45 protein-coding genes, 1 tRNA gene and 1 pseudogene (1 of these 47 only partly in view) are annotated in these 57,671 nt (G+C 54.5%); 21 read left to right on the top strand and 26 right to left on the bottom strand.

The window, feature by feature from the left end:
• Positions 1-76: 76 nt before the first annotated feature.
• From VIN76_RS00255 to rplJ, 3 genes are all read right to left on the bottom strand, one after another.
• Positions 77-2,470 (bottom strand): putative bifunctional diguanylate cyclase/phosphodiesterase, encoded by a 2,394-nt coding sequence (locus VIN76_RS00255; protein WP_332039806.1) that lies wholly within the window; start codon positions 2,468-2,470, stop codon positions 77-79.
• Positions 2,471-2,750: 280 nt separating this feature from the next.
• Positions 2,751-3,125 (bottom strand): 50S ribosomal protein L7/L12, encoded by a 375-nt coding sequence (rplL, locus tag VIN76_RS00260; protein WP_332039807.1) that lies wholly within the window; start codon positions 3,123-3,125, stop codon positions 2,751-2,753.
• 42 nt (positions 3,126-3,167) lie between these two features.
• A complete protein-coding gene (rplJ, locus tag VIN76_RS00265) occupies positions 3,168-3,680 on the bottom strand; it encodes a 50S ribosomal protein L10 (protein ID WP_332039808.1) in 513 nt (170 codons plus the stop codon).
• 465 nt (positions 3,681-4,145) lie between these two features.
• Between rplJ and VIN76_RS00270 the strand changes: the two genes are divergently transcribed.
• Entirely contained in the window at positions 4,146-4,439 is a 294-nt protein-coding gene (locus tag VIN76_RS00270; protein WP_332039809.1) for a DUF167 domain-containing protein, read from the top strand.
• A 147-nt stretch (positions 4,440-4,586) separates the two neighbouring features.
• Here the strand turns inward: VIN76_RS00270 and VIN76_RS00275 are convergent, their stop codons facing one another.
• Positions 4,587-5,780, bottom strand: coding sequence for a Yip1 family protein (locus tag VIN76_RS00275; RefSeq protein ID WP_332039810.1), 1,194 nt, complete (start codon positions 5,778-5,780; stop codon positions 4,587-4,589).
• Between the two features lie 316 nt (positions 5,781-6,096).
• On the opposite strand from VIN76_RS00275, the gene VIN76_RS00280 reads away from it, so the two are divergent.
• From VIN76_RS00280 to VIN76_RS00310, 7 genes are all read left to right on the top strand, one after another.
• Positions 6,097-7,320 carry an aromatic ring-hydroxylating dioxygenase subunit alpha gene (locus tag VIN76_RS00280; protein ID WP_332039811.1) on the top strand — a complete coding sequence of 408 codons (1,224 nt, stop codon included), beginning with the start codon at positions 6,097-6,099 and terminating at the stop codon, positions 7,318-7,320.
• A 55-nt stretch (positions 7,321-7,375) separates the two neighbouring features.
• Positions 7,376-9,337, top strand: a complete 1,962-nt coding sequence (locus VIN76_RS00285; protein WP_332039812.1) for an FAD-dependent oxidoreductase — start codon at positions 7,376-7,378, stop codon at positions 9,335-9,337.
• An 83-nt stretch (positions 9,338-9,420) separates the two neighbouring features.
• Entirely contained in the window at positions 9,421-9,987 is a 567-nt protein-coding gene (locus tag VIN76_RS00290) for a TetR/AcrR family transcriptional regulator (RefSeq protein ID WP_332039813.1), read from the top strand.
• A 326-nt stretch (positions 9,988-10,313) separates the two neighbouring features.
• Positions 10,314-11,798 (top strand): FAD-binding protein, encoded by a 1,485-nt coding sequence (locus VIN76_RS00295; protein WP_332039814.1) that lies wholly within the window; start codon positions 10,314-10,316, stop codon positions 11,796-11,798.
• 295 nt (positions 11,799-12,093) lie between these two features.
• On the top strand, positions 12,094-13,317 hold the full coding sequence (locus VIN76_RS00300; RefSeq protein ID WP_332039815.1) for a hypothetical protein: 1,224 nt from the start codon (positions 12,094-12,096) through the stop codon (positions 13,315-13,317).
• Positions 13,318-13,425: 108 nt separating this feature from the next.
• Positions 13,426-13,599, top strand: coding sequence for a hypothetical protein (locus tag VIN76_RS00305; RefSeq protein WP_332039816.1), 174 nt, complete (start codon positions 13,426-13,428; stop codon positions 13,597-13,599).
• 81 nt (positions 13,600-13,680) lie between these two features.
• On the top strand, positions 13,681-16,236 hold the full coding sequence (locus tag VIN76_RS00310; protein WP_332039817.1) for an outer membrane beta-barrel protein: 2,556 nt from the start codon (positions 13,681-13,683) through the stop codon (positions 16,234-16,236).
• Positions 16,237-16,564: 328 nt separating this feature from the next.
• Here VIN76_RS00310 and VIN76_RS00315 read toward each other — a convergent pair.
• Positions 16,565-16,639: transfer RNA gene (locus VIN76_RS00315), tRNA-Thr, on the bottom strand.
• A gap of 109 nt (positions 16,640-16,748) precedes the next feature.
• Between VIN76_RS00315 and VIN76_RS00320 the strand changes: the two genes are divergently transcribed.
• Positions 16,749-16,886 carry a hypothetical protein gene (locus VIN76_RS00320; RefSeq protein WP_332039818.1) on the top strand — a complete coding sequence of 46 codons (138 nt, stop codon included), beginning with the start codon at positions 16,749-16,751 and terminating at the stop codon, positions 16,884-16,886.
• Between the two features lie 20 nt (positions 16,887-16,906).
• On the opposite strand, the gene VIN76_RS00325 is transcribed toward VIN76_RS00320, so the two are convergent.
• Positions 16,907-17,392, bottom strand: coding sequence for a thioesterase family protein (locus tag VIN76_RS00325; protein WP_332039819.1), 486 nt, complete (start codon positions 17,390-17,392; stop codon positions 16,907-16,909).
• 53 nt (positions 17,393-17,445) lie between these two features.
• Entirely contained in the window at positions 17,446-19,227 is a 1,782-nt protein-coding gene (locus VIN76_RS00330) for an aminopeptidase P family protein (protein ID WP_332039859.1), read from the bottom strand.
• 179 nt (positions 19,228-19,406) lie between these two features.
• Between VIN76_RS00330 and VIN76_RS00335 the strand changes: the two genes are divergently transcribed.
• The gene (locus VIN76_RS00335; RefSeq protein ID WP_332039860.1) at positions 19,407-21,485 is read left to right on the top strand and encodes a S9 family peptidase; all 2,079 of its coding nucleotides are present in this window, start codon (positions 19,407-19,409) and stop codon (positions 21,483-21,485) included.
• Positions 21,486-21,536: 51 nt separating this feature from the next.
• On the opposite strand, the gene VIN76_RS00340 is transcribed toward VIN76_RS00335, so the two are convergent.
• The 3 genes from VIN76_RS00340 to hemC are packed head-to-tail and all read right to left on the bottom strand — an operon-like array spanning position 21,537 to position 24,217.
• Positions 21,537-22,517 carry a mitofilin family membrane protein gene (locus tag VIN76_RS00340; protein WP_332039820.1) on the bottom strand — a complete coding sequence of 327 codons (981 nt, stop codon included), beginning with the start codon at positions 22,515-22,517 and terminating at the stop codon, positions 21,537-21,539.
• Positions 22,518-22,577: 60 nt separating this feature from the next.
• On the bottom strand, positions 22,578-23,261 hold the full coding sequence (locus VIN76_RS00345; protein WP_332039821.1) for a uroporphyrinogen-III synthase: 684 nt from the start codon (positions 23,259-23,261) through the stop codon (positions 22,578-22,580).
• Complete coding sequence (gene hemC / locus VIN76_RS00350; protein WP_332039822.1) at positions 23,258-24,217, bottom strand: hydroxymethylbilane synthase; 960 nt, start codon at positions 24,215-24,217, stop codon at positions 23,258-23,260. The genes VIN76_RS00345 and hemC overlap by 4 nt, the downstream gene beginning before the upstream one ends.
• A gap of 41 nt (positions 24,218-24,258) precedes the next feature.
• Here hemC and tsaD point away from each other — a divergent pair, with 41 nt between their 5' ends.
• The 3 genes from tsaD to VIN76_RS00365 all read left to right on the top strand — a co-directional run bounded on the left by tsaD (position 24,259) and on the right by VIN76_RS00365 (position 28,007).
• Entirely contained in the window at positions 24,259-25,293 is a 1,035-nt protein-coding gene (tsaD, locus tag VIN76_RS00355; protein WP_332039823.1) for a tRNA (adenosine(37)-N6)-threonylcarbamoyltransferase complex transferase subunit TsaD, read from the top strand.
• On the top strand, positions 25,290-26,294 hold the full coding sequence (locus VIN76_RS00360; protein ID WP_332039824.1) for an NAD(P)H-dependent glycerol-3-phosphate dehydrogenase: 1,005 nt from the start codon (positions 25,290-25,292) through the stop codon (positions 26,292-26,294). The genes tsaD and VIN76_RS00360 overlap by 4 nt, the downstream gene beginning before the upstream one ends.
• A 270-nt stretch (positions 26,295-26,564) precedes the next feature.
• A complete protein-coding gene (locus VIN76_RS00365; RefSeq protein WP_332039861.1) occupies positions 26,565-28,007 on the top strand; it encodes a lipopolysaccharide biosynthesis protein in 1,443 nt (480 codons plus the stop codon).
• Between the two features lie 604 nt (positions 28,008-28,611).
• Here VIN76_RS00365 and VIN76_RS00370 read toward each other — a convergent pair.
• Positions 28,612-29,760, bottom strand: a complete 1,149-nt coding sequence (locus VIN76_RS00370; RefSeq protein WP_332039825.1) for a hypothetical protein — start codon at positions 29,758-29,760, stop codon at positions 28,612-28,614.
• Positions 29,761-29,881: 121 nt separating this feature from the next.
• Here VIN76_RS00370 and VIN76_RS00375 point away from each other — a divergent pair, with 121 nt between their 5' ends.
• Positions 29,882-30,811: a GGDEF domain-containing protein gene (locus tag VIN76_RS00375; RefSeq protein ID WP_332039826.1), complete on the top strand. Its 930-nt coding sequence runs from the start codon at positions 29,882-29,884 to the stop codon at positions 30,809-30,811.
• Between the two features lie 73 nt (positions 30,812-30,884).
• Here VIN76_RS00375 and VIN76_RS00380 read toward each other — a convergent pair whose 3' ends face one another.
• Positions 30,885-31,883, bottom strand: coding sequence for an adenosine kinase (locus VIN76_RS00380; RefSeq protein WP_332039827.1), 999 nt, complete (start codon positions 31,881-31,883; stop codon positions 30,885-30,887).
• 105 nt (positions 31,884-31,988) lie between these two features.
• Here VIN76_RS00380 and VIN76_RS00385 point away from each other — a divergent pair, with 105 nt between their 5' ends.
• Positions 31,989-32,687 (top strand): EI24 domain-containing protein, encoded by a 699-nt coding sequence (locus VIN76_RS00385; protein WP_332039828.1) that lies wholly within the window; start codon positions 31,989-31,991, stop codon positions 32,685-32,687.
• 1 nt (position 32,688) lies between these two features.
• Positions 32,689-33,060: a hypothetical protein gene (locus VIN76_RS00390; RefSeq protein WP_332039829.1), complete on the top strand. Its 372-nt coding sequence runs from the start codon at positions 32,689-32,691 to the stop codon at positions 33,058-33,060.
• Here VIN76_RS00390 and queG read toward each other — a convergent pair.
• A complete protein-coding gene (queG, locus tag VIN76_RS00395) occupies positions 33,057-34,214 on the bottom strand; it encodes a tRNA epoxyqueuosine(34) reductase QueG (RefSeq protein WP_332039830.1) in 1,158 nt (385 codons plus the stop codon). The genes VIN76_RS00390 and queG overlap by 4 nt on opposite strands.
• A 44-nt stretch (positions 34,215-34,258) precedes the next feature.
• On the opposite strand from queG, the gene VIN76_RS00400 reads away from it, so the two are divergent.
• The 4 genes and pseudogenes from VIN76_RS00400 (at position 34,259) to msrB (ending at position 38,520) form a co-directional block, all read left to right on the top strand.
• On the top strand, positions 34,259-35,239 hold the full coding sequence (locus tag VIN76_RS00400) for an ABC transporter ATP-binding protein (protein WP_332039831.1): 981 nt from the start codon (positions 34,259-34,261) through the stop codon (positions 35,237-35,239).
• The gene (locus VIN76_RS00405; RefSeq protein WP_332039832.1) at positions 35,236-36,435 is read left to right on the top strand and encodes an ABC transporter permease; all 1,200 of its coding nucleotides are present in this window, start codon (positions 35,236-35,238) and stop codon (positions 36,433-36,435) included. The genes VIN76_RS00400 and VIN76_RS00405 overlap by 4 nt, the downstream gene beginning before the upstream one ends.
• 145 nt (positions 36,436-36,580) lie before the next feature.
• Positions 36,581-37,894, top strand: a complete 1,314-nt coding sequence (locus VIN76_RS00410; protein ID WP_332039833.1) for a cytochrome P450 — start codon at positions 36,581-36,583, stop codon at positions 37,892-37,894.
• Positions 37,895-38,039: 145 nt separating this feature from the next.
• Positions 38,040-38,520: pseudogene (gene msrB / locus VIN76_RS00415) on the top strand (peptide-methionine (R)-S-oxide reductase MsrB).
• A gap of 9 nt (positions 38,521-38,529) precedes the next feature.
• Here the strand turns inward: msrB and VIN76_RS00420 are convergent.
• Genes VIN76_RS00420 through VIN76_RS00435 form a run of 4 tightly spaced genes read right to left on the bottom strand, consistent with a single transcriptional unit; the run spans position 38,530 to position 43,724 of the window.
• Positions 38,530-40,368, bottom strand: a complete 1,839-nt coding sequence (locus VIN76_RS00420; RefSeq protein ID WP_332039834.1) for a hypothetical protein — start codon at positions 40,366-40,368, stop codon at positions 38,530-38,532.
• The gene (locus tag VIN76_RS00425) at positions 40,323-41,693 is read right to left on the bottom strand and encodes a sulfatase-like hydrolase/transferase (protein ID WP_332039835.1); all 1,371 of its coding nucleotides are present in this window, start codon (positions 41,691-41,693) and stop codon (positions 40,323-40,325) included. The genes VIN76_RS00420 and VIN76_RS00425 overlap by 46 nt, the downstream gene beginning before the upstream one ends.
• A complete protein-coding gene (locus VIN76_RS00430; protein WP_332039836.1) occupies positions 41,690-42,142 on the bottom strand; it encodes a GtrA family protein in 453 nt (150 codons plus the stop codon). Before VIN76_RS00430 ends, VIN76_RS00425 begins: the two co-directional genes overlap by 4 nt.
• Before the next feature lie 7 nt (positions 42,143-42,149).
• The gene (locus tag VIN76_RS00435) at positions 42,150-43,724 is read right to left on the bottom strand and encodes an NAD(P)/FAD-dependent oxidoreductase (protein ID WP_332039837.1); all 1,575 of its coding nucleotides are present in this window, start codon (positions 43,722-43,724) and stop codon (positions 42,150-42,152) included.
• A 165-nt stretch (positions 43,725-43,889) separates the two neighbouring features.
• Here VIN76_RS00435 and VIN76_RS00440 point away from each other — a divergent pair, with 165 nt between their 5' ends.
• A complete protein-coding gene (locus tag VIN76_RS00440; RefSeq protein WP_332039838.1) occupies positions 43,890-45,155 on the top strand; it encodes a SulP family inorganic anion transporter in 1,266 nt (421 codons plus the stop codon).
• A 24-nt stretch (positions 45,156-45,179) separates the two neighbouring features.
• Here VIN76_RS00440 and VIN76_RS00445 read toward each other — a convergent pair whose 3' ends face one another.
• The 9 genes from VIN76_RS00445 to VIN76_RS00485 all read right to left on the bottom strand — a co-directional run.
• On the bottom strand, positions 45,180-46,508 hold the full coding sequence (locus VIN76_RS00445) for a hypothetical protein (RefSeq protein ID WP_332039839.1): 1,329 nt from the start codon (positions 46,506-46,508) through the stop codon (positions 45,180-45,182).
• A complete protein-coding gene (gene nhaA, locus VIN76_RS00450; protein ID WP_332039840.1) occupies positions 46,505-47,761 on the bottom strand; it encodes a Na+/H+ antiporter NhaA in 1,257 nt (418 codons plus the stop codon). The genes VIN76_RS00445 and nhaA overlap by 4 nt, the downstream gene beginning before the upstream one ends.
• Before the next feature lie 144 nt (positions 47,762-47,905).
• Positions 47,906-48,511 carry a Crp/Fnr family transcriptional regulator gene (locus VIN76_RS00455; protein WP_332039841.1) on the bottom strand — a complete coding sequence of 202 codons (606 nt, stop codon included), beginning with the start codon at positions 48,509-48,511 and terminating at the stop codon, positions 47,906-47,908.
• Between the two features lie 152 nt (positions 48,512-48,663).
• Positions 48,664-49,473, bottom strand: coding sequence for a peptidylprolyl isomerase (locus VIN76_RS00460; RefSeq protein ID WP_332039842.1), 810 nt, complete (start codon positions 49,471-49,473; stop codon positions 48,664-48,666).
• Entirely contained in the window at positions 49,470-50,165 is a 696-nt protein-coding gene (gene narI, locus VIN76_RS00465; RefSeq protein WP_332039843.1) for a respiratory nitrate reductase subunit gamma, read from the bottom strand. Before narI ends, VIN76_RS00460 begins: the two co-directional genes overlap by 4 nt.
• Positions 50,158-50,904 (bottom strand): nitrate reductase molybdenum cofactor assembly chaperone, encoded by a 747-nt coding sequence (gene narJ / locus VIN76_RS00470; RefSeq protein WP_332039844.1) that lies wholly within the window; start codon positions 50,902-50,904, stop codon positions 50,158-50,160. Before narJ ends, narI begins: the two co-directional genes overlap by 8 nt.
• Positions 50,901-52,433 (bottom strand): nitrate reductase subunit beta, encoded by a 1,533-nt coding sequence (narH, locus tag VIN76_RS00475; protein ID WP_332039845.1) that lies wholly within the window; start codon positions 52,431-52,433, stop codon positions 50,901-50,903. The genes narJ and narH overlap by 4 nt, the downstream gene beginning before the upstream one ends.
• The gene (locus VIN76_RS00480) at positions 52,430-56,182 is read right to left on the bottom strand and encodes a nitrate reductase subunit alpha (protein ID WP_332039846.1); all 3,753 of its coding nucleotides are present in this window, start codon (positions 56,180-56,182) and stop codon (positions 52,430-52,432) included. The genes narH and VIN76_RS00480 overlap by 4 nt, the downstream gene beginning before the upstream one ends.
• Before the next feature lie 15 nt (positions 56,183-56,197).
• Positions 56,198-57,671, bottom strand: the 3' portion of a protein-coding gene (locus VIN76_RS00485) for an MFS transporter (RefSeq protein ID WP_332039847.1). It continues 1,265 nt past the right edge of the window; the window shows 1,474 of its 2,739 coding nt (coding positions 1,266-2,739); the start codon falls outside the window, past its right edge; it ends in the stop codon at positions 56,198-56,200.

Raw genomic sequence — 57,671 nt, forward strand, 5'->3', positions numbered from 1 at the left:
CGTGAATGGTCCCGGCTTTTACAGTCATTGGCCCAGCACTGGCGCCTTAGCCAGCATTAAACCAATGACTGGTGTTTCAGCCTGCTTTTCTGAGCGGCGCAGTTTTCCCGTGCCCGGCCATCTGTTCGCCAATCTCGCGCAGCTTGCCTTTCCTGGTCACGTCCGTTTCCGCCCGGTCCACGACATCGGAAGCCGGAACCGCTTTGCTGAACAGATAGCCCTGCACCTGGATGCAGCCCTCTTCTTTCAACTGGTTAAGCTGGTCGCTGCGTTCCACGCCTTCGGCTGTTGTGACCATGCCAAGGCTGGTTGCCAGACCGGTGACTGCACGGATAATCGCCCGGCAATCTTCACGGCTGTCCACCTCTTCAACAAAACAGCGGTCGATTTTGATTTTATCGAACGGAAAGCTGCGCAGATAGTTCAGCGAGCTATAACCCGTGCCGAAATCGTCCAGGGCTATCCGCACGCCAAGGGAGCGGATTTTGTGGAGCAGTTCCACGTTCGACTGGTTGTCATTCATCAGGACGGATTCGGTGATCTCCAGTTCCAGCCGATGCGGAGCAACACCCGTCGCGGCCAAGGCATTGACGATGGTCGGCATCAGATTGGGGCTTCGCATCTGGGCCGGTGACAGGTTGACAGCGACGCTAAGATGTTCGGGCCAGTTGGCGACCTCGTACAAGGCGGAGCGCAAAACCCACTCGCCCAGCTGAACGATCAGTCCGGTATCCTCTGCCACGGGAATGAATATATCGGGCATGATCAGCCCTCTTTCACTATGGTGCCAGCGCAGTAACGCTTCATAGCCTATCGTCTCGTTGCTTTCGATATTGACGAGGGGTTGGTAAAAAAGCTCCAGTTCATTGCGTTTCAACGCTGCGCGCAAATCCAGCTCGATATTACGCCTGTCCTGAACCGCTTCATGCATGGACTGGTGGAACATGGATGCACAGCCGCGGCCATTTTCCTTGGCATTATACAGCGCGATGTCGGCATGTTTCAAAAGCTCTTCGGAATCATTGCCATGATCGCGGGCGATGGCAATGCCTACGCTCACCCCGATTCCGACGGCCTGGCCTTCCACCATGACCGGCTCGGACAATTTGTCGATCAGCTCCCCCGCCCTTCGCTGCACAGCCTCTTCGGAATCGATATTGCGGAAAGAAATCGCAAATTCGTCCCCGCTCAGCCGCGCGACAAGGTCTTCCATGCCGATATTCTTTTCCAGGCGGTTGGCAACGGCTTTCAGCACAAGGTCCCCTGCGCCGTGGCCCAATGTGTCGTTGATGGTCTTGAAATGGTCGAGATCAAGATACAGGACCGCAAGTTTCTGGTCCGGTTTCATACGGCCAATGGACCGTTGCAACGACTGTTTGAACAATACCCGGTTGGGAAGGTCGGTCAGACTGTCGAAATGGGCAAGATGCGCGACCCGTTCTTCCGCCAGCTTGGCGCTGGTAATATCGGCAGCAACACCGCGAATATGATCGCTCTGTCCCTTGCCAGCCTTGAGATGACGGCCAGACAGCTTCCACCAGCAACGCTCTCCGTTCAGTTTGATAGGAACGTGAATATCACGAAAGGTTTTCCCGGACGACAGACATTGTTCAAGCTGGTTACGCTCGGTCGATTCCTCGAAAAGGCTGACCAGCGGAAGGTCGCGCAGGTCACGGATTTGCATATTCACCGCCGTTGCAAAGCGGGCAGACGGATTCACGATCAGGTGATTCTCATCCACTTCCCACAACCAGTCAGAGCTTTGCTCGGAATAATCATGCAGCAACAACCGCACTGTTTCTGCGGCAGTTTTCAGCTTAGCTCCATGCACATGACGCTGGACAAAGTTAAAGAAGAATAGCCGGTAAATATAGTCGATGCTGAGCGCAAAAACCATCAGCAAGGCAACGGTGGTGATCGCAGCCGACTTTGCGGCGACCAGAAAAGCGATGGAATAAACCACCGTGGTTATCGTCAGATTATAGGTCTGGGCACGCGGCACGCTGCCAAAGATAAATCCGCCAAGGATCAGGCTGCCAAGCGCAATCAGCGCCATGTCCATAGTATAGGGAAGTTGCCCGAATGCCAGCGGGATCGCGGTGATGCAGCTAAAGCCGAGTGCGGCCAGAATACTTTCTGAATGAATGGCCTTGATCGACTTACTAACATTTAAAAGATCGGCATCGATTCTGGCCTGACGCCGGAAGTTGCGGAGCATCACGAACAGCGAGATGGCGCTATAGAAAGATCCCACCGCGATAAAAACAGGGTCAGCATAGAGGACCAGCTTGACCATTATATACAATGTAAGCGGCAACACTGCCAAAGACCCGATACGGGATAATTGACCAATAGACTTCAATTGTTCCCGCGCGACCAAGTCTGTTAACTCGGGGTCGCCGTTAATTTTGAAGTTCCACACCTTTTTCTGCATTTCCAGCAGGCGCTGGAGCGTTATTGTCTCGCCCATTTTATTATGCGTCCCATGTATTCCCTCATCCTGTACATCGTTGTAAGTATATTTTATTTGAAACAGGTTAATGGACAAAGATCGCTAGATTTTTGGCGGATTTCAGCAAAGCCCAGCGCCATAAGGACATGGGAATATCTGCCCGATATTAACCCGGGCGGGCGAATCACCCGGGATAGAATTTCCGGCACAGAAAAAGGGCGGCCTCCAACCGGAAACCGCCCCTCATTCTTTCAAACATTGTCGCCGCTGAACCGGGTCCAGCATGGCGATATGCTGTTTACTTCAGTTCGACGGTACCGCCGGCTGCTTCAATCTTCGCTTTGATTTCTTCAGCTTCAGCTTTGGCTACGCCTTCTTTAATCGCTTTAGGTGCGCCTTCGACGAGGGCTTTCGCATCGGTCAGGCCAAGCTGTGTGATGGCACGGACTTCTTTGATCACCTGGATTTTCTTGCCGCCGTCGCCGGTCAGGATCACGTCAAATTCGGTCTGCTCTTCAGCAGCTTCACCGGCGCCTGCAGCAGCAGGACCAGCAACTGCAACAGCAGCCGCAGCAGATACGCCCCACTCTTCTTCAAGAGCTTTGGACAGTTCAGCCGCTTCCATCACGGTCAGTTTCGACAGTTCTTCAACCAATTTAGCAATATCAGCCATTTTAATTACTCCAAATTTCTAATTAATTTAATTACGTGTAAATCACTCACCCGTAGCGGCATAGGCGCCGACTACACGTGCAAGGCTTCCGGCCGGCTCGACAAGAACGCGCGCGATTTTGGTTGCTGGTGCCTGAAGCAGGCCAACAATCGTACCGCGAAGTTCGTCAAGCGAAGGCATGGAGGCCAGGGACTTAATGCCAGCTTCGTCCAGAAGGGTATCACCCATTGCGCCGCCAACAATTTCAAGATTTTCGTTGGTTTTTGCAAATTCGACTGCAATTTTTGCAGCCGCCACCGGATCATCCGATGTGGCAAGAGCGACAGGACCAGACAGCAAATCAGCTATCGGGGCATAGTCGGTTCCTTCCAGAGCGAGTTTGGCAAGGCGGTTTTTAGAGACTTTGAAGCTTGCACCAGCCGCACGCATCTTTCCGCGCAGCTCAGTAGACTGGGCAACGCTAAGACCCAGATTGCGTGTCACCACAACAACCCCGGCCTGCTTGAAAGTCGCGTTCAGCGCAGCAACGGCTTCGGTCTTTTGACCACGATCCATATTTTGCTCCTTCACGTGGGCTTTGGCCGAAACCAGAACCCATTACTTACATTCCGCCACGCTGAACCAGCCAGCATGACGAGCGAAAGGTCAGACAAAAGTCCAACCGTATAATCCGAAGGGGGGTTTTTGCCGCTATAACCATGTTACAAGGAACATGATCCGCGTACCGATGGGCCTATACAAACATGGCCCATTAAAAACTGATCCCCGTCTAGGCTGGAAATTAAGAGGGTCAAATCACCCTCACCTGCTGTCTCGGACGGAAATTGCGATATCGAAACATCACAATTTGTGAGGGTCGTTTAGCGGCGTGCGGAAATATGTCAAGAGATACGTGGGCTGGAGGGATCTCATCTTCCGTTAGCCTTAACGGGTGGTATCTTCCTCATTTGACAGGCATAATCGCCAAAAGGGCTTACAGAACAGGCCCAAAACGGATTACAGAACAGGCAAAGCGCTGAAATGGCGAAAAAGACAAAGCTACCACCACCGGAAACCATTTTTGCAATGGCAGATGAAAAGGGCAGAATCGCAGTCAAGGTCACGCCCAATGCTGGCGAGAATACCATATTGATGCCCGCCGAAGCTCCGGAAGCTGCCCAATTGCAAGTTCGCGTGACGGCAACACCCGAAGATGGCAAAGCCAACGGGGCTGTGTTGAAATTGCTGTCAAAGGCATTGGGAGTACCCAAATCGGCTCTCACGATCGTCCACGGCTCGAAAGCCCGCGTGAAAACGATCGAGATTAGCCGGTAATATGTGGATTTCCGTTAGTCCTGAGCCCATCGGGCCGGACGCCGACCAGGGCCGCGCCTGACAATTACGGCACGCTCGACAAGCTCAGGGCTAACGGTAACAGGGCAACGGTAACAGGGCTGAGGCCGGAACCGTGATGCCCCGTCCTTATTTGCTAAGGGCTTCCAGTTTCGCAAGATCAACCCGGTTGACCAGTGCGCGCAAGGCTTCGATCGAAGCAGCGCTGCCGTCGGCTTCGACATTGAAGCGATCGCCAATGACCACGCTATAGCTTCCGTCCTGGCGTTCGCTGTCAAAGCGGATCGAGGTCATGCGGCCATCAATTTTCCCCATCTTTTCGGTAACGCTTCCGTCCTGGCTTTCCGATTCTATGTTCATGGCACCACCCAATGTCGCAAGGCCGCCCACTGCGCCCAAGTCGGTAATAGACAGTTTCACGGATTGGGCGCCTTCACCATATTGCGCCGATGCCTTTGCCGTTGCCATGCCGCCAACTGATGTTCCACTGGATTTCAGGTTGGACTGCGCAAGGCCACCAGGCAGGGAAGCGGGAAGCAATTCTGCAAGCTCCTTCGGTGCAATAGCCGTGGCTTCGCCGCTTTTCGCCTTCTCGCTCGCCGCCGCCATTTTCTGGCCAGCCTCTTCCAGCTTGCCCATGTCGATCGAACCGACACCGGGGATGCTCAGATCACCCGACAGGCTGCCCGGCAGACCACCTGACCCGCTAGAATCACTGAACGAAGGCGTGCTGCTGCCCAGCATCATCAGCGGAGCCAGAACCGCGCTGAAAATAAGCCCTGCGACTACCCCGATGGCAACGATAACCACCGTGTAAACAAGTGACTTGTCCTCTGGCGATTTCATCATGACCGGGATACCTAGATAAAGCAGGTAAAGCCCGTACAGTCCGAGAATGGCCAGCATGCCAAGCCCCGGAATTAGCTGGAATATCGCCGCTACCCAACCGGCAGTGGCGCTATAGGCCGCCAGTTTGAACGCATTGGTCCGGTTGGAAGTGCCTTCAAATTTCGGCGCCAGAAAATCGATCACCAGTGCCAACAGAAACACAGCAACCAGCGTGACTATATAGCTGACAACCGCAGTTGACAGTGCGGAAAGAAACGACGGGCGATATGTCACCCCCAAAAAGCTGTTACCAAAAATGACAGCGTGCAAGAATGTGGCAACGGGTCCAATTGCTGCCAAGGGAAGGACATGGGACTTGTAGACACCGGCTATGCTGGTTGGTTCAGCTTCGATAACCGGCCACTCTTCACGAGGCTTCAAAAGAATTGCCTTGGTGCGCCCCAATAGCGCTTTTCCGGCCTGTTGATCACTCATTAAATTATACCCCTTCACAAATTTTCATTGCGACCCGTGCCTTTTAACTATCGCAAAGCAAGGCAATGTAAAGGAAATGTTCCCGAAGAAGAACTGCGCGTTACCCGTCGAACAATGAGGTAAATGTCTGCGGGTCAGTCAATATCAGACAGCCTGGCCTCGTTTAAACCCCTCTATTATGAACCCGATCCCGGACGGTTAACTGCCGCCTCAGGCCTATCTATTTTATTTATATCAATGTTATATTTAACGTTGACTCGCCTTATGCCCCCTGTATTAAATTGACCGTAATAAGACAGAGAGAGGATTAACGCTGATGAAAGCGGAAGCGAAGCGACAGCTCTATGCCGATACCGAAGAGATGCTTGCCCTTCAGGATACGGGCACCGTTCAGCAGGCGCGGCAAGTGGCAAGGCTGGACGCTCGTCAATATACGGACGAGGCGCAGTTTTCCTCCGAAAAGAATCGGATTTTCAAACGGGTCCCCCTCATGCTCGCGGCAAGTTGCGAGTTGAATGAGCCTGGAGCCTACAAGACAATGGATATTGCAGGCGTCCCGGTCTTGCTGGTGCGCGGCAAAGACGGAGTGGCACGCGCATTCCTAAACAGTTGCACGCATCGCGCCAGTCCTGTCGCAAAAGGCTGTGGTAAGGCTGCACGTTTCACCTGCCCCTATCATGGCTGGTCTTTCGGGCGTGAAGGCAATCTTGTCGGGATCGCCTCCCGCGAGACTTTCGGAGACATTGATCCAGACGATTACGGCCTGATCCGTTTTCCGGTGCATGAGCAATCAGGCCTGATCTGGGCCATATTGGACCCCGATGCACCTGCCGATTTTACTGCATTTCTGGGCGAATTTGCAGAGATGCTTGGTGGCTTCGGCTTTGAAAACTGGCATTTTGGTAAACGCACCACTCTGGAAGGCACCAACTGGAAACTGGCCTTCGATGCGCATCTGGAATTCTACCATCTCCCCGTATTGCATCGGGAGACTTTCGGTCCGGATACCGGAAATGCTGCCCATTACCAATATCATGGACCTCATTTTCGCCTGCGCCATATCGGCAAGCGGGCTGAGCGTACGGGCTTTGACAGCGTCTCTCTTCTGGAGGGCCTGCCTCGCGAAGCCTGGCCGACGGAGCCTCTGTTTTCGGGGGAATGGATTCTCTTCCCCAATGTTTCGATCAACAGTTTCTTCCAGGGTGGCCGGGGCGTGATTATTTCGCAGGTTATTCCGGGAAACACCGTTGGCGAATCCGTTACGGTCCAGACATATCTTCACAAAAAGGCGCAGAATGAGGAAGAACAGGCCACTGCGGCCGAGTTAACGTCGTTCATCGCGCATGTGGTTAGAGACGAGGATTTGCCGATGTCGCAGGACCAGCAGCATATCCTGTCATCCGGTATTCAGAAATTTGTACAGTTCGGGCGAAACGAAGGCGGATTGCAGCATTTCCATCGCTGGGTGGAACATTGTGTGAGCACGGATGAGGAGCGGCCCCTTGCCGACCTGATGGCGGCGGCTCCGGACATTCCATAATCCGCTCAACCGATAATGGGCTACCTGTTTGCAGCAGGACATTCAGGAGAATAACATGGCATTATACGATAATCTGTTCGAGCCGCTTGCTGTCGGACCAGTCACGATACCCAACCGCATCGTCAGGGCTGCCCACTCGACATTGCTTTCGGGAGAACGACTGATAGCCTATCACGAGGCGCGGGCGCGCGGCGGTGTCGGAATGTCCACGCTGGAAGCGGCCAACGTGCTCGCCCCCGAAGGAGCCCTCGTTCCGCTGGGGTCGGATGCTGTCCTGCCATTTTACGAAGAAATATCTTCCAGAATGCGGCCCTACGGGATGAAGCTTTTTCAGCAGATCTATAACCCCGGTGCCAGCATGTCACCGAACTACCTGCCGTCTCTGGAAGCGCCGCTAAGCGTGGGAGAGATTCCCAATCCGCTTTACAATGTCTCTCCCATGCAGATGACGCGCGGCGAGATTCAGGCAATGGTTCATGCTTTCGCGCTTGCAGCCCGCCGGGTTCGGGATGGCGGGCTTGATGGCATAGATATCCATGCTTCCTCCGGTTATCTGATTCACGAATTTCTTTCACCCGCCCTCAACCACAGAACAGACGAATATGGGGGCTCATTTGAAAACAGACTGCGTTTCCTAAGGGAAATAATCGCCGCTATCCGCGCCGAGATCGGCCATGATATCGCGGTCGGGGTGCGGCTGCCGAACGAGGATTATACCCCAGGCGGCCTGACGCCCGAACGCAACGCGGAGATCTCCAAGGCAGTTGAAGATGAGGTCGACTATATATCGCTCCACATGAGCAGCTATTGGCGATTCCATAAATTGATCGCACCGGCTGATGATCCGCTGGGCGCGGAAATGCCGTCCAACAAGCCTATCACTTCGGTCATCAGCAAACCCAGGATGGTCGTCGGAAGGATCATGACGCTCGACCATGCGAGCGCCATTGTTCGCGAAGGCGAGGCGGATCTTGTATCCATGGTCCGCGCTTTGATCGCCGATCCCGAGCTGGTCAACAAGGCCCGGCGTCTCGAGGAGTCGCGTATCCGCCCATGTATCGGAACAAACATGGGCTGTGTGGGACAGATGATGAGCCGCGGCGTTCTCAGTTGCGTGGTGAACCGGACGGCGGCGCTAGAATCTTCGCACTCGTTTGAGCCTGACAATCAAGCAATAGAGCCAAAGAAAATACTTGTCATCGGTGGCGGTCCGGCTGGATTGGAAGCCGCACGGACAGCGGCCTTGCGCGGCCACAAAGTCATCCTGCATGAAGCCACGAAATCGCTGGGCGGGCAACTGGTCTATGCGCGGCAAGCACCGCACCGGGCCGACCTCGGGATGATAGTGGACTATCTGGTCAGCGAACTGGATATCCTTGATGTCGAGATTTCCATTAATTCGCTGGTTGATGATGACATGATCGCTGAAATCAATCCCGATGAAATCATTCTGGCAACAGGAAGCACACCGCGCACGGACGGGTTTCAGGTGTCATATCCTGTCGATCCCGTTCCCGGATGTCACTTGCCTCACGTTCATTCGAGCTGGGATGTCTTTTCGAAGAATATCGTTTCCAGCTTTTCCGGCCACGCCGTAATCTTCGACGATACAGGAACTTTCGAGGCGATCTCGGTCGCTGATGTCCTGCTGGCCGCTGGTCTCAAAGTGACGATGGTGTCGCGCTTCGAGAAGATGGGAGAGGAAATCCCGTTCCCGCCTGTCACGGTTGGAGCGGCGCGCGAAAGACTGATGGCGGGGAACTTTGATTTTATTGGCGGACATTGCCTTCGCAGCATCGAACAGGATATGGTCCATATCGGGGTGCCATATACGTCCCGCGAAAGGACGCTGGAAGCGGCCAATGTCGTGATGGTGGGTTTCAAGCAGCCCAATCGCGAACTTGTTGATACCGTCCGGTCGATGGGCAAAACAGTCCATCTGATTGGCGATGCACTGGGCCGGAACGACCTGATGAGCGCGATACACGGCGGCGCCGATATCGGCAGATCAATCTGAGCACCTTCATGAAATTTGCGCGATTGTCACTATCTTACCACTCGGTTAGACCCCGGGTCGTCCGAAACTGATGGGTAGTGATTTTGCCACGTATTGTAGATCATGATGAACGCCGCAAACAGGTCGTCGGGATTGCCAGAAATGTATTGCTGAAACACGGGCTGGAAAAATTCACCATACGGCGAATTGCAGAGGCTGCGAATCTCAGCACAGCCATAATCTCACATTATTTCCGCGATAAACGGGAACTCATGCTGTTCATTTTTCTGAACACTCTGGAAATCACACAGCGCCGGTTCACGCAGGCCGTCGAGTCCGGGTTATCAACCACAGCCTGCTTGCAAACATTGCTGCCCACAGATGCTGAAAGCCGTGACAACTGGAAGGTCTGGATCGCATTCTGGAACATGACGCTGACCGATACGGAATTTCGGCAGCAACAGGTAACGAAGACCCAGGACACTCTGCAGAGGATACGCGGATTGCTGGAACGCGATTCCCGTTCACGGCCAATGACCGATGAGGAAAAGGACATTGAGGAGCGAAGGATATTTGCCGTAATTGTCGGCATAGCTATCCAGGCAATTCACGACCCTGATAACTGGCCTGTGGAACGGCAGGGCCGCGTATTGGAAAGCGAATTCGGCTGATTATTTGCCCGGCAGGCACAATATTACAATATACCTGTCAGGCCCCTGCTGATTCAGGCTTTTATCACGCTCTCACCAGATGATTATACACCCGTCCCAGCAGCGATCCATGCGCGAGCAGGCCTATCATTTTTAATTATATCAAAGTTATTAATAAAATTGACTCGGCCTCCATGCCCTGTACTAAATTGAACATAATAAAGAGAAAGAGAGGATGAGTAACGCGGATGAAATCCGAAACGGTGAAGCACATTCGTGCTTGTGCCGGGGCCATAAGGGCCTCTGTGTTACCGCGCCCTGTTACAACCTGAAACGGAGTGATAGCCATGACCAATGTGAATGAACCCGCCGAACTGCTTTCTGCTTCGGATATCAAGCAATGGGACGATACCGCTGACGTGGTTGTGATCGGCTATGGCATTGCCGGGGCCTGTGCGGCGCTGGAAGCGCGCCGGGCCGGTGCAGATGTGCTGGTGATCGAGCGTGCCTCTGGCGGCGGCGGAGCCAGCGCGCTGTCTGCAGGCATTTTCTATTTTGGCGGTGGCACAGACGTCCAGCGCGCGGCGGGTTACGAGGATAGCGCGGACAATATGTACGACTACCTGATGGCCAGTACCGGAGCGCCCGACGCGAAGCTGGTGCGGCGCTATTGCGACCATTCTGCCGAGCAGTTCGACTGGCTTGAGGCACAGGGCGTGCCTTTCAATCGCGGGCATTACAAGGGCAAGTCGGTCATCGCGCCGACCGATGACTGCCTGGCCTCCACCGGTAACGAGAAACTATGGCCCTTTAAGCAGGTCGCAAAGCCCGTCCCGCGCGGGCACAAGGTCGCCAAAGAAGGTGACGGCGGCGGCGCTCTGGCCATGGACGCCTTGACCACTGCCTGCGAACGCGAAGGCGTGCGCGTGGAAGTGGACAGCCGCGTCAATGCGTTCATCCGCGATGACGCTGGCCGTATTGTCGGCGTCCGCGCGAAGCAGAGTGACGGGCAGAAATATTTTCGCGCCAAAAATGGTGTGGTGCTGGCCGCCGGGGCGTTCGGGTTGAACCGCGAGATGGTCAGCCATTATTCCCCGCAATTTCCTGACAGCTGCGAGCCGCTGGGCATTCCGAACAATGACGGCGACGCCATTCGCCTTGGTCAGGCGGTCGGCGGCAAACTGCGTTCGATGGACGGGATCATTGCCACGGCCAGCTTTTATCCGCCCGAACAATTGATCAAGGCGATTCTGGTCAACAACAAAGGCGAGCGGTTTGTCGCCGAGGACAGTTATCACGGGCGCTCCGCGCAGGCGATTATGGAGCAACCGGAGACTGTGGCCTATCTGGTGATGGATTCAGCAATCTTCGCCTATCCCGAGGTTGCCCACGCCAATCACCGCCTCATCGATGGCTGGGAGACGGTCGCAGAAATGGAAGCGGGGCTCAACATGCCCCAAGGCTCGCTCCAGCGCACCATGGCAGAATATAATGAAGGCGCCGCGCGCGGGGAAGATGCGCTATTCCACAAGGACAAGGAATGGCTGCAACCGCTCGACAAGGGGCCTTATGCCGCTTTCGAGCTATCTTACAGCAATTCCTGTTATTACTATATCACTCTGGGCGGTTTGACGATCTCTGCCGATACAGAAGTGCTCGATTCCAATGGCAACGCGATACCCGGCCTGTTCGCCGCGGGCGCATGCGCTTCCACCATCTCGCAGGATGGTCGTGGCTACGCCAGCGGCCTGATGCTGGGGCCAGCTTCATATTTCGGCCGGGTCGCGGGAGAAAATGCAGCGCGCGAGTCCGCCGCCGTGTCCCCCGGTTAAATCATCACGAAAATCTGTGAGTTCGGCCAGATCAAGCTCTTCCCTGGCGTTGACGGATTGATCGGCTGACCATCAGAGAGTGTGCTGTTTCCACCACAAATACAGCGCTAACTGTCATTGAAACTTCACATTTTCTGATTTGAAGCTACGTCAGAATATACTACGTAAATTTCCGTATGAGTCACAACAATAAGTTTCAGTAATAGAGGAACGCAACCTGTGACCTGAATTGGGGATTCTTAATCGACGTCGTTCGAGTCTGATCAGGTTTTTTGTATTTACGAAGGGCTTCTTTATGACAATTGACAAAAAATATTCCAAGGCAATCCTGCAATCCACTTCAGCTGCGGTTGCACTCATCCTATCAGGTATGAGCATTCCAGCACTGGCGAGCAGCTCTGCGGAAGAATTTTCCGAAGTGCAGCATACAGGCGGTGGCGGCAGCGGTAGTTCATCGCATGACAGTGATTCTCATGATTCTGACTCGCATCAAGGATCATCGGGATCCCAGGGCCAAAAAGGCAAGGGCCGTGAACCCGGCACCACATCGGGCCAAGGTCAGGGCAAGGGAAGCATGGAAGATATTTTCCGTGATATTTCCGGCCATGATGACGCCGAGGATTCAGATCGCCCGGATTGGGCTGGTGTAAAAGGTGGCAAGAATGAACATGGCGGCCAACCTGATACTTCTGGTAGTAAAAAAGGCGACTTGTACGGCGATCTTTACGTCATCCTGCGGGATGCAAATGGCGTTCCGATCCTGACACCGGAAGGCTTTGTCCAGCCCGTTGATGCGAATGGCAACCCCCTCCCGCTTGATGCAGAAGGCGCACCGGTCGATCCGTCACTTGCTCAAGAAGTCGAGCTTGGCCGTCTGAATGTTGGCCGTGCACCCGCTTCCGTTCTTGACCGGCGGGCAGAGGAAGTCGTGACCATGCTGAATAGTGCGTCAGAAGTCACGCTGGATGCAGCTGGTCGTTTGATGCTTACTGTTGACGGCGTAACCAAGACGATCGATTCACCGCTGGAAAATCTTGCGATCTATGTGGCATTGATGACCACCGGAACAATACCGGGCGTTACCGATCTACCCGGCACGCAATTTGACCATTTGATTGATGGTGTCTTAACTGCCGATGATCTCTCGTCAGCCGTTTCGTTCCTTGCTGGCGCCTCCGACAAGGCAAGCGCTCTCACAAATGACGAAGTGGCCTATATCAACAGTTTTCTTGGTCTCAACACGGTGCAGCAGGGTAACGTGACCTACTCCAACATCGACTATAGCAATTTCAGCTATGACCGGTCGGACGTTTACGCAGACAGGACGGTCACGGTTTTGATCCAGCAACCGGATAACAGCTGGGTTCCGACAGAGGTGAATGTCATGGAAACCATCTTTGACAACGTCGATTACAGCGGCTCGGGGTCTTTCTCCGCCTTTGCCCAGGCTGCCGAAGATTCCCGTGCAATCATAAACTTCATCCATGAATATGAAGTTCCCGCGGATGAAGTGAACTAACGAAACTTGTGTCGGCGGTCGGACCGCCGACACATTCTATTTTCCGATGGGCTATTTTCCGATGGGGGTATTGCGACATGATGTTCAGGACTAATCTTGGACTAGATTATGGCCGCCGCTGCAGCGATCAGCTGGGTGAGAGGCTGTATGAGCGCAGCGCCCTATCAATCCGACATCAAAGGTCATGCCTTTTCCTGGCAGCGGGGCACAGAGCTGTTTGAAGCCCGCACCGGAATCGTCATGTATCGCAGAGCAGCGCCAGCGGGCGAACGCAAAGCCTGATGCCCCCCTAACCTTATCGCAGATCTGGAGCAGACATTTCAGCGTCAGCGGCCAGACTAATTTCACAACAGGAGAATATTTGTGCTCAAGAAACAGGCGAAACCGTTATTTGGTCAAGTGACGGGATTGTCCGCCTTAGGCAGAAACGGTCGGCACAGTTTCAAACTTGCTATCATGGCAGCGGCAGCAATGCCGACAGTCGTGGCTGCGCAGGAAAATGTGGTTCAGGCGGTGCCCGATTCTACTATAATCGTTACCCCCGATAGCTCCAGACAGGACGCCCCGACTCCCGCCAAGCCCGACCTAGAGGCTGCTCCCAAAACGAGTAATAGCTTCAATGTAACCGCCGATGTAGGTACTGAATATAACGACAATATTTATGCCACCCGCAATGACGAGGTGGATGATATCCTGATAACATTCCGTCCCGGTGCCAGCTTTTCATGGGGCGATCAAAAAAACCGCATCACGTTTTCCGGCTCCGGAGCCATAGGCCGCTATATCGACAATGAAACTGAAAATTATGACGACTGGCAAGTCGGCATGAACGGAAGGGCCCAATTGTCATCCGACATCACCCTGGTGGCTGGCGGCGATTATCAGTGGGATCATGAAAATCGTGCGTCACCGGAAGCGGTGAATGGGATTGAGCCCACGCAATATGAACGTGCTTACGGCTTTGCGGGATTGCTCCTACAGGCGAAGCCGATAACCGCTCGCCTGGTCGGGACCGTGAACGATTTTGATTTTGATGACGTGGATAGTTTGACCGGGACGATCAACAATGATGACCGCGACCGCACGCATTATGAAATCGGTACGCGAATAGGATATCCTCTGGGCACAGGATCGGAAATCTTTGTCCAGGGTGCCTATGACAAGCGGGAATATGACCAGACCGTCGATGATTTTGGCTATACCCGCTATTCCGACGGCTTCACGCTTGCGGTTGGCGCACGGCACAAATTGAGCAACCGCCTGACCGGCGAACTATTTGTTGGTTATCTGCAACAGGATTACCGCGATATCCGGTTTGACGATATCTCGACAATCGATTTCGGCGCCGTGGTCGATTGGAGCGGGCCGAGGGGGCTTTCCGCCTCGTTCCGTGTGGATCGCAGCGTAGAGGAAACAACCCTTCCCGGTGCTTCGTCCTATATGCTGACTTCCGGGAATTTTTCGATCAGAGCCAATCCGCATCCCCGTCTTGCTGCCGGCCTTGGCCTGCGTGGATCGCATTATGACTATCGCGGCGTGGACCGGTCCGAATCTGTTCTGAGCGCCAATTTGTGGACGCGCTATTATCTGAACAAGCATCTATACGTCGGTACCGATTACACTTTCGCCGAGCGCAGCTCCAACGCCGCGGGTTATGACTATGACCAGAATCGCTTCATGTTCCGTATCGGGGCGCAGCTGGAACCACATCACAGTGACGCTGTCGCGCCTATCACGATTGGTGCGCCCGCTCCGGGCGGCGGATATGTGGCACTCACCATGGCCCACGGTTCACTCATCACCGGGCTTGACGGACCGCGAGGGAGCGGTGGCAGCAATACCGCCGACTTTGGCGATGCCGGGCTGAGCTATGGCGCCGTTGCCGGATATGGCATGCTCATTGACTCGCTCTATCTGGGGATAGAGGCGCAGGGACAGCTCGACGGACCGGACTGGCTGCACAGTGCCAGCCGGGTTTTTTCGGTGGAACAAAAAAACAGTTTCGGCATTTCCGGACGTCTTGGTTATGCTGATGAAGGGGGCAATCTCGCTTATGTTCGCACGGGCCTAACCAGCACCAATTTCCGCACCACATATAATCATGACGCGAGCAGCTTTGTGAACAGTGATCGTATGACCGGACTGGAAATTGGCCTTGGTATAGATGCCAAAGCCGGCAACCGGGGCTTTATCCGCATGGAATATGCCGTGAGCTCTTATGACGATACAGATATTCCCACGGGAAATGGCAATTTTGACAATTTTTCAACGACACGAAACCAGTTTCTGGTCGGCGGAGGGATCCGCTTTGGTGCAAAATCCGAAGAGAAAGATGACGTGCCGCCTACCGATTTTTCTGGTTTCTACGTCGGTGCCCAATTTGGTCATGGAACTCTAACCAGCGACAATGATGGAACGCGCACCGGAGGCACGGCAATTGACATACAACGCGCCAGCCAAGGTCCTGCGGTCGGCCTGTTTGCAGGTGTCGGGTTCGTCTATTCGGGATTTTACATCGGCGGGGAAGTGGATGCCGACATTTCCAATATAAACTGGAATATCGAACGCGACCCGACCGGCCGGGTTTACGCCGCCGAACATGAATATAGTTTCGGCGCACGGGCGCGGCTCGGCTATCAGATCAGCGAGGCAGCGTTGTTATACGGTCATGTCGGCGCCGTCCGCACGCGCTTCAACATCCCGGATGGCAGCGCGGTCGAGATCGTAAGATCGGAAGAAACACAGACCGGCCTGCGTTACGGAGCGGGAATGGACATTGGTCTAGGCAAGCATGCGCGCTTGCGCCTTGACTATAGTATTACCGATTATCAAGATTATGAGGTGCTTATCAGAGACTCGATTGACGGGTTCAATCATAAGGAAAACCTGTTCCGTTTCGGCCTTGCCTGGAAATTGTAAGGTTTGACGAAACACACTGTAACGGCATCTTGCATATATGGTCATGCAAGATGCCCGTTATCGAATATGAACAAAAACGCTGTCCTACATGGCCATCGCTATGATTATGATAGTGCCATATAGGTTCTTTCTCAGTTTTGAATATTCGCTTTCGGGTTAGGCGCGCCCGTATCAGAGAAAGTTTCTAATGTTGGAAAAATCCAACATTTTGAGGAAGCTTTGGCGGAAAATAACGCTTCCTTGGTGTGAAGTTAGTGAAGTTAGACACACTAGCATAGTGCGCAGCGCCCTTGCCCGCAGGATACCGATTTGCACTAAGTTGAAAAAATGGTGCTGCTAGAGAGAATTGAACTCTCGACCTCGTCATTACCAATGACGCGCTCTACCACTGAGCTACAGCAGCACTGATTTTTTGTCCGGGCTATCTGCCCCAAGCACCGCGCCTATGCGAAAGGGCTACCGGCTTGTCAAGTAGTGTTGCATTTTTGATTGTACGCTGGCAAATATCATCCATGCCCAAACCCCAGCCACCATCTGAAAAACAGCGCAAGGAAGCCGAAAAAGCAGAGCGGCTTGCCGAGCAGTTGCGGGCAAATTTACGGCGGCGCAAGGCGCAGTCCAGAAATCTGCAAGGCAGCGACCCCGACTAAGGGCCGCTTTGCCGGATCTATTATGCGGGAACCGTGGCCCGTTCCGGTTTGATAATCTCAAACTCCGTCACCGCATCAATATAGTCTTGCGCGACTGGCGCCACTTCGCCGGTCGCGGGATCGAACCAGACATAGGTAAGTTTTATCACATTGAGCAGCGTGTCACCGCGAACGATATGGACCAGCACGGAATAGCTCGTCCGGCCAAATCTGGTGATGCGCAGGCAGATGTCGAGCAGGTCGTCCGCTTTTGCCGGGGCCCGGTAATCGACCTCGGCATGTCGCACCCAGTTATCACCGCCAAACAGCCCCATGAAACTGTCCGATGAATATTCCTTCCCGTTCGCGGCAACCAGCTCGCGGAAATATTCGGACACGCCAACATCCGCAAAGGCGAGATAATGGGCGTTGAACACTATGCCCTGCATATCTGCCTCTGCATAGCGCACCCGCAGCGGAGTAATCAGACGAAAACCCGCGCGCGGGTCTGTGGTTTCTGTTGTCATTTCGGTGTTGTCATCCTGAATTTATTGGCGTTCATGCTCTTTAGGCAAGGACGCTATAACGGCTGGCATTGTTCCTTAAGCCAATCGAGCGCCTCACCCTCCAATTGCGGGCCGACAATATCAAGCACATGCGCATGATAGTCATCAACCCACTGGCGCTGATTATCCGACAGGACGGAAAGGTCAATCAATCGCCGGTCAAGCGGAGCAAATGTGAGTGTTTCAAAGCCCAGCATGTTCTTTTCAGCACCGGCAATATCGCGTTCTTCAACCAGAATCAGGTTCTCGATACGAATGCCAAAGTCATTGTCCTTGTAATAGCCCGGCTCGTTGGAGCAAATCATGCCCGCTACCAACGGCTCGTTAAACCCGCCAAAGGCAGCAATCCGCTGCGGTCCCTCATGCACTGACAGATAGGCACCCACACCGTGGCCAGTGCCATGGGCATAATCGACGCCATCGGCCCAAAGATATTGCCGCGCCAATATGTCCAGTTGCCCGCCGGTCGTGCCTTCGGGGAACACGGCCTTCGCCAGCGCGATATGGCCTTGCAGAACCTGCGTATAGCGTTTGATCATCTCGTCCGTTGGTTCGCCAACCGCCATTGTCCGGGTCACATCGGTCGTGCCATCGCGATATTGCCCGCCGCTATCCACCAGGTAGAGCGTGCCGGTTTCAATCTTGCGGTTGGTTTTCTCGTTAACGCTATAGTGACATAATGCGCCATTGGGACCAGCGCCGGATATCGTGCGGAATGACAGGTCCATCAACTTGTCCGATTGCCCGCGAAACTCGGCCAGCTTTGCGGCAACAGTCAGCTCGTCATGACCGCCCTTTGGCGCTTCTTGTGAAAACCAGTGAAGAAATTTACTCAGCGCCGCTCCGTCGCGTGCCTGCGCTGCCTTATGGCCACTAATCTCGGTTTCATTCTTGATCGCCTTGGCCAATATCGTGGGATCACGTCTTTTGACGATCTGCGCTCCGGCTCCTTCAAGCTGGTCGAATATCGCGGCTACAGAGCGCTCCGGATCAACGCCAATCTTCTGGTCCGTATATTCGGTCAAAGCCGCAGGAAACTCGTTATAGTCGCGCAGTGCAACCGAATTGCCCAGATGCACCCTGACTTCATCGGTGAGCTTTTCAGGCGCGACAAACAACTGCGCGCTGCCGTCCGCTTTGATGATCGCATAGCCACGCGGCACGGGGGTGTTGGCAATATCCTTGCCACGAATATTAAAGGCCCATGCCACCGAATCGAGCGCGGCAATAACCGTCGCGTCCAGCCCTTCCTCTTTCAGCCATGCCGCGATGTCCGCCCGTTTCTCGCTGGCGCTTTTACCGGCAAATTCATCCGGCTGCACATCGAGTTTCAACAAAGATGGTTCCGGCTGGTCTTTCCACACCGCGTCAATGGGGTTCGATTTCACCGCCACCAACTGGGCACCGCGCTTGGCAAGTCTGGCTTCGGCAGATTTGGCCCAGTCCTGTGTATGAAGCCACGCATCATAGCCGATGTTAGAGCCTTCCGGTGCATTTTCGCCAAGCCAGTCAATCATGCTTTTGTCGGCCGTGCCAACATATTCGTAAAGATTGCCATCGACCTGATCGCGTACCTGAATAGTGTAGCGCCCATCAACGAACATCGCCGCTTTGTCTTTCAGGACGACCGCCGAGCCTGCCGAGCCGCCAAAGCCGGTTAGCCAGGCCAGACGCTGTGCATAGTCACCGACATATTCGCTCATATGCTCGTCACAAATGGGTACGACAAACCCGTCAAGACCATCTTTTGTCATTTGCTCGCGCAAGGCCGAAAGCCTTGCTTCATAAGTGGACATCAACATTGGCTGCGAAACTCCTTGAATTAGCTGCTTGGTAAACACATAAGTATTGCAATTGATTTTCGCCACCGATTTCACTGAAAAGAGGCGTTATGAAACCGCTATTGCTTCCGCTCCTGCTGCTCGCCAATCTGGCGGCCACCGCCGCTTTTGCACAATCTGATACAAAAGAGACCATGACAGAAAAACTTGAAAATCCGCCGATTGCTGAGCAGCGGCCCTATAGCTACGAACGCCACGGCTATACGATCAGCGACCCCTATCACTGGCTGAAAGACGAGAGCTATCCCAAGGTCGATGACGAAGATGTGCTCGATTACCTGAAAGCCGAAAACCGGTGGTTTGAACAGAATATGGCGGGACAGAAAGCCCTGACCGATACATTGTTCAAGGAAATGAAGGCGCGGATCAAGGAAGACGAAAGCTCCGTCCCGCAAAAAGATGGCGACTGGATCTACTGGACCGCCTTTGATGAAGGCGCACAGTATAAAAAATGGTATCGCAAACCGGTTGCTGGTGACACCGCCCCCGTTTTGATGCTGGATGAAAACAAGCTGGCCGAGGGTAAGGAATATTTCCGTCTTGGCGCGTTTTCAGTCTCTCCGGACGGCAAGCTGCTTGCCTATTCCTATGACGATAATGGATCGGAACGGTTCGAGGTCCGCTTTCTCGATCTTGCCAGCGGGAACGCGTTACCAGACATAATACCGGGCACCCTGTCGAGCCTGGTCTGGTCTGCCGATTCCAAAAACCTTATTTACGGCCTGGCCAACGAAAACTGGCGCACCGACAATGCACGCCTGCACGTGCTGGGCACGGATATCGACAAGGATATCGAGCTATACAAAGAGCATCAGGACGGCTTCACCGTTGGCGTCGGTTTGACCCAATCGGAAAAGTTCATAGTCATTGCGACAGGTGATAACGAAACCAGCGAAGTGCGTCTGGTCCCGGCGGACAATCCCACTGCAGAACAGGTGCTGATCTCGCCGCGCAAGAAGGGAAGGGAATATTCGATCGAGGAGCATGACGATACGCTCTATATCCTGACCAATGATGACCATGTGAATTTCCGGCTGGCGACAGCAGCACTGGACAGTCCCGGTGAGTGGACCACTTTAATCGCCGGATCAGATGCGTTTTACCTGACCGACATGACGCCGTTCAAGGATTTCTATGTGACGGAGGGCCGTGAAAACGGGCTGGATCAGGTCGAAATCCGCTCCTACTCGGACCCTGCAAAGGCCCAGCGCATCGCTTTCCCCGAAGCCAGCTATAGTGCCGGGCTGGATGACAATCCTGAATATGATATAAAAAAGCTGCGTCTCGGCTATGAATCCATGGTCACCCCGGATACGGTTTATGACTATCATTTGTCCGATAAGCGGCTGGAAACCTTGAAGGTTCAGGAAATTCCCTCCGGCTATGATGCCAGCCAATATACGACCGAAAGACTTACCATAGAGGCGCGCGACGGGGCCGTGATCCCAGTTTCTCTAGTGTACAAAAAAGGCACCAAACTGGACGGCAGTGCGCCGCTTCATCTCTATGCTTATGGTGCTTATGGCTATGCTGTGCCGCCCAGTTTTTCGACTACGCGCCTTTCGCTGGTTGACCGCGGTTTTGTCTACGCCATCGCCCATATTCGCGGCGGCGATGATCTGGGCCGGAACTGGTATCTGCAAGGCAAGCTGATGCATCGCACCAATACATTCAACGACTTCGTCGATGTTGCCATGGGCCTGATAGACAAAGGCTATACCGCAAAAGGCCGGATTAGCGCGTCGGGTGGTTCGGCGGGCGGCGAATTAATGGGCGCTATCGTAAACAGCAATCCCGATCTTTGGGGCGCGATAGTCGCGCATGTCCCCTTTGTCGATGTGCTCAACACGATGCAGGATGAAAGCCTGCCGCTCACCCCCGGTGAATGGCAGGAATGGGGCAACCCGATTACCGACAAGGCAGCATTTGAATATATCCGCAGCTATTCGCCCTATGATCAGGTGACCGCGCAGGATTATCCGCCCATGCTGATTACCGGCGGCCTCAATGACCCTCGCGTGACCTATTGGGAGCCGGCAAAATGGGCCGCCAAGCTGCGCGTGACCAAGACGGATGACAATATCCTGCTACTGAAAACCAATATGGGCGCGGGCCATGGCGGCAAGTCGGGCCGCTGGAACCAGATTGAGGAAACGGCAGAGGAATTTGCCTTCATCTTGTGGCAAATGGGAATGGCCGGCCATCAGGAATGACCGGGCAAGATTGAGCGTAGTCAAACACTCCCGATCATATGCCAGACAGTTTTAAGGCGCTGGCGTCGGAGACACTGGCACAGTTTGCGCAGGCTCAACACCCTGCCTCGTGTTGGCGACCGCGCTTAACCTTTGTGGTTCCAATATGGCAGCGGTTTCGATGATATCCAGGGCCCGGCGAACCTCATTATATCGCCGTGCCTTTTCCATCCACTTACCAACCATTTCATCTCCGCTGTCACTACCAGGAAGCTTTTCAATCTCCGCAATTGCCGCCTCAACATTGCCATTTTCGATATAACGTCTCGCACGTTCCATACGTTTTTGCGGAACCGGAGAAGGGCTGCCCTCCCTCCGGATCACGAACAGTTCGGATAATTCACGTTTAAAATCTGTCCAGAAATCTGTCCCCGCCCAACCACTGGTCAATGTCGGGCTGATGTCATTCAACTCAGCCAGCAATTCGTCCAGTGTCACCGGCTGGCGCGATCCGTTCACTATTGTTGTCACTGCTCTGGGCTGGGCATCGCCAAAACGCAGCCGTATCTGTGCTTCCAGGTAACCCAGCGGCGAGCCACGATCCAGTGCGCGTCGTGCCGCAAACGCAATCAACAAGCCTTCGGCTCGCGCGGCATTGCCGGACGCTGCTTGCGCCTGAACATTAATTCGCGATAATCGGTCTTCCAGATCCGCGACCCGCACCGCCAAGGCGCGCTCTTTATCCGGTGTCAGCGTCGGAATTTCAGTTGGCACTGGTTCAACCGGTGGCGGCGCGGCGACGGTACCGTCTGCCCTAACCCGTTTAGCCAAGGCGGTCGCGGGATCTGTAACTGACGAACTATTACCTGCCGCCGGGGCCGCTGTTTCGCTGCTGCTGCCAAAGGGGCCATTCTCAAAAGGATTGTAGCGTGAGAATATCCAGCCAGTCAGAATCACACCGCCAACAAAGGCGACGACCATCAGAATCAGAATATTCCGCATCAAATTGCTTTTACCGTCCGCAGACGTGGTTTTCTCATAGTCCCGGCTCATCCAGTTTTCCTATTATTGCTCATGCGCTGTGCAACCACGCCTCAATTCCTATAAACAACCCTATAAACAACATAGTCGGCCCGCCAAAGACAATAAAGCCTCGTCCGTTGGACGCTCAGCCGTCTGAACAGATTTCCAGCCGGAGCCTGCCGCCTTGGCGATATTGGACGACAGAGCAGCAATATCGTTCCGTGACCGGTCAATAGCATGACGTTCCATCTCACCAGCCAGTATTTTTGCCGCTCTAGGCGAATAAAGCAGAATCACATTGCCCTCATGCAATGCCGCCCGTGCTTTTTCCCCAAGCGGTAAAGCCCGTGCCTGATAAACGTGACGCAGCATCATAATATGCTCAGGCGGCGTGAAATCTATATGGTCTTTACCCGTCAGCCGCAAAAGCCTGTGATATTGGCCAGCAGAAAGCGATGCCAGCAATTCTTTCACCCCGCTATCGCCGGTTTTAACGACATGCAAACCCGCCTGCCGCGCTGCCTTGGCTGTTGCATCACCCACCGCCAGCACAGGCAATTGCTTATACTGTGCCAGTCCACCGCCAGCATGGATCACCGCATTTACGCTGGTTAACAACAAAGCGTCAAATTGCGATGCAGGCGGTGGGGCCCAATCCATCGGCTCAATTGCAAACAGAGGGTCGACGATTGCATGTAGACCCATTTTCTCTGCACTTTTTGCCGTCCTCCGAGCCCCATCAATGGGCCGCAAAATGAGTAGCGATCGAGTCATTTATCAAAGATTGCTTTCAATTCAGCACTGGCTTCCCCCAGTAATTTTCGAGCAAGCAGGGCAGGAGCCTCAACATCGCCCACGTCAAATTGCGAGACTTTTCTGATGCTTTCGCTACCATCGGGCAAACATATTTTGGCGTCCAGTTTGATGCTCATCCCATCAACCGTCGCATAAGCCCCTATCGGACTGTGACAATCGGCGGATAGTTCTTTCAGGAACGCTCGTTCCGTCATGACGGCGCGGAATGTGGCGGGATGGGATATTTCCTTTAAGAGGCCGCGTAAATGGCTGGACTCCGTTAGCGTTTCAACACCGATCGCGCCTTGGGCCGGGGCGGGAAGCATGATTTCATGGGGTATATCGGTGCCAATATCATCCATATCGAGCCTGAGAAGACCGGCGGCGGCCAAAAGGGTCGCGGCATATTCGCCATTCTCGATCTTTGACAGCCGGGTTTGAACATTGCCGCGTATAAGCCGGATATCAAGATCGCTTCGCAGACCCAGCAACTGCGCCTTTCTCCGGGGGGAAGCCGTGCCGACAATCGCCCCTTGTGGCAAATCATCAATCGAATCAGCTCCAATCAACCGGTCATGCGTATCCGCACGCTCCAGCATAGCTGCAATGATCAGGCTATCCGGGCGCAGCGTTTCGACATCCTTCATGCTGTGCACGGCGCAATCAATTTTGCCTTCGTGCAGCGCCCAGTCCAGTTCCTTGGTCCACAGAGCTTTACCGCCAATATCTGCCAGTGCGCGGTCCTGTACTTTGTCACCGGACGCAACAATAGGCACCAGTTCGACCTGATCCGATCGCCAGCCATGAGCCGAAAGCAGCGCAGCCGCCACCATATTCGCCTGAGCCATTGCCAGCGGTGATTCGCGTGTGCCGATCAGTAGAGGTCGATCTGTGCCGGGCAGTATTTTCGCTTTGTTATCGTTATTGTTTGTCATGGCTCTTGTCCTAATCCCACCAAAGCTTAAGTTAAAGGAATATGAGCGTAATATTGGGAATTGAATCAAGCTGCGATGAGACGGCGGCGGCACTTGTCACGTCGGATCGCCAGATATTGGCCCATAAACTGGCCGGACAAGAAGCGGTGCACGCCCCGTTTGGCGGAGTTGTGCCTGAAATTGCAGCCCGCGCCCATGCCGAAATCATAACTCCGTTGATCGAAGCGGCGCTTGCCGAAGCCAATCTGAAGCTAGATCAGGTTGATGCGATTGCCGCGACCGCTGGCCCCGGGCTAATTGGCGGCGTGATGGTCGGACTGGTGACTGGCAAGGCGCTAGCCATGGCAGCGGACAAGCCCCTGATAGCGGTCAACCATCTGGAAGGGCATGCGCTATCCCCTCGCCTCGCCAATCCGGAGCTGGATTTCCCATATCTACTGTTGCTTGCGTCTGGTGGGCATTGCCAGATATTGCGTGTCGAAGGTGCTGGACAATATCGCCGCCTGGCAACGACTATTGATGATGCAGCGGGCGAGGCGTTTGACAAGACAGCCAAGATACTGGGCCTTGGTTATCCTGGCGGACCAAAGGTCGAGGCTTTGGCCAAAACCGGCAATGCTGCGGCAGTTCCGCTTCCCCGTCCGCTCAAAGGTTCAAAGGAGCCGCATTTTTCCTTTGCCGGTTTGAAAAGCGCCGTGGTCCGCGCACATCAAAGCTGCGAGTATAAGTCGGAAGACATCGCCTCGTCATTCCAGCAAGCGGTGGTCGATTGCCTGAAAGACCGTCTCGAAAAGGCCATAGCCGATCATGGTGCGGTTCCCCATCTGGTGGTTGCAGGCGGCGTGGCGGCAAATGGTCCCATTCGTTCCATGCTGGAACAGGTGGCCAGTGACCATGGCATGCAATTTACCGCACCGCCGCTTTGGCTATGCACCGACAATGCGGCGATGATCGCATGGGCAGGGGCTGAACGCTTTGCAGCGGGTCTGACAGATACACTTGATTTCGCAGCACGCCCGCGCTGGCCACTGGATCCGGCAGCGGAAAAGGCACGCGGAGCAGGGGTCAAGGCATGAGCGAGGGGCAGAGAGGTAAAGCAAAAATCGGTGTCATAGGTGCTGGCGCATGGGGCACAGCATTGGCGCAGGTTCTGTCCGAAGGACAGGACGAATTGTTGCTGTGGGCGCGGGAGGCGGAGGTGGTTTCGCAGATTAACGAAAGCCATGAGAATCGCGCTTTTCTTCCAGGCCATCCTTTGCGGCAGAATGTTCGTGCGACACAGTCAATGGATGAAATGGAGACGTGCACGGCTTTCTTGATTGTCACCCCGGCCCAGCATTTGCGCGCCAGCCTGGAGTCCATGCCGGACAGTGATGCCCCGTTGATATTGTGCAGCAAAGGCATGGAAGAAGCCACACAGCTCTTGATGAGCGAGGTGGTTCAGGACCTTCGCCCCGACAACCCGGTAGCGGTCCTGTCAGGTCCAACATTTGCCCACGAGGTCGCAAGCGGACTGCCGACCGCACTGACGCTGGCCTGCGACACGCAGGCGACCTGGGAGCGGCTTTATCCCCTGATCGCAAAGCCTACGTTCCGGCCTTATTTTTCCGATGATATTATCGGTGCCGAAATTGGCGGCGCGGTCAAGAATGTGCTCGCCATTGGTTGCGGCGTAGCGGAGGGGGCCGGGCTGGGCCAAAACGCCCGTGCATCCCTTATCAGCCGGGGATTTGCGGAGATGCTGCGCTATGGCACGGCACGCGGCGCACGCGCGGAAACCTTGTCCGGCCTGTGCGGTCTGGGCGACCTAGTGCTGACCTGTTCATCGACAAGTTCGCGCAATTTCTCGCTTGGCAAGGGTCTTGGCGAAGGGCAATTGGCCGAGAGCCTGCTGTCCGACAGGGCCACAGTGGCGGAAGGTGCCTTTACCGCACCGGTACTACAACGGGACGCAGCGTCCAGAGGCATTGAGATGCCGATTGTCGATGCCGTTTGCGCGCTACTGGACGGCACAACCGATTCACAGACGATTGCCGCGCAGCTTATGGGCCGCCCGCTTGTCGCCGAGCAGCGCTAAACCAAGGCTGCGTCCCAAAAGATTACCAAATGATGACAAGCCGGTTTTAGTGCGGTAAAGCCGAACCCACATTTTTAATTACCGCAATTGGCCCGCTTTTGGCCTAGCTATTGGATCGCCCACTGGCCGGAGACATGTTTTTTGAGCAACCCGGAAACTTTTGGCCAGAAATCTTCAGGTGGATCATCTAGTTCCGCAACCGGCAAGGATCAGTCCTCTGCCGATGTCGCCCCTGTATCTGATGCCAGGCAAACTGACGACGGAGAGGATATTGCGGCACTGGCCAAAGGGGGCCGGACCAATATTTTCGGATTTTTGTTGCGGTTGGCGGCGCGGCTGCCCTTTTTATTCATCGCCGGGCGCATATACGGAGCCGAGGCATTGGGCCGCTTTGCCTACGCCATATTGATCGTGGAATTTGCCGCGCAGCTTGCAACATTGGGCCTGAAACGCGGCCTCGCGGAACAGCTTAGCCGCACAAAACGCCCCCATGTCCATGTCGTATGGGACGGACTGCTCGTCAGCCTGTTTGCATCCATGCTGGCGGCGGTCTTGTTGATACTTGTCCCGCAAATCATGTTTCCCAACAGCGAAATAAACGGCCTCGACCGGTTTTTGCCACTGGTCATATTTGCCATTGCCGGAGCGGATATCGCGCTGGCCGCGCTGGCCTACCGCTATGATATCGCATCCACCGTTCGCGCCCGCTCCGTAGTCGAACCCTGGACGATCAGCATCGCGGCTTTTCTGTTTTCCTATTATTCGCTGAGGGACGGATTGATCCTCGCCTATGTCGTGTCGATGATTGCGGCTTTGGTCGCGTCTTTGTGGCCCTTTTACAAAAGCTATGGCCTGCCCTCCGGCTGGCGGCCCAGACCACTGGCCATCGCCAGACTGGCACGGCGGAACATGCCGCTGGCGGCCGCCGATGCCGCAGAATGGGGATCACGGCGGCTGGACCTTGCCATCCTTGGACTTTTTGCCTCCCCCGCGGTTGTCGGCATCTATTATATCGCGCAGCAGGTCGCCAGCCTGCCGCAGAAACTGAAAACCAGCTTTGACCCCATATTGGGGCCGGTCATCACCCGCAATCTGGAAGCGGGGAACCTGAAAGCCATTGCCAGTCAGGTCAGTCAGGTCGGTTTCTGGATCATCGCCGCACAGGCCGGTATTGCCCTGGCATTGGCCATTCCCGGCGAAGCGGTGATGGGATTGGTCGGCCCCGGCTTTGTCGGCGGCACCGGCGCGCTGGCGTTCCTGCTCGCCGCAGAGGCGGTTGCCGCTACCGCCGTGGTCAGCGAATCGGCGCTGGTCTACATCGCCCGGCACCGGAACCTGTTGATCTCGCTTTCTATGCTGTTACTGCAAGCTGCGCTCAGCGTCGCTTTCATCCAAGTCTGTGAGCGGATGGGCTGGTCACAGCTCTATAAAGCCGCTGCTGTCGCGGCCGCGCTGATGGTTGCACTGGGCTATGCTTCGATCGTCAAGGCGTTCCTGTTGTCAAAGCTGCTTGACGCGCCGGTCAATGGCTGGCGCTGGTCGCTGATCGTGGCGGTCATGGTCGCCGGGGCTGTCGGTTATCTCGCCACCCGCCTGCCGGAATGGGCAGAGCTGATAGTCGGCATCCCGATGATATTGGGCAGCTATGCCTGGGTCATCTGGAAATGGGGCTTTGGACCGGAAGACCGGAAACTGTTCAAGATGAAGAATTAACGCGGTGCTGGGGTTAGTATGGCGGATCTGAGGTTGGTTTTATTCCCCGTCGTCACCCTGAACTTGTTTCAGCATGACGGGGCTATATGAAACTAACTTCAGTTCTCCATATTAGGGCGTTTGAACACAGAAACCGTCAACCCTGAGCCTTTGGCTTTTTCCGTTAGCCCTGAACTTGTCGAGCCGAAGGCCGACCGAAGGTCAACGGTGTTTATGGCCCTGATGCCGCACTTGACCGAGAAACGTGGTTCGACAGGCTAACCACTAGCGGCTTCTTATTTGGCAAAATGGGATAAGCACCTATGGTCTTTGGGTGCTATTTCAGTCTATCCCGTTATTCCCGCGTGGACAAATTCCGGCGCTAAATTAGCGTCGGCGTTCAGGATGTCTCTTGCACCACCAAAGCGACAGTTTGTGGGTGGGTTTCTGTCAGATCGCTTTTATAAAGCCAACTGGTGTAAGCTGACATTCACACGCAATAGCGGGCGTAGCTACAATCCGTCCTAAATTCGGCTATTTTACAGCGTGCTGGAGAATGCCTCACACCCACCAATGCCTTGGCATCGTCGCTATCATAAAGCGGGCTGCGAACATTACTCTTCTATTACTTCTGAGGGCGCGGTGCGCTGGAAACAAAGCTACTAGGCATCATTTCCAGTGAGCCATGGCGTCTCTGCAGAATTTCCACCCGCTGTAGCAAATCTTCACCCAGATGGACGGTCTGGAGCCACTCATGGCCCTTGCCCAATTGCATTGCGCAGAGTCCGGGCGTCTTTTTCCCCTCTGGTGAGCTATCAACATGCTGAGCGATGGCACCACGGATCAATTCTATCCAATTAGCTACCCGGTCTTCGAGCCGCTTGCGCAATCCCATATGGACCGAGCTCAGGCCAGCGATATATTCCCTGATTAATGGCTCAGCAGACAATTTCTGATGGGTGATTTCTTGCAAGACTGTCTGCTTGAATTTACTATCGCCCCTCAGTTGATCCATATCTATATTAGTGGCGACGAAATATTCCAGAGCGTCTGGCGCTTGGCGCTTTGTGCCGTAGGAGGTGCCATGAAGCGGGAGCCCGTGATGCTGCGAATAATTTCGCATGGCCTCCATAAATCGGTATCCCAAGCGAGTATCATACTCATGGCTACGTGCATCTTTGAAAGCCTTGGCATCATCGCAATTGGGTTCCAGCTTACCTAAGTGTTGGACTGTCTGATCAAGATAGGCCCTGCAGCTACTTAGGAGATTGGCAAGCCTCACCGCGAAGCTCAGCTGTAAATCATGCAACGACTGCCAATCGTAATCCGTCATGATCATATGCCTAGCGGCTGCCTCCAACAGACCTTTTTCCAAGTCAAAATAGTTTAGGATCACAGCGGCCCATAAGTTCTCCAAATCGAGGACATGGTCCAGATTAACTGATGCATTTTGGATTTCCTCAAATCTGGGCTGATCAATCTCCACCGTGTGGTGGTTGCCCAAGGCGCGAATGGCCAGAAAATAGCCTTCTTCATCCATATACCTCACAATATCTCCTGCATTTTTGCAACAATGTTCTGATAGGACGAATGGCGGCTTTCGGCAAAGTAACTTCCTGACTTGAATGGCCGCAATTGGGGCGGCTGCTGACTTCTGCTCAGCAGCCTGAAACGGACAGTCAGCTTTGATGCCGTCCCGTCCGTTCAAGCGTCTGCGAATAAAATCCAGAAAATACGGAATACCGGAAAGGCCTAACAGCATTTCTCGCGTCAATTTAGCCCACCTGCCTGACGGTCTGGGACCGCGTTAAACGAAATCTTCACATGAAAGGGCTACCCGATATCGCTTGTCCTTGCTGAAATTCAGCTTCAGCCCCCAGCTATAGATGGAGCCAATGAATCAATTAAATTCAAAGAGTTTTTATAACGTAGCGCCGATAGCTTTGGATAACCGGCTGGGAGCTCTAGACCTGTTTGACCAGGCCGCGCCGCTGGTTCCGATTGGCGCATGGTCCTGCGATCTTGCAACTGAACGGCTTGACTGGACCGATGGCGTTTTTGATATTTTCGGCCTGACTAGCGACGACGCCCTGGACCGAGAAACCACAATCGGACTTTATTGTGAAGAATCGCGCGAAATACTCGAGCGGAAACGATCGCAGGCCATAGAGAATCGCGATGGCTTCACACTGGACGCGAGAATCGTGCGCCCTGACGGAATCGAGCGCTGGATACGGATTACGGCAGCCACAGGAGGTTCGAACGGGCGAACCGAGAAGCTGTTTGGCATGAAGCAAGATATAACAGACGATCATATGCGATGGGAACTTCTCCGCGCGCAAGCGGAATGCGACCCGCTTACTGGCGTTGCCAACAGGACTCGCTTTCAACGCTTTCTGGACCAGCCGTGTAATGGGCCTGTATTGGATGACATCGGCACGTTAATCCTGTTTGACATTGATGATTTCAAGCAAATCAACGATCGATGGGGCCACGCTGCTGGCGACGCATGTCTTGTCAACCTTGCGGATCATCTTCGCAAGGCGTTCGTCAACGCTCATCTGGTCTCCCGGATTGGCGGTGACGAATTTGCCGTGTTGCTGCCATCTTCGGTATCGCGGACAGAGACTAAGGTTGAATTACAGTCTCTTATTGCCAGTCTTCTCAGGCCAATACAGTGGAACGGCTGTCTGGTGACACTGAAGGTATCGGTCGGCATCGCTTTCGCCAGCAAGGACGGCAGATATAATCCCCAAACATTGTTCACCACCGCCGATGAAGCGCTTTACTGCGCCAAGAACCGAAAAATATTTCCTTCCGACTAGGAAGCTTCCAGATTAGAAGGCTTGATCCCCGCTTGCGCGGGAATGACGATGGTGGAATTGGGGTGGCTCCGCCTCACCCCAGACGCTGTTTAACCAGCGCGGTCAAATCCGCTTCCGGTCTTGCGCCATAGTGCGAAATCACTTCCGCTGCGGCAATCGCGCCTATGGTCAGGCAATCCGGGATCGGACGCTGCTCGATATATCCGCTCAGGAAACCGGCGGCGAACAAATCACCTGCACCAGTGGTATCAATAACCTTTTCGACAGGCTCTGCATCGACGGCACAGGATTCGCCCTGATGCACTGCAATCGCACCCTTTTCGCTGCGCGTGACGATCAATGTTTCGATCTGCTTCGCGGTTTGCTCCACAGCCGCTTCAAAGTCTTCGGTTTCGCAAAGGGATTTGATTTCCGCTTCATTGGCAAACAATATATCCAGCTTGCCGTCCTGGATCAGCGCGATGAAATCATCCCGGTGGCGCTCGACACAAAAACCATCGGAAAGAGTGAAGGCCACTTTCCTGCCATTTTCATGTGCAATATCAATGGCCTGTGCCATAGCCGCCTTGGGTTCGGCGGCATCCCATAAATAGCCTTCAAGATAGAGGATCGCGCCGCTTGCGATCAGGGCGGTGTCGACCGATGCAGGGGATAAAAACTGGGAAGCGCCCAAAAATGTGTTCATCGTGCGCTGGGCATCCGGCGTTACCAGTATAAGGCACCGGCCCGTCGGTGGTTGTTTGCCGATGGGCGGAACATCAAAATCAATCCCGGTGGCGCGGATATCGTGGCTGAATACTTCGCCCAACTGGTCATCGGCAACCTGCGCGATCAGGGCGCATTGCCGGCCCAACGTGGATGCACCGGCCAGTGTATTGGCAGCGGAGCCGCCGCTAACCTCCCGCGCTGTGCCCATATCGTTGTAAAGCTGTTTGGCGCGATCCGCATCAATCAGGGTCATCGCGCCTTTATTAAGCTGTTCCTCTTCCAGAAACACGTCGTCTGCTTGTGCAATAACATCAACAATCGCATTGCCGATGGCAACAATATCGTAACGGGCTTCACTGGTCATAAACATGTCCTTTTGTGGGATCGGCTATGCGCTGTGGGTAAGGGGAACGGGCGAACGGTTCAAGCAGAATTGACCCGGCACCGGATTTCATGACATGAACCGATAATGATACAGGCGTTTCTTTTATCCATTGCCCAGTTGACCGACCGGCGGATAATTTCGCTCATCCTGAAAATCTTGCTGATTACGCTGATCCTGATGGCTATTTTTGGCGTCGGGACTTATTTCTTGCTGGACTGGCTATTATCTTTGACGACATGGGAAGATGCCGGGCTTGCAGCCGCAGCCGCAGCGACCATCATCACCGCGCTGGCCGTGATTTTCCTGTTCCGGGTGGTTGCGATATTTGTCCTTAATATTTTTTCGGACGATATTGTCGATGCGGTGGAGGCACGCCATTATCCGGCACGCGCAGAACTGGCCAAGCCGCCGGGTTATAGGCTTGGCGTAAGAATGGGCCTGGCATCGGTGGGCCGGGCGGTTGGCTATAATATTCTGGCATTGCCGGTTTATATCGCGCTGCTCATAACCGGCATTGGCGCACCGATCGCCTTTTTTACGGTCAACGCGATTTTGATCGGCCGCGATCTTCAGGACATGGTCGCCGCCCGCCATTTGCATGATGCGGAGCAGGCAGGGAAAAGCTGGCAAATCGGGAAAGTGACCCGTTTTGGCCTCGGGCTTATCACCGCGCTGTTGCTGGCTGTCCCGTTTGTCAATTTTCTTGCACCGATAATCGGGGCCGCTATGGCTACACATCTGGTTCACCGGAACCAGCAAATCCGTCTGCAAGAAAGCAACTGACATGATCCGCAAGTTCATCATTTTGTTCACCTTGCCCGCTTTGGCAGCCTGTGTATCCAGCGGCACGGTCAGTGCGCCGTCCCACCACCTGCCCTCTGCCGAGCAATCCCCGCTCAGCAATATTCAGGGGTTAGAGCCTGTCATGGGCAAAACGGCGAGCCAGCTGGAACGGCTTTTCGGTAAACCGTACGCGGATGTCGCGGAGCCGCCTGCGCGCAAATTACAGTATTCAAGCGGCGCGTGTGTGCTGGACGCCTATCTCTATCCCCCGCGCGAAGGCGGTGAGCAGCGGGTTACCCATGTCGATGCAAGGCGCAAGGACGGCACGGCTGTGGACCGGGTGGCTTGCGTCAACAGCTTAAGGCGCCGCTAATCCACCGATAGAATCGCGTCATTTGCGGTAAGGCTGTCCTGCCATTCGGACCGCACATCTGCGTCCTTTTCTGATGAAAAATGCTGTGCTTTCTCCTGCTCGAACCGGACCGGGTCAAGCTGTGCTAGTGCCCATACCGCTGACCCGCGCACTATCGCATCATCGTCATCCAAAAGCGCAGTGACCGCCGGTACCAGAGACGCATCTCCGCTATTCCCCGCCGCTATCAGGCTGTTACGAACCATCCGGTTGCGGCCGGACCGTTTGATGGGTGATCCGGAAAATATCTTGCGAAAGCCTGCATCGTCCATCGCCAGCAAATCCGCCAGTGCAGGGGCGGCCAGTTCGGCGCGGGGTAAAAACGCTTTATTGGTCGCGGCGGCCTTGGCAAATTTGTTCCACGGGCAGATGGCCAGACAATCGTCGCAGCCATAGATATGGTTGCCCATCGCCTTTCGATATTTGCGAGGGATGGCGCCTTTTGATTCAATAGTCAGATAGGAAATACATGCCTTTGCATCCAGCCGGTAAGGCTCCGGAAATGCGGAGGTGGGACAAATGTCCTGACAGGCACGGCAATTGCCGCAGCGATCCTTTCCGCTGCTTGATGGCTCCAGGTCCAGTGTCGTATATATCGCGCCCAGAAACAGCCAGCTTCCATGATCCCTGCTGACGAGATTGGTGTGCTTGCCTTGCCAGCCCAGCCCCGCCGCCTGTGCCAGCGGCTTTTCCATCACCGGCGCGGTATCGACGAAAACCTTGACCTCGCAATCGGCATTTTCGACCAGCCAGCGGGCGGTGCGTTTTAGCGCGCCTTTGACCAGATCGTGATAATCCCTGCCCTGTGCATAGACGGATATCCGGCCATGATCGGGGATATCTTCAAGCGCAAACGGGTCGCGTGCGGGGGCGTAGCTCATCCCCAGCATGATGACGGAGCGAACCTCCGGCCACAGCGCCTGAGGGCTGGCGCGTTCGTCTGCGCGGCTTTCCATCCAGATCATATCGCCATGCTGCCCAGTCGCAAGCCAGTCATGCAAACGCCTGGCCGTGATGGGGGCAAGCGTCGCAGGGGCAATGCCAAAAGCGGCAAAGCCTTCTTCCCGCGCCCGATTTTCGAGCGATTTGATCAATCTTAACTTGTCATCAGCCATAGAGCATCATTATCACTGACCGCGTCCCATTAGGAAAGCCGTAAATGACTTCCAGCGTCCAAGGAGAGTTCCCCGTCCACGCCCCACCATATGCCATAGAGGCCCGTAATATCGTCAAAAGATTCGACGGCGAAACAGCGGTTGACGGAATAAGCCTGACTATAAAGCGGGGCAGCATTTTCGGTATATTGGGCCCAAACGGTGCCGGCAAAACCACAATGCTGCGGATGCTGCTCGGTATTATTGATCCCGATGAAGGGGAACGGTTTTTGCTCGGCTCCCCAAATCCGATCAGCAAAGCGCATCAGGTCGGTTACCTGCCCGAAGAACGCGGGCTTTACCAATCCATGAAGGCCTATGATGCGATTGCCTTCATGGGTGCGCTGCGCGGATTACCCCTGGCCGAGGGGCGTAAGCGCGGGCGGCAGATGATGGAAGAGCACGGGCTTGGCCATGCGGCGGACAAGCAGATCCGCCAATTGTCCAAGGGCATGGCCCAGACCGTGCAATTGCTCGGCACGATTGTCCACAAGCCGGAACTTATCATATTGGATGAACCGTTTTCCGGGCTGGATGCACTGAATCAGGGCAAGCTGGAGCGGCTTATTCGCGCACAGGCCGATAGCGGCGTGACGGTGATTTTCTCCACCCATGTCATCGCCCATGCAGAGCGTTTATGCGAAGAAATCGCGATTGTTGCCAATGGCAAGATTCCCTTTACCGGCAAAGTTTCCACCGCCCGCGACCGGCTACGCCCGCAAGTCTCTCTGGAAACGCGCAATCTTGACGGGCCATGGCGCGCAGCGATCCCTGCCGATTGTCAGCCTTTGGGCCATAACTGGCACTTCACCCTGCCCGAAAGCGGTGTCGAACCATTGCTCCGCGCTCTGATAGAGGGCGATGCGGGCATCGAATCCCTGTCCATTGAACGCCCCGGCCTGCACGATGCCTTTGTCCATATCGCCGGTGAAGCGGAGGCGAACAAAATGGCGGAAGACACCACCGGAAACGGAGAAGACGCATGATAGAAAATATCCGCGCCGCCTATGTTATCGCCCGCCGCGATTTTACCGCGATCATCTTTTCCAAATCCTTTTTCTTCTTTTTGCTCGGTCCGCTCTTTCCGCTGCTCATCGGCCTTGCCGCCGGAAGTCTTGGCGCACAGGTCAGCGAGGATATCGATCAGCCTGTCATCGGCCTCGCGCTGGAGGAAGACGAAGCTGCAAAACTGGTGAAGGCTCGGGCCGCCCTGGCCAGGAATCTTGGCAGTGGCAGCCTGCCCGAATTGCTCATCCTGACCGGCGTCAGTCCATCGGACCCGGATATCAAATCAAAACTCAACACCGCGTCCCGCCCGCTCACCGCGATTATTTCCGGTTCTCTGGAAGCGCCTTTGCTCACCGGATCACAGCGCGATGTCAAGCGGTGGAGCGGCAAAGTCGCGCTTTTGGCGGAAACGGCTTTGTCAGCGCCCCGCCCCGTCATTGTGAAAGGCGATTTTGTCGCCGAAACCGATAGCTCGGAAAAACGCACGCAACTGGGCATTGCGCAGGGCGGCCAAGTCATCCTGATTCTGCTGACCATGATATTGGCGGGCATGGTCCTGTCCAATCTGGTCGAGGAAAAAACCAACAAGATTATCGAAATCCTTGCCGCTGCCATTCCGATGGATGCCATATTTCTGGGCAAGCTGTTTGCAATGCTGGGCATGGCGCTTGTCGGTATTTTCGTCTGGTCAAGTCTGGGCTTAATCGGCGTTTCGGTAATGAACGCAGGAATACCCGACCTGCCTGCCCCCGCAGTGGGCTGGCCGCTTTTTTGCGTTTTGATGGTGCTCTATTTCTCTATGGCCTATCTGCTTTTAGGATCACTATTCCTTGGGATTGGCGCGATGGCAACGACGGTGCGCGAGGTGCAGACCCTGTCCATGCCCGTCACCATGGGGCAGCTTCTGGTCTTCTTCCTCGCGGCAACTTCGGTCACAAAACTGGGCGAGCCGATTGAATGGTTCGCGGTTATTTTTCCGTTCAGTTCCCCCTTTGCGATGATCGCGCGGGCGGCACAGATGGACAATATCTGGCAGCACGGACTGGCGCTGGCATGGCAAGGGCTGTTCACATTGGTCATCATCCGTTTCAGTGTAATCCTGTTCCGCCGCAATGTCATGAAATCGGGACGCAGCGCGCGTAAAAAAAATCTGTTCGCCCGTATGCGCGGCTGACCCTCGCCCTTTCTGGTGCCGCGCAAAATAATCTTGGATTTCCTGCAAGTTGACGAATCTATGTTGACATTACTGTCAATAACGTCAGACTGAACTGGTTTTGAAACGCAACCGATTGCCAAAAGGGCAACGGCAGGAGAGAATTATGGCCACCAATCCCGTGCTTGATGTATCGACCCTTACCACATCACCAACCGCCGCAGAGGCTTTGGAAGCGTGGTATAAGGACAATCCCCCGGTCATTGACCCCAATGCCAATCCGCGCGATGTCAGCCGCGCCGATCTTTACAGCAAAGACCTGTGGCGCGCTCCGTTTGCCGAGATGCGGGCCAATGCGCCGATCAACAAGGTCGAGGATTCGGCCTATGGAAGTTACTGGAATATATGCAGTCACAAGGCGATCCAGCATATTGAGTCCCTTCCTGATATTTATTCGTCCGCCGCTGGGGGCATCGTCATTGCCGATAGGCGCGAAGATGATGAAACGGAATTCGAGCTCCCCATGTTCATTGCGATGGACCGCCCGAAACATACCGGACAACGCCGTACCGTAGCTCCTGCTTTCACGCCCACGGAAATGAAGCGGATGGAAGGTGAAATCCGCCACCGGACTGCCGAAGTGCTCGACAGCTTGCCGTGGGATGAGGAATTTGACTGGGTGGACAGGGTTTCGATTGAACTGACCACCGGCATGCTGGCCATCCTGTTTGGTTTTCCGTGGGAAGACCGCCGTCTGTTGACCTTTTGGTCAGACTGGGCCGGTGATGTCGAATTGTCGCTGGCACCGGAACTGAATGAAAAGCGCCAGAAAATTTTATTCGAAATGGGCGCCTATTTCCAGCAACTGTGGAACGAGCGAGTCAATGCCGAACCGACGCCCGACCTGATTTCCATGATGATCCATAGCGATGCCATGAAAGACATGGATCATCTGGAATTTATGGGCAATCTTGTCCTGCTGATTGTCGGCGGCAATGACACGACCCGCAACACAATGTCCGGCCTTGCCTATGGGCTGGACCAGTTTCCCGATCAGCGCAAAAAGCTTCAGGATAATCCGGATCTTATTCCCAATACGGTGCAGGAAATTATTCGCTGGCAAACTCCGTTGGCACATATGCGGCGCACCGCCCTAGAAGATGCCGACCTGTTCGGACATCAAATCAAACAGGGCGACAAGCTTATCATGTGGTATATTTCGGCCAATCGCGACGAGAGCGTTTTTGAAAATGCCGACCAGATTGATATCGAGCGCGAAAATGCACGCCGACACCTGGCCTTTGGCTATGGCATTCACCGCTGTGTCGGTGCACGGCTGGCTGAATTGCAAGTCCGTATCCTGCTGGAAGAAATGGCCAAGCGCCGCATGCAGGTTAACGTCACCGGAGAGGTCAAGCGGGTCCACGCCTGTTTCGTCCACGGCTTTCGCAAAATGCAGGTCAGGCTTTCCAAATATTAGATCGCCCTGTCCGCAATACACAGATCAGCCCCTGTTCAGGCGTGTTTTTGTAGCTTAGCTTTCTGTTTTTCCGGGTCATTGGATTTACAAGAGAGATAAGCGCAGCATGGTAGGCATTGTTAGACGCAAACTCCTTTTAACCGGCATGTTCGGTGCAGGATTCTATGGGGTCGCGCACTTCACCGGCATTTTCGGGGCAGGGGCGATTGCCGAATCCAGAACCAAATCCGGCAAATCCTTCAAGGTCAATAAATCCGCGGCAGAATGGAAAAAAACAGCTTGGCCCGGCGCGCTACCGGATATTGCGCCAAGCGGGAACCGAACGCGCCTTTTCCAGCAAGCTAAACAAGGAAAAGCGCAAAGGCATCTTTGCCTGTGCGGGATGTAATCTGGGCCTCTATTCATCGGAAACCAAATATGACAGCGGCACCGGCTGGCCCAGTTTCTGGGCACCAATCAAGGGCCGCGTGGGCACATCAACCGATTATAAAATCGGCGTTCCCCGCACCGAGGTCCACTGCATCCGCTGTGGTGGGCATTTGGGGCATATTTTCAATGATGGCCCTAAACCCACCGGAAAACGCCACTGCATTAACGGATTGGCGCTAAAGTTCATTCCGGCCTGACATCAGGTTTCACGCCCGCGGTTCGCGCGGCACAACCCGCCAGACCAAGAGCCCGCTACCACGCAAATGAACGGGTTGCAGCCAGTCGAAGCCTTCATCTCTAGACAATCTGTCCCACAGCCCGTCGGGATGCTTGCGTGCATAGATTTCCAGTTCCGCTTCGCCCGGGCAAGCCGCAATATAGCGGATATTTCTTGCCTCTAGTATATCGCGGGCCTGCTGGGGGGCCGATGTAAAAATCCGGATCTGGTCGGCCATGGCGCTGTCATTGCGGTGGTGGCTTGTCGCCAGCACAGCATGGGGTGTCTGCACAAGAATCTGCGGTCCGAAATCAAAAGGCGCGATAATATTAGCCTGCGGCAAGGCGTTGAGCCGTGCCAGTGACTCAGCGCTATCGCAGGCCAGAGTGCTATCCGGTAGCGCCGGTTTGGCATCCTCTTCATCCCCGCGGATTGCATTGACAAGCCCAAGAGTGATCGGACCGGGCAGTATCAGGAACACCACGGCGACGCTCGCCAATATGCGTTGAAGCGGCCGCTCCATAGCGCGCGCGTTTCGAAAAGCATGATCGACAGCCCAGGCCATAAGCGGCACGGCATAAGCGGCAGCCACAGCGGCAGCGCGCTGAACCAGCAAGGACATAATAAGCGCCCAGATCAGGGCATAAGCCAGAATGAACAGCTTGTCGCTGTCCAGTGTATCAAGGTCAGCCGCACCATGCCGCTTCCACTTTATATAGATCAGGGCGCCAAGGCCGACGATGATCGAACCGCCAAAGAGCGTGATATTCTTGTCCCAAGGCTGGTTCCAAACCGGCAATCCCTCGCCCACATTGACCAGCCAATAATCCCGCACCAGCGGGTCCAGCTCCCCAAAGGCGCCGCCAATACATTGCGGCGCAGTGGCGTATAATATGCCCAAAGCCGCAGCGCCGGCGAGGGCCAGGAAAATCAGGCGTAGCGGCCAGGATGCCGGAGCAAGGCGTATTGCCGGCAAGATGACCACCGCACCGCCGATACAAGCCAAAAGATGCGCCGGTGAAATCGCGTCGCAATGGTTTAGCGCCGTATCAAACTGGCCATGATTGATGAGATAAAGCAAAATACTGCTGCCAAGGAACCCGGCGAGAGTCCAGAACAGGCGGACGCCTTCATCCAGCGCGGCGACCCAGCGCCAGGCCAGAAGCGCAATGAACGCGACAGACAGTGGCAGTCCCTCCAGCGAGATGGACAGCCACAGCGCCAACGCGCTCCCCATGACCAGCCCCGCCTTGCGTTTATCCGGCCAGAACATGGTCCACAGGGCAACCAGCGCCAACACAATCTGCCAGCCATGATGGTCAATCCGCATCGGGCGAAGCTGAGCCACAACGGGAACTGCGGTGGCCGTCAGCGCGGCGGAAAGCAGCGCTATCCTTGCTGGAAAAAGCGCACCGGATATTTTCGCGGTCAGCCACATGGTCAAGCCCAGTCCGGCCAGCGGAACAACAACCATCGCCGCAACTTCGGCAGCATGGGCTCCGATGACGGGGCCGAGCAAGGCAATGAGCAAAGCCAGCGGCAGCTCGATCAAACGCGGCCAGTGCATAGGCTGGCTATCGGGGAAGGCAATCCGGTATTGCACTGTGTCAAACCAGCTTTGCCCCGCCATCCAGTCCCGGAGCTGCACCTGCCGCAACTGGTCATCCGGCCCCCAGCCCATGCCAGAGGCAATCTGGTCCCATGAGACAAATACCAACACTCCGCAAACGGCAAGCCAGATGAGGAGAAGCGGAGCCGACTTGCGGAAGGATTGGTTCACGTTCATATTTTTGGCGAATGGCTGCCCTTGTGCTTCAGATAGAGCCAAGGCACCCGCTCTGGATCAAATTGGGAACGGTGGTGCCGGTCATAATAAGGCGGCATATGATCGCCGACGATCAATATATCTGCCTCGGGAAAATCGCTCGCGGTTATTTCTTTGACCAGCGCTTTATCAATATCATCGAAAATCGCAAATTGCCGGCAGATCATCGGGAAATCCCGGGCCAAATCCGCTGATACCGTCTGACAATCGTCCACATCCAGATTCAGACCCGCTGGCACCGGTAAATGCGTATTCAGCGTCAGCCAGTAAAGAAACGTGGGTTGCTTCGCTTTTTTAAGATTTTCGGCCAGCATTTTCGGTATCTGCCGGTCACAAGCCCCCGCGAAAACACCTCCACACCACTCGGCGCCCTTGGCTCGCAGGTCAGGCCAAAACTCGCGCATCTGAAACCCGATATTCGGATACCATTCAGCACGTTTGAAAAAATCACCCTCAAAACTGTGCATGGCTTGGGTGACGTAACCTTTGGAGGCCAGCCGCATCGGCAAGCAATTTTCCTTTGCGGCTTGTACAGGATCAAGCAATTCATAATAATCGCCCCATTTCCCGCACAGCTCACGATACTCGCCCGCTGTGGTGCTGTTATAGTAAAGGCTGGTTCCCTGGCTCACATCATAGCGGGCCTGAATGGCGCTATTGTCATAATAAGCGAACAATTTATCCGACATTGCCTTGTTATCACGGGGTACACCAAGCGATTCCAGCATGATCAAAACCAGATGGCGCTTACCATCGGCGCGATCAGCAAAGCCGGTCTTTTGCGTCGCGGATTCAAAAGCGGCTCCCACCGGCGCTTCACGAAAATAATGGCCGCGCATATTTTGGCCCATGGCAAGATCGGCACCCGCCAAGCCAAAGATCAAGGCACCGCCAATCACGATATAAAATGGCTTTGCAAAATTGGTATCGCGCTTGAGCAAAAACCAGCTTGTGACCAATATTGCGAAGATTACGATGATAGCCGCAATATATTCTGCGGAGTTGCCGGGCTTGATCTCAGCAAAAAACTGCATGGAATAGAGGAGTGAACCCATCTCCAGGTTGAACAGCCCAGCGACAAAAGAAAGGGTCGAGTAGGTCATGATGCCGGTAAAAGCTGCAAACTGGATAATCCGCGGCATACGCTTTACGATCAATCCGACAATGCCGCCCACAGTTATTTCAAAATAACGTGGCGGCGCTCCGACAAACCACATTGCCATGAATGGAATATTGGCCAGACCAAGCCATATCAATGCCCAATTGATAAACTTGCCGAGTTCTACTGACAGCCCAACTCGCGGTGCGTAAATTGCAACAGCTGTCATCGGAATACTCCAAATTTACGGGTCAGATAGACCGCGAAAAAGCTGATAAACACCGCTGCGCCTTTTGCTATAACCGGCACTATACCCAAAGCGGTCATCCAACTGACTATGCTGACCGTTATGCCAAGACCCAATATAGCGGTGGCGATGAAGCCGATGCGTTGCAGGTGTAGCGCTGCGCCCTGTCTGGCTTTGCCGGGGAAGACGAAGCTTGAGGAGATGAGCCAGTGCACGATGATTCCTGCGCTATAGCCAGCCGCAGAGGACCATCCTGGATCAAATGCAAAGGCGACCAGAACCATGAATAGCGCGACATCGAAAGCTAGGCTGACGATGCTAGCCAGCAAATAGCGCGTGATCGAAAAACGGTTCAGCAATGCCAGCGGGCCGGGCAGGTTTCCTGCCCAGACTCCGGTGGCCGACCGCCTGTCCTGACCGCTGCGCTCCATGTAGCTGTTACGCCGCCTTGGACGGCTTGGTTTCCGTAGCGGCCGTATCGACACGCGTCGGTACATCCCGCATGCTGTTCAGAGCCACGGCACGGTCTTCGCTGATTGTTGATGCGATTACGCTTTGCTCGCCCTCGTCGCCCGCTTCGTGATATTCGGCGTCTTCGTTGACGTTCCACACATTCCACTTGCGCGAACCGGCTTCGATATTTTCTACTGTCAGCATAGCCGTCATCATCGCATGGTCCTGATTATTATAGCGATGCATACCGTTGCGGCCCACCATGTGCAGCGTCGGGAAACGGGTTTCCAGATCATCGCGCATGATGGCTACATTCTCTTCATAACTGTCATCATAGACAGGATAGGCTTTTTCCTGACGCACAACCGCGCCGCCGACCACATCTTCCGGTTTACACAGGCCAAGGATTGCCATTTCCTTTTTGGCAAGCGTGATCAGATCCTCATCGCTCGACGACCACAGGCCATCATTTTCAAAACAGAAATATTCCAGACCGACACAAGCGATGGAGGTGTCGGGAACCATTTCCGGGGACCAGCTGCGGAAATTCTGTACGCGGCCCACCTGAACCCGCTCGTCATGGATATATATCCAGTTATCGGGAAACAGGTCTTCGGATTTAACCATCAACGCCACGGTCAGGAAATCGCGGTAATTCAGGTCCTGCGCCTCTGGCAGCGAGCTTGGCAGCGGATGGATACGGCTGGCCAGCTCCCGCATCGGTGCCGAGCTGATAACATGCCTGGCATTGATTACGGCCTCTCCGGCTGACGTAGAAGCAGACACGCGCCAGTTTCCGTCTGCATCCTGCGCCAGTTGTTTCAGGCTGTGCCCCATCAGGACTTCATTACCCTTGGAGCGGACATAATCACGCGCCGCGTCCCACATCATGCCGGGGCCAAGGCGGGGATAGCGAAAGGTTTCAAGCAGGGTTTTTGTCGCCATACCGTCATTGGGCTTTTTGTTAAGGCCAAGCGAGCGTTTCAATCCGTCTACAACCGCGCCCCAAAGGCTCAGCCCCTTGATCCGCTGCGCCGCCCAATCCGCAGACATTTCGTCGCAGGGCATGCCCCAGACTTTCTCGGTATAGGTTTTGAAAAAGATGGAATATAGTTTCCAGCCAAACTGGTTGACCGTCCAGTCTTCAAAGCTTTTCACATTTTTATTCGGGAAGACTTTTGCCTTGGCATAGCTTGCCATGCACAGGGTCGAGCGCCAGATCCCCAGATTCCACAAGGCTTCAAAAGCGCGCAGCGGATAGCTGTAGAATTTTCCTTCATAATAGATGCGGCTCATCCGTGGTCGCTGGATAAAGTCGTCGGGAAGGATTTCATTCCATAGATCGACCACTTCCTTGGATTTTGAGAAAAACCGGTGCCCGCCAATGTCGAAGCGAAAGCCTTCATATTCCACGGTCCGGCTGATCCCGCCGACATAGACAGGATCTTTTTCGATAACTGTGACTGAATAGCCTTTTTTGCTGAGTAGATAAGCGGCGGTCAGGCCCGCTGGCCCTGCCCCGATAATAGCCACATCAACAAGATTTTCCGATTCCGCCATAAAATTTGTCCCATTCCAAATAGCCGTTCGAAGCATGGGTGCTGCAAAACGCCGGTCCATTTTCGGAATTGAGCATGAACGAAATTGGTTAGCGCATAGTTAAGGAGCGGAAATAGTAGCCTAATTTGGGTTGCGCCCTACCGCTATATGCTGATAACTGCGCGCATGCGCCAGCCTAAGATACTCACGACGTTGCGGGAATATTCCGTTTCATTGTTTCTTGCCGACCTGATGGGCGGAATAACCGTAGCAATGGTGGCATTGCCCTTAAGCATTGCAATTGCCATCGCTTCCGGTGCGGATCCATCCACAGGTATTATCACTGCCATCATCGGTGGCTTCTTCATATCCGCCCTGGGCGGTAGCCGCGTGCAGATTGGCGGACCGACCGGCGCGTTCATCGTCGTTGTTTTCAGCGTGATTGCCGAACATGGCTATGACGGGCTGGTTCTGGCGACAATGATGGCGGGTTTTATCCTGCTGATCGGCGGTTATTTCAGGTTAGGCAGCCTGATTTCCTTTGTCCCGGAAGCAGTGGTTACCGGGTTTACCATTGGCATAGCCATCATCATTGCCACCAGCCAGATCAGCGATTTTACAGGCCTGACAGTTGAAAATCTTCCGGCGGATTTCCTTGAAAAAATCCCGGTCCTTTGGGAAGCGCGGGAAAGTTTTACCGCTTCCGCCCTGCTTATTTCTATAGTTACTCTCGTGTTGATCGTTGGCCTACGCAAGCTGTTTCCAAAATTGCCGGGTTTGATTGTGGCTGTGGCTTTCGGCTCTTTTCTGGCGGTATATATGATGATGCCAGTGGACACGATCCACTCGCGTTTCGGAGAACTTCCTAACCATCTGCCCGCCATGAAGCTTCCGGAAATCACCTCGGAACGCTTGATTGAGCTTTTCCCATCCGCGTTGGTGATTGCCTTTCTGGCCGGGGTGGAATCCTTGCTGTCTGCCATTGTCGCTGACCGGATGATCGAAGGGAAGCATCGTCCCAATGCTGAAGTTACGGCGCAGGGCGTTGCGAATATCGCCTCTTCCTTATTTGGCGGCCTGCCTGCAACCGGGGCCATTGCCCGCACCGCAACCAATATCAAGGCCGGGGGGAAAACCCCTGTCGCGGGCATTATTCATGCGCTTGTCATCCTGATCGTCATGGTCGTAGCGGCGCCGCTGGCCGGATATCTTGCGATGCCCGCGCTTGCAGCTTTATTGGTCATCACCGCCTGGAATATGAGCGAACCCCATAAATGGAGAAGCTATTTATCCCTTCCCGCCTCCGACAAAATGCTGCTCGTCACGACATTGGTGCTGACGGTTCTGGTTGACCTGACGGTAGCGATCGGCGTGGGGGTCGCCATGGGACTGGCCATCAAAATGCGCGACCGGAACACCACACCAGAGGAATGGCACACGCCCGAAAGATAGGTTGGAGGCTATTGCTGGTAAGGATCAATCGCCAACTATCAAATCTTCCGGCAACATGGGCTTGCTCAACAACCGTTCCATTGCTTTCCAGCGCCAAACGGGGGCAGTGCCCTGCGCCTCTATCCATAGCTGCACCATGTCCTGGCCAAGGCCATAGTTGATGACATAGCTGCGATACTGGTCGTTGAAATCGATCAATTGGCGAGCGCGATCTTCACTGACGAGTTGGTATTTCCGGGTTAATTCTATGGCCTGTTCGCGTGTAATCTCTCCGTCCAGATATTGCTGAGCGATTGTGATGCGGGCGCCCGACAAGGCATCTTTGGCATTTTGCAGCGCCCAATAAGCCTCTGCGCTGTCGGGGTCCAAACCGGCCAGAGGATATAGAACTTCCCGTTCATATTGCAGACGCTCCTCGCCCGGAAAGGCCAGCCTGATACCATAATTTGCCGACCCTTCGGCAATAAGCGACTGCGGCGAATAGAGCGGATAGATAGAAAATTCTTGCCATCCCAAGCTGTTGACCAGATTCTTCTCCAGCAGCATGTTATAGACATGATGGCCTGGATAGCCTTCGTGACAGCCAAGATCGACGGCACGCGAAATGCGGATCGGCAGGTCGGTATTTATCTGGATCAGGCTTTGGTAACGGCCCTGATAATAATTATACCCGCTCCAGCTTTTGCCGGTGACAAACTCCATCCGGAAGTTTTCGTCTTCGGGCAGGTCAAAATAGATTTGCGTCCGCCGCTTGCACTCCGCAATCGCGGTGTCGAACACGGTTTTCAGATGCTCTTTCGGAATGATATATTGATCCTCAAACGCATCCACGCGCGCGGCAAGATGGCCTTTGCCGGGGATAAGCCTGTCAACCTGTGCCAGCACGCTATCATATTCTGAAAGCGGGAGGATTTCGGGGGTAACACCGAACAGTCCTTTGGCTTCCTCGGCAAAGGGTAGAACCTCACCGGACAGCATGGCAATCCGTGTGCGCGCCGCTTCAAGCTGCGCCAAAAGAAAGCGCTGGCGCGCCTGATCTGCGTCCTTGGGAAGCGCGTGGATACGTGCTTTCAGACGGGCGACCTCTTCACCCAGTTCGGCCAGGCTGCGTTCCTGCTTCTTGGCAAGCGCCGCCCATGTCTTTGGACCATAATAGGCATCGACATATCCCGGTTCTTTCTCGCCCATGGCAAGGGTCAGCATGATATAATCGGCTGCTATCTCATCAAGCTGTGATATGTCTTGCGGCTGCGCGGCCGGTTTTACAGGTATGTTTTCGGACGGTGTATCAGCTCCGGCGGGGGAACCGCCCGTCAACAGCAGCGCCGTAGCAAAGGCGATAACCGCCTTCACATCACAGCCTTTAATTCCCGCTCCTCATCCTCGTCGAGCGCTTCCAGATGCGTATGCTGCGGCGCAAAGCGCAGAATGGCATAGCCAAGCACGGCTGAGAGGAACGACCCGCCAAGCACGCCAATCTTCGCTTCCTCAATCAACAGAACATTGCCCGGAAAAGCGAGCGCGCCAATGAACAAGCTCATGGTAAAACCGATTCCGCACAGCATGGAAACGCCATAAACCTGTAACCAGCTTGCCCCGCCCAGCGAGCCGGCAAACCCGGTCTTCACTGCTATCCAGACAGCCGAAAAAATCCCGATCTGTTTGCCAAAGAAGAGACCCGCAGCAATACCTATCGGTAATGGCGCAAAAATATGTTCCAGACCGATGCCCTCCAATGACACGCCAGCATTGGCAAATCCGAATAGCGGGATAATGAAAAAGGCGCTCCATGGTGCAATTTTGTGCTCAAGCCGGTGCAGCGGAGAAACTGCAGAATCCGGCGAACCGGGGGTTACGACGATTGGAATAGCCATCGCGGCAAGCACTCCGGCAATCGTGGCGTGCACACCGGACAGCAACACAGCAAACCAAAGCAATAGCGCGAAGAATAGATATATTATCAGGGACCGCACACCTGCCTTGTTCATTATGTACATAATGCCAAGAATTACGGCGGAAGCAAGCAACGCCGCGCCATTGATTTCGGCTGTATAAACCAGCGCAATAATCGCGACCGCGCCCATGTCATCGACGATGGCAACCGTAATCAGAAATAGTTTAAGCGACGTGGGAGCCCGTGGTCCAAGCAGCGCCAGCACACCGATAGCAAAAGCAATATCGGTCGCCGCCGGGATCGCCCAGCCATTGTAGAGTTCAGGCATATCGCGCACGAACAAAAGATAGACCAGCGCCGGAACAACCATACCCGCTGCAGCAGCCAAAACCGGCAAGCGGCGCCGCTCCCAGGTGTTGAGCCGACCATCGACAAATTCACGTTTAATTTCGAGGCCCACCAACAAAAAGAATATCGCCATCAGACCATCATTGATCCACAAATGCGGGGTCATCGGGCCAAGCTTTTCCGATATAACCGGACCTTTTAGCTCATGCAGGAAATGATGATACAGATCATAAAGAGGACTGTTCGCGACGATCATCGCCAACGCCGCCGCCAACATCAGCAAGATACCGCCTGATGCTTCGCTTTTCAGAAATTTCCGCAGCGCAGAATCGGAACTGGATCGTGCTTGTGTCTCAGATGACATAAAGGCCCTTTTATGTTGGCAATTTTAATCTTGGCTATGGAGCGTCAACCAATGCGGATACGAACCGCTAAAATCAAGGGGTCTATCGGATTTATGCAGTCTATTATGCCAAAATTTCTGCCATCCCGCCGCATCCTGGCCGCTTCACTGCCCGGCCAGAACTGCCAGCCTTTCGCGGTCCTGAATGATAACTTCGCGCTGGTTTTTCAAGATTATCAACCCGGACTTGGTCAATTCACCCAGCTGGCGGCTAACGGTTTCGATGGTAAGCCCCAACAGGTCAGCCATTTGCTGCCGGCCAAAGGGCAACTCAAAATGGTCCAGCGGCGCGGCTGGTGTATCGCATTGGGTTTCGGACAAGCGGTTTGGCATGTTGAGCAACAAGGTCACAAGCTTTTCCTGCGCCGTTTTACGGCCAAGCAGCAACATCCACTCCCGCGCCCGGTCCAGCTCCATCAGCGTGCGCTCCAGCATTTTATGCTCCAGCTTGGGATGTTCCTGTGCAAATTTTTCAAATCCCGCGCGCTGAAACGAACGGATACGGACATCGGAAAGCGCCGTGACGGTATAGGGAATACGCTCACCATAGGGCCGCCCGATAAAATCAGCCGGATAGGCAACGCCGACAATTTGCTCACGCCCGTCACCCAATGATGACGAAAGCTTCAACACGCCTTGAACGACATTGGCGACAACTGTGGCTTCATCCCCTTCCCACATCAGCGTCTGGCCGGCGGGAATATCTTGCACGCGCCCAATCTTTCGCAAAATCGCCAACTCTGAATCATCCAGAGCCGAACAAATCGCGTGGTTTCGAATAGGGCAGTCACCGCAAGCGCTCATGGCTCCGCCATAGGTGCAATTCAATAGGCTGTATAGACAGAAGCGGCCATTCGATTAGGCTATTGCACCAAAAGACCGTCGCTGCCTTCAATTTCAAGCCCCGAAATCTCTGCTTTTCCTATCAGGATTTTAAGATATTGCGAGACAGCGCGTCGCCAGCTCGACTCTTCAAGATAATCCGCGATTTTAGGTTGGATGGCTTCAAACGGGATCGTTTCACCTGCAATCTTTCGCCCGGCTTTGATGACATGCACTCCGAATCGCGTTTTGACTGGGACGGGGCACATTTGGCCCGCTTCCAGATTGAACAGGAATGTCTCAAACTCGTCTACCGTCTGGCCCGGTCCGATCTGCCCCAGATTGCCGCCCTGCTTGCCCGACGGACAGGCCGAGAGGCTTTCTGCAAGGGCTGCAAAGCGTTCCGGATGCTCTTTTAGCTCCGCAATCGTGTCGATGGCGCGAAGCTCTGCCTTGGTATAGCGTCCCGGTTCGTCTTGCGGCGCGGAAAACAGGATATGCGAAGCCTCTACCAGTGCCGGGCTTTGGAACTGGTCGATATGCTGTTCATAATAACGGCGGCAAGTCGCTTCATCGGCGTGCGGCGTTGTCACTTCCTGATCGAGCAAAGCCTCTATCCGCGCATCATCAGGTAGCAAGGTCCGGCCTTTTTCATCTTCAATTACCGGTGCTTCGATAGATAATCGGTCCGCCTCCGCCAATAGCACGGCCCTAATCGCCAGCGCGCGCGCCGCTTCCGACCAGGCGGCATCCGGATTATCAGCCGGATGGTTCTGTGCTTCCTCCGCTATTGCTGCGGCTGGAATCTCGATCCCGTTGACCATCAAAGCCTGATCCGGATTTGGCGTCATAGCGCCGCCTTCTTGGAACGGGTGATCTGATAACCGGACCGCCAGAGATAGCGGACCGGTGCAGAGAGCATGTGCACCAGCCGGGTGAACGGAAAGATCAGGAACAGGGTAAGGCCCAGAAATATGTGCAGCTTATATATCCAGTGGGCATTTAGAATATAGCTTGCGGCCATGGCGTCAAATGTCAAAATGCCTTGTGCCCATGCCATGAAACGGATCATTTCCGCCCCGTCAAGATGCTCCACAGAGATCACTATCGTCGATAGGCCAAGCGCGAGCTGAAGCCACAAGAGCAGAATGATCGCTGTATCGGCAAAGCTGGAATTGGCCCGTATCCGGGGATCAAACAAGCGGCGATGCGCGAGCAGGGTCGCACCGACGAACGATATGATACCGGCCACACCGCCAACGGCGATTGCCGTGATCTGTTTGAAAGGATGGCTGATGCCAACCCAGTCGAAAAACTCGATCGGGGTCAGCAGACCGACCAGATGGCCGAGAAAGACGATCAGCACGCCAACGTGAAACAAGATCGAGCCCGCCATTAACTGGCCCCGCCGCAATATCTGGCTGGAACTGGACCGCCAGCTATAGGGCTCGCGATCATAGCGGATAATCGACCCGATTACGAGTACGGTCAGCGCAATATAAGGATAGATACCAAACAGGTAACTGTTGATGAAATCAGCCATTGTTCGCACCTCCGTCTGATTTTGCATCGCCCGATGTGGCCGATATATCCGATATGTTGGGCGATATTTCGGCTTGCAAATTCGCAAGCATATCGGAAACTTTGGGGCAGCCATCCTCGGGCGACCCGGGGCCAAAGGTTACTTGCTCCGCTTCCCAAATTTCGTCCAGAGCTTCCAGATCGTCGGGATTATCATCAGGCTCCTTGCGTAGCGCGTCCAGAACCTTTGCATCCGCAGGCCCCGTTAGCTGGCCAAGCGCTCCCATGACAGCAGCATAGCTGCTACCACGCTTGCCCAGCCTCTCGCCTATAGCGGCGATTACATGCGCAGGCTCCTGAAGCACTTCCAGTGCCTCTTCACACTGTAATATCGACAGATATTCAAGAAATAGCGGCAGAAAGTCCGGCATTTCGATGGAGTTTATCTCCAGCCCCTTTGCTTCATACATAGCTTTCAGGTCGACCATCGCCTGCCCGCGATCGCGGCTTTCGCCGTGGACATGCTCAAACAGGTGCAGCGACAAAGAGCGTGTGCGGTCAAACAACAAGACGTAGCGTTCCTGCAAATCGACCAGATCACGTTCCTGATATTCGGTGATTAGCGGTTTTAAACGCTCGATGCTGGCCGCAGATAGCAAAGCTTCGTCTTTCAGAAGCGGCAGGAAATCCGAAACCACCTCCTGTATCTCAGCCGTCGGATAAGTCAGCAATGCGGCAAGGATTTTGAATGTCTTTGTCATGTCCGCATCCCTTCTGCCGGCATCGGGATTTTCTTGCGCTTGGGGGAGCCGAACAGGTTGGTTTCGCTCGACCCGCCGGAACAGCCATTACCAAAGGAGAAACCGCACGATCCGCGCTCGTCAAATGCGTCTTCCACTTCCTCGCGGTGGCTGGTTGGGATGACGAAGCGGTCCTCGTAATTGGCAATCGCCATGATGTGATACATCTCGTCAATCTGCGCAGGCGTCAGCCCGACCCGTTCAGCGACATCGGTTGCAATAACACCGTCAATCGTCTTGGCGCGCATGTAGCTGCGCATTGCAAGCATCCGCTCAAGGCACAGCGCAACCGGCTCTTCCTTGCCCGCCGTCAGCAGGTTGGCAAGATAGCGCAGCGGAATCCTCAAAGAACGCACATCCGGCATATCATCCTTGAAGGCCATCTTGCCCGCACTTGCCGCCGCGTTAATGGGTGACAGTGGCGGCACATACCAGACCATTGGCAAGGTGCGATATTCCGGATGGAGCGGGAAAGCGACCTTCCATTCCATCGCCATTTTGTAGACCGGCGATTTCCGTGCGGATTCCAGCCATGCTTCGGGAACGCCGTCTTTACGCGCCTGTGCGATGACTTCCGGATCATTAGGATCAAGGAAAATATCGAGCTGCGCCTGATAAAGATCCTGCACATCTTCGGTAGAGGCGGCTTCCTCGATACGATCGGCATCATAGAGCATTACGCCCAGATAGCGGATACGCCCCACACAGGTTTCCGAGCATACGGTCGGCTGTCCGGCCTCTATCCTCGGATAACAAAAAGTGCATTTTTCCGATTTACCGCTGCTCCAGTTATAATAGATTTTCTTGTACGGGCAGCCGGAAACACACATCCGCCAGCCCCGGCATTTTTCCTGGTCTATCAGAACAATGCCATCTTCTTCGCGCTTATAGATGGAACCGGACGGACAGGCCGCGACGCAAGTGGGGTTCAGGCAATGCTCGCACAGGCGCGGCAGATACATCATGAAAGTATTTTCAAATTCGCCGTACATTTCCTTTTCGACGCCTTCGAAATTATAGTCTCTGGACCGCTTGGAAAACTCACCGCCCAGGATTTCTTCCCAGTTTGGCCCCCATTCGATCTTCTCCATTCGCTCGCCGGAAATCAGCGAACGCGGGCGGGCCGTCGGTGCCGCCTTCATTTCAGGCGATTTTTGCAAATGCTCATAATCAAACGTGAACGGCTCGTAATAATCGTCAATCAGCGGCATATCGGGATTGGCAAAAATCTTGGCCAATATACGCCATTTTCCCCCCATTTTCGGACGGATACGGCCGTTTCTTATCCGTTCCCAGCCGCCATTCCACTGCTGCTGGTTTTCCCAGTCTTTGGGATAGCCGATGCCCGGCTTTGTTTCCACATTGTTGAACCAGGCATATTCCATGCCTTCGCGGCTGGTCCACACGTTCTTGCAGGTGACAGAACAAGTATGACAACCGATACATTTGTCGAGGTTCAGGACCTTGCCTATTTGTGCACGTACCTTCATTCCGCTGCCTCCGTTCTTTCATAGGGCAAGCGGCTTTCTTCACCATCCAGCCAGTCCACATCCACCATCTTGCGGACGATCACAAACTCGTCACGGTTGGAACCCACCGTGCCGTAATAGTTGAAACCATAGCTCAACTGCGCATAGCCGCCGATCATATGGGTCGGTTTCATCACTGTTCGGGTAACGCTGTTATGGATGCCGCCGCGCTGGCCGGTAATCTGTGATCCCGGAACGTTCACGGTCTTTTCCTGTGCATGATACATGAACAGCGTGCCTTCTTTCATTCGCTGCGACACAACCACGCGGGCGACAAGTGCGCCGTTGCTGTTAAACGCCTCGATCCAGTCATTATCGACCAACCCCGCTTTCGCCGCATCAATTTCCGACATCCAGACAATCGGACCGCCGCGCGACAATGTCAGCATCAACAGATTGTCGGTATAGGTGGAATGGATGCCCCATTTCTGGTGCGGCGTGATGAAGTTGAGCACGACATGCTTTTGCCCATCGGCGCGGTCTAGCATCGGTTTCACCGCCTTGGTATCAATGGGTGGGCGATAGGCGCAAAAGCCCTCACCAAAGGCGCGCATCCACAGATGGTCCTGGTAAAGCTGTTGCCGCCCGGTCAGCGTCCGCCAGGGGATAAGCTCATGGACGTTGGTATAACCGGCATTATAGCAAACCTCTTCGCTTTCGATACCCGACCATGTGGGCGATGATATAATCTTGCGCGGCTGTGCAACGATATCGCGGAACCGGATTTTCTCATCCTCTTTCGATATCGCAAGATGTTCATGTTCGCGGCCCGTAACCGCTCCCAAAGCCTTCCACGCCCTGACCGCAACCTCGCCGTTGGTTTCGGGCGCGAGCATCAGGATAACCTCGGTCGCGTCAATATCACTGTCGATCCGCGCCAGACCTTTGCTCACCCCTTCCTCTGTCACAGCGCCGTTCAGCGCTTTCAGGTGCTCAACCTCCTCGCCGGTTTTCCACGCAATGCCTTTGCCGCCATTGCCGATATTATCCATCAACGGCCCCAATGACGTGAACTGCTTGTAAAGATTGGGATAGTCGCGCTTCACGACCGCAATTTGCGGCATGGTTTTGCCCGGGATCGGATCGACCTCGCCCTTGGTCCAGTCTTGCACATCCATCGGCTGGCCCATTTCGCCCGGCGTATCATGAAGGATTGGCGTCATGACCAGATCCTCTTCCTCGCCCAGCACTTCGGGCGCGACTTCGGAAAATTTCTTCGCGATCCCCTTGTAGATTTCCCAGTCCGATTTGGATTCCCATACCGGATCGACAGCCGCCGACAGCGGGTGGATGAAGGGGTGCATGTCCGACGTATTAAGATCGTTTTTCTCGTACCAGGTGGCGGTCGGCAGAACGATATCGGAATAGACACAGGTCGTGGACATCCGGAAATCCAGCGTAACGAGCAGGTCAAGCTTCCCGGTTGGCGCATCATCACGCCAGACCACTTCTTCCGGCTTGCTATGCCCCATCTCGCCAAGATCCTTGCCCTGAACGCCATGCTCGGTGCCCAGCAGATGTTTCAGGAAATATTCGTGGCCCTTGCCGGAGGAGCCCAGAATATTGGATCGCCAGACAAACATGTTACGCGGCCAGTTGGCCGGATCATCCGGATCATGGCAGGCTAGTTCCAGATCACCCGATTTTAGCGCATCGACGACATAATCCTTCGGATCTTTATTTGCCTTGCGCGCCGCTTTTGTAACCTCCAGCGGATTGGTTTTAATTTGCGGTGAAGATGGCAGCCAGCCCATCCGTTCGGCGCGGGCGTTAAAGTCGATCAGCGATCCGCTAAACGCACCATCCGGTGCCGTCGGCGACAAGAGTTCATCGACGCTCAACGTTTCATAGCGCCACTGGTCACTATGTGCGTAGAAATAGCTCGTCGAGTTCATCTGGCGCGGTGGGCGATTCCAGTCCAGTGCAAAAGCCAAAGGTAGCCAGCCGGTCTGCGGGCGAAGTTTTTCCTGCCCGACATAATGCGACCAGCCGCCGCCCGACTTGCCGACACAGCCGCACATGACGAGGAGATTGATAATCCCCCGATAAGTCATGTCCATATGATACCAGTGATTGACCCCGGCGCCGAGGATGACCATCGACCGGCCTTTGGTCTTTTCGGCATTAGTCGCAAATTCACGTGCGACGGTGATGATACTATCAGCCGGGACTCCGGTTATTTTTTCTGCCCAGGCGGGTGTATAAGGTTCATTCTCGTCATAGCTCTTGGCCAGATTTTCGCCGCCCAGTCCGCGGTCCAGCCCGTAATTTGCCATGAAAAGATCATAAACCGAAGCGACCAGAACAGCCCCCTTGGCCAGTTTCACCCGTTTTACGGGAACCCGGCGGATCAATCTGTCCGGATGGTCGGTCCCTTTGAAATAATCATGGTCGCGGTTGCCGAAATACGGAAAAGCGACATCCACGACTGTGTCATGGTCCTGTTCCAGAATGTTGGTCAGCTTGAGCTTGATGTCATTTCCGTTGGTATCTTTTTCTTCAAGATTCCATTTTCCCTTGCCCTCCCAGCGGGAGCCGATCGAGCCATTGGGAACAACAATTTTTTGGCTCAGCTCGTCAAAGGCTACGGTTTTCCAATCACTATTCTCCTTTTCACCCAATGCGTCCTCGAATTCGGAGGCACGGAGCATGCGTTCGGGAATGAAGTGGCCGTCTTTTTCCACCAGCCGGACCAGCATGGGCATATCGGAATATTTCCGGGCATAATCTTCAAAATATTCCGCTTGCCGGTCGAGATGATATTCGCGCAAAATGACATGGCCCATTGCCATCGCCAGCGCGGAATCCGTGCCCTGTTTGGGATGCAGCCACATGTCGGAGAATTTCGAGGCTTCGGAATAATCCGGCGACACAACAACCGATTTTGCACCCTTGTAGCGCGCTTCGGTATAGAAATGGGCGTCGGGTGTGCGCGTTTGCGGGACGTTGGAGCCCCACAGCATCAGGAACCCGGCATTATACCAGTCAGCGCTTTCCGGCACATCGGTTTGCTCGCCCCATGTCATCGGCGAAGCGGGCGGCAAATCGCAATACCAGTCATAAAACGACATGCAGGTACCGCCAAGCAAAGAGAGATAGCGCGAGCCCGCAGCATAGGACACCATCGACATAGCCGGGATGGGGGAGAAGCCGATCACCCGGTCCGGCCCATATTTTTTCGCCGTATAGGCGTTGGCGGCGGCGATAATTTCCGTCACTTCATCCCAATCGGCGCGGATAAAACCGCCATGGCCGCGGATTTTGGTATAGCTGTCGCGCTTTTGCTGGTTCTCGACGATGGAGGTCCATGCCGCGACCGGTTCCATTGTCTGTCTTGCCTCACGCCACAAACGAACCAGTCGTGATCTGATTAGCGGATATTTCACGCGGTTGGCGGAGTAGATATACCAGCTATAGCTTGCCCCGCGTGAACATCCGCGCGGCTCATGATTGGGCAGGTCGGGTCGGGTTCGCGGATAGTCCGTCTGCTGCGTTTCCCAGGTGACGATCCCGCCCTTTACATAGACTTTCCACGAACAACTGCCGGTGCAGTTCACGCCGTGGGTAGAGCGAACTATCTTGTCATGCTGCCACCGCTTGCGATAGCTGTCTTCCCATCTGCGGTCCTCGCTGGTGGTGACGCCGTGACCATTGGCATAAGGAGCCTTGGTCTTCTTGAAAAAATTCAGTCGGTCGAGAAGATGGCTCATTATTCAGGTCCTCCGTCAGGCAGTAGCGTGGACGGGCGCAGCATCTTTTACGCCCCTTTCGATATCGTGGAGCAGGCTTCCGCGCCGGGTATAATAAAACCAGGTCACGACAGCACAAATAACATAGAAGATCATAAATCCCCAAAGTGCGGCATTGGGAGCACCTGTCATGTCGATGGAACTGCCATAGGCTTTGGGAATGAAAAACGCTCCGTAAGCGGCAATTGCGGACGTGAAACCGATAATCGCTGCCGATTCTTTATCAGCATTGCGAAGCTGTTCATTGGCGGGCAGGCCGGGCATCAGGCGGGTCACTTCCTTACGCATGATGACAGGGATCATCTGGAAAGTTGACGCATTGCCGATGCCGGTGGCAAGAAACAGCAGCATGAACATCGCAAAGAAGCCCCAAAATGCGCCGGGCTGATCCTTTATGCCGAGGAAATAGAGTACGCCAAGAACCGCGATAACCATTAACAGGAAGGTCCAGAACGTGACTCTGCCGCCTCCCCATTTATCCGCAATCCAGCCGGTCGCCGCGCGCGATGCCGCACCGATAAGCGGCCCAAGAAAAACATATTTCAGCGAGTCTACCTCTGGAAAGGCGATTTTGGACAGCAGAGGGAAGCCTGCCGAATAGCCGATAAACGAGCCAAATGTTCCGGTATAAAGGAAACACATGATCCAGTTATGCTTGCGTTGGAAAATTACCGCTTGCTCGGCAAAGCTCGCCTTTGCCGACGCAATGTCGTTCATGCCCAACCAGGCTAAAACAGAACTCAGCAATATGAACGGCACCCAGATAAAGCCTGCATTCTGTAACCAAAGTTCCTCGCCGGTCTGCGCGATCTGGGGCCCCCCGCCCAGCACGCCAAACACTCCCACCGTGATAACCACCGGTATAAGAAACTGCATGACCGAAACGCCAAGATTGCCAAGCCCGGCATTCAGGCCAAGCGCATTGCCCTTTTGGCTTTTGGGGAAAAAGAAACTGATATTCGCCATAGACGAAGCGAAATTGCCGCCCCCCAGACCGCAAAGCAGCGACAGGACCAGAAAGATGAAATAAGGCGTGTCCGGATTTTGCACCGCATAGCCAATGCCGAATGCCGGAATAAGCAGCGACAGGGTCGTTAGCGTAGTCCACAATCGCCCGCCGAAAATGGGCACCATGAAGCTATAGAATATCCGCAGCGTCGCGCCCGATAGTCCCGGTAGTGCCGCCAGCCAGAAAAGCTGGTCGGTCGAATAGTTAAACCCGATTACCGGCAGTTTTGCGATCACAACCGACCATACCATCCACACCGCAAAAGCAAGCAACAGGCATGGGATCGAAATCCATAAGTTGCGCCGCGCAATTTTTGCTCCCTGCTCCGTCCAGAAAGTTTCATCCTCCGGATTCCAGACATTCAGCACATTGCCGCGCGTCTCGCGGTCAACCTCAGGCTTATGGACATGCTGCATTTCGGGAAATGCGGGCAGTTGAGAA

The organism is Parasphingorhabdus sp. (genome assembly GCF_036568145.1).
Classification (GTDB): Bacteria; Pseudomonadota; Alphaproteobacteria; order Sphingomonadales; family Sphingomonadaceae; genus Parasphingorhabdus.

Coding starts and splice junctions, on each gene's coding strand:
- VIN76_RS00255 (WP_332039806.1), bottom strand. CDS start 2,470: ATGGGCGAGACAATAACGCTCCAGCGCCTGCTGGAAATGCAGAAAAAG.
- rplL (WP_332039807.1), bottom strand. CDS start 3,125: ATGGCTGATATTGCTAAATTGGTTGAAGAACTGTCGAAACTGACCGTG.
- rplJ (WP_332039808.1), bottom strand. CDS start 3,680: ATGGATCGTGGTCAAAAGACCGAAGCCGTTGCTGCGCTGAACGCGACT.
- VIN76_RS00270 (WP_332039809.1), top strand. CDS start 4,146: ATGGCGAAAAAGACAAAGCTACCACCACCGGAAACCATTTTTGCAATG.
- VIN76_RS00275 (WP_332039810.1), bottom strand. CDS start 5,780: ATGAGTGATCAACAGGCCGGAAAAGCGCTATTGGGGCGCACCAAGGCA.
- VIN76_RS00280 (WP_332039811.1), top strand. CDS start 6,097: ATGAAAGCGGAAGCGAAGCGACAGCTCTATGCCGATACCGAAGAGATG.
- VIN76_RS00285 (WP_332039812.1), top strand. CDS start 7,376: ATGGCATTATACGATAATCTGTTCGAGCCGCTTGCTGTCGGACCAGTC.
- VIN76_RS00295 (WP_332039814.1), top strand. CDS start 10,314: ATGACCAATGTGAATGAACCCGCCGAACTGCTTTCTGCTTCGGATATC.
- VIN76_RS00300 (WP_332039815.1), top strand. CDS start 12,094: ATGACAATTGACAAAAAATATTCCAAGGCAATCCTGCAATCCACTTCA.
- VIN76_RS00305 (WP_332039816.1), top strand. CDS start 13,426: ATGGCCGCCGCTGCAGCGATCAGCTGGGTGAGAGGCTGTATGAGCGCA.
- VIN76_RS00320 (WP_332039818.1), top strand. CDS start 16,749: ATGCCCAAACCCCAGCCACCATCTGAAAAACAGCGCAAGGAAGCCGAA.
- VIN76_RS00325 (WP_332039819.1), bottom strand. CDS start 17,392: ATGACAACAGAAACCACAGACCCGCGCGCGGGTTTTCGTCTGATTACT.
- VIN76_RS00330 (WP_332039859.1), bottom strand. CDS start 19,227: ATGTCCACTTATGAAGCAAGGCTTTCGGCCTTGCGCGAGCAAATGACA.
- VIN76_RS00335 (WP_332039860.1), top strand. CDS start 19,407: ATGACAGAAAAACTTGAAAATCCGCCGATTGCTGAGCAGCGGCCCTAT.
- VIN76_RS00340 (WP_332039820.1), bottom strand. CDS start 22,517: ATGAGCCGGGACTATGAGAAAACCACGTCTGCGGACGGTAAAAGCAAT.
- VIN76_RS00345 (WP_332039821.1), bottom strand. CDS start 23,261: ATGACTCGATCGCTACTCATTTTGCGGCCCATTGATGGGGCTCGGAGG.
- hemC (WP_332039822.1), bottom strand. CDS start 24,217: ATGACAAACAATAACGATAACAAAGCGAAAATACTGCCCGGCACAGAT.
- tsaD (WP_332039823.1), top strand. CDS start 24,259: ATGAGCGTAATATTGGGAATTGAATCAAGCTGCGATGAGACGGCGGCG.
- VIN76_RS00360 (WP_332039824.1), top strand. CDS start 25,290: ATGAGCGAGGGGCAGAGAGGTAAAGCAAAAATCGGTGTCATAGGTGCT.
- VIN76_RS00375 (WP_332039826.1), top strand. CDS start 29,882: ATGAATCAATTAAATTCAAAGAGTTTTTATAACGTAGCGCCGATAGCT.
- VIN76_RS00380 (WP_332039827.1), bottom strand. CDS start 31,883: ATGACCAGTGAAGCCCGTTACGATATTGTTGCCATCGGCAATGCGATT.
- VIN76_RS00385 (WP_332039828.1), top strand. CDS start 31,989: ATGATACAGGCGTTTCTTTTATCCATTGCCCAGTTGACCGACCGGCGG.
- VIN76_RS00390 (WP_332039829.1), top strand. CDS start 32,689: ATGATCCGCAAGTTCATCATTTTGTTCACCTTGCCCGCTTTGGCAGCC.
- queG (WP_332039830.1), bottom strand. CDS start 34,214: ATGGCTGATGACAAGTTAAGATTGATCAAATCGCTCGAAAATCGGGCG.
- VIN76_RS00400 (WP_332039831.1), top strand. CDS start 34,259: ATGACTTCCAGCGTCCAAGGAGAGTTCCCCGTCCACGCCCCACCATAT.
- VIN76_RS00405 (WP_332039832.1), top strand. CDS start 35,236: ATGATAGAAAATATCCGCGCCGCCTATGTTATCGCCCGCCGCGATTTT.
- VIN76_RS00410 (WP_332039833.1), top strand. CDS start 36,581: ATGGCCACCAATCCCGTGCTTGATGTATCGACCCTTACCACATCACCA.
- VIN76_RS00425 (WP_332039835.1), bottom strand. CDS start 41,693: ATGACAGCTGTTGCAATTTACGCACCGCGAGTTGGGCTGTCAGTAGAA.
- VIN76_RS00430 (WP_332039836.1), bottom strand. CDS start 42,142: ATGGAGCGCAGCGGTCAGGACAGGCGGTCGGCCACCGGAGTCTGGGCA.
- VIN76_RS00435 (WP_332039837.1), bottom strand. CDS start 43,724: ATGGCGGAATCGGAAAATCTTGTTGATGTGGCTATTATCGGGGCAGGG.
- VIN76_RS00440 (WP_332039838.1), top strand. CDS start 43,890: ATGCGCCAGCCTAAGATACTCACGACGTTGCGGGAATATTCCGTTTCA.
- nhaA (WP_332039840.1), bottom strand. CDS start 47,761: ATGTCATCTGAGACACAAGCACGATCCAGTTCCGATTCTGCGCTGCGG.
- VIN76_RS00460 (WP_332039842.1), bottom strand. CDS start 49,473: ATGACGCCAAATCCGGATCAGGCTTTGATGGTCAACGGGATCGAGATT.
- narI (WP_332039843.1), bottom strand. CDS start 50,165: ATGGCTGATTTCATCAACAGTTACCTGTTTGGTATCTATCCTTATATT.
- narJ (WP_332039844.1), bottom strand. CDS start 50,904: ATGACAAAGACATTCAAAATCCTTGCCGCATTGCTGACTTATCCGACG.
- narH (WP_332039845.1), bottom strand. CDS start 52,433: ATGAAGGTACGTGCACAAATAGGCAAGGTCCTGAACCTCGACAAATGT.
- VIN76_RS00480 (WP_332039846.1), bottom strand. CDS start 56,182: ATGAGCCATCTTCTCGACCGACTGAATTTTTTCAAGAAGACCAAGGCT.